This is a genomic window from Psychrobacter sp. MF31 (assembly GCF_012847335.1).
GTDB lineage: Bacteria > Pseudomonadota > Gammaproteobacteria > Pseudomonadales > Moraxellaceae > Psychrobacter.
Window position 1 is genome coordinate 346,028 of the sequence record NZ_JABBDX010000002.1, and the last position, 57,671, is coordinate 403,698.

General features: G+C 44.8%; 53 protein-coding genes and 3 tRNA genes (1 of these 56 cut by a window edge). 22 read left to right on the forward strand and 34 right to left on the reverse strand.

The genetic code is table 11. From position 1 onward, the window contains the following. The 4 genes from mutS to HF322_RS04690 form a co-directional block, all read left to right on the forward strand. Nucleotides 1-2,684: the 3' portion of a DNA mismatch repair protein MutS gene (gene mutS, locus HF322_RS04675; RefSeq protein ID WP_169392235.1), read on the forward strand. Its footprint begins 406 nt before the window's first position; only the last 2,684 of its 3,090 coding nucleotides appear in the window; the start codon falls outside the window, past its left edge; the stop codon is at nt 2,682-2,684. An 88-nt stretch (nt 2,685-2,772) separates the two neighbouring features. After that, complete coding sequence (gene fdxA, locus HF322_RS04680) at nt 2,773-3,096, forward strand: ferredoxin FdxA (protein WP_169392236.1); 324 nt, start codon at nt 2,773-2,775, stop codon at nt 3,094-3,096. Nucleotides 3,097-3,172: 76 nt separating this feature from the next. Then, the gene (locus tag HF322_RS04685; RefSeq protein WP_169392237.1) at nt 3,173-4,126 is read left to right on the forward strand and encodes a hypothetical protein; all 954 of its coding nucleotides are present in this window, start codon (nt 3,173-3,175) and stop codon (nt 4,124-4,126) included. Further along, entirely contained in the window at nt 4,123-4,818 is a 696-nt protein-coding gene (locus HF322_RS04690; RefSeq protein ID WP_169392238.1) for a hypothetical protein, read from the forward strand. Before HF322_RS04685 ends, HF322_RS04690 begins: the two co-directional genes overlap by 4 nt. Before the next feature lie 128 nt (nt 4,819-4,946). On the opposite strand, the gene HF322_RS11750 is transcribed toward HF322_RS04690, so the two are convergent. From HF322_RS11750 to HF322_RS04770, 16 genes are all read right to left on the reverse strand, one after another. Beyond that, nucleotides 4,947-5,324 carry a prepilin-type N-terminal cleavage/methylation domain-containing protein gene (locus HF322_RS11750; protein WP_169392239.1) on the reverse strand — a complete coding sequence of 126 codons (378 nt, stop codon included), beginning with the start codon at nt 5,322-5,324 and terminating at the stop codon, nt 4,947-4,949. Nucleotides 5,325-5,469: 145 nt separating this feature from the next. Then, a complete protein-coding gene (locus HF322_RS04700) occupies nt 5,470-5,979 on the reverse strand; it encodes a pilin (protein WP_169392240.1) in 510 nt (169 codons plus the stop codon). Nucleotides 5,980-6,451: 472 nt separating this feature from the next. Next, entirely contained in the window at nt 6,452-6,895 is a 444-nt protein-coding gene (locus tag HF322_RS04705; RefSeq protein ID WP_169392241.1) for a type IV pilin protein, read from the reverse strand. Further along, complete coding sequence (locus tag HF322_RS11755) at nt 6,895-7,467, reverse strand: type IV pilin protein (protein ID WP_169392242.1); 573 nt, start codon at nt 7,465-7,467, stop codon at nt 6,895-6,897. Before HF322_RS11755 ends, HF322_RS04705 begins: the two co-directional genes overlap by 1 nt. A gap of 1 nt (nt 7,468) precedes the next feature. After that, nucleotides 7,469-11,446, reverse strand: coding sequence for a PilC/PilY family type IV pilus protein (locus tag HF322_RS04715; RefSeq protein ID WP_169392243.1), 3,978 nt, complete (start codon nt 11,444-11,446; stop codon nt 7,469-7,471). Nucleotides 11,447-11,527: 81 nt separating this feature from the next. Then, the gene (locus HF322_RS04720; protein ID WP_169392244.1) at nt 11,528-12,376 is read right to left on the reverse strand and encodes a pilus assembly PilX N-terminal domain-containing protein; all 849 of its coding nucleotides are present in this window, start codon (nt 12,374-12,376) and stop codon (nt 11,528-11,530) included. Between the two features lie 50 nt (nt 12,377-12,426). Further along, a complete protein-coding gene (locus tag HF322_RS04725; RefSeq protein ID WP_169392312.1) occupies nt 12,427-13,533 on the reverse strand; it encodes a PilW family protein in 1,107 nt (368 codons plus the stop codon). Continuing rightward, on the reverse strand, nt 13,533-14,102 hold the full coding sequence (locus HF322_RS04730; RefSeq protein ID WP_169392245.1) for a prepilin-type N-terminal cleavage/methylation domain-containing protein: 570 nt from the start codon (nt 14,100-14,102) through the stop codon (nt 13,533-13,535). The genes HF322_RS04725 and HF322_RS04730 overlap by 1 nt, the downstream gene beginning before the upstream one ends. Next, the gene (locus HF322_RS04735) at nt 14,102-14,587 is read right to left on the reverse strand and encodes a GspH/FimT family pseudopilin (protein WP_308811481.1); all 486 of its coding nucleotides are present in this window, start codon (nt 14,585-14,587) and stop codon (nt 14,102-14,104) included. Before HF322_RS04735 ends, HF322_RS04730 begins: the two co-directional genes overlap by 1 nt. A 336-nt stretch (nt 14,588-14,923) precedes the next feature. Further along, nucleotides 14,924-15,652, reverse strand: a complete 729-nt coding sequence (locus tag HF322_RS04740) for a ComF family protein (protein WP_219848170.1) — start codon at nt 15,650-15,652, stop codon at nt 14,924-14,926. A 39-nt stretch (nt 15,653-15,691) separates the two neighbouring features. Continuing rightward, nucleotides 15,692-17,131, reverse strand: coding sequence for a phospholipase A (locus HF322_RS04745; RefSeq protein ID WP_223193165.1), 1,440 nt, complete (start codon nt 17,129-17,131; stop codon nt 15,692-15,694). A gap of 219 nt (nt 17,132-17,350) precedes the next feature. Beyond that, entirely contained in the window at nt 17,351-19,597 is a 2,247-nt protein-coding gene (gene dsbD, locus HF322_RS04750; RefSeq protein WP_169392246.1) for a protein-disulfide reductase DsbD, read from the reverse strand. A gap of 244 nt (nt 19,598-19,841) precedes the next feature. Further along, nucleotides 19,842-20,312, reverse strand: coding sequence for a type II secretion system major pseudopilin GspG (gspG, locus tag HF322_RS04755; RefSeq protein WP_169392247.1), 471 nt, complete (start codon nt 20,310-20,312; stop codon nt 19,842-19,844). A 202-nt stretch (nt 20,313-20,514) separates the two neighbouring features. Further along, entirely contained in the window at nt 20,515-21,717 is a 1,203-nt protein-coding gene (gspF, locus tag HF322_RS04760) for a type II secretion system inner membrane protein GspF (protein WP_169392248.1), read from the reverse strand. 53 nt (nt 21,718-21,770) lie between these two features. Then, nucleotides 21,771-22,739 (reverse strand): hypothetical protein, encoded by a 969-nt coding sequence (locus HF322_RS04765; protein ID WP_223193166.1) that lies wholly within the window; start codon nt 22,737-22,739, stop codon nt 21,771-21,773. A gap of 221 nt (nt 22,740-22,960) precedes the next feature. Continuing rightward, entirely contained in the window at nt 22,961-24,088 is a 1,128-nt protein-coding gene (locus HF322_RS04770) for an RNA-guided endonuclease TnpB family protein (protein WP_169392249.1), read from the reverse strand. A 60-nt stretch (nt 24,089-24,148) separates the two neighbouring features. Here HF322_RS04770 and tnpA point away from each other — a divergent pair, with 60 nt between their 5' ends. Next, entirely contained in the window at nt 24,149-24,574 is a 426-nt protein-coding gene (gene tnpA, locus HF322_RS04775; protein WP_169392250.1) for an IS200/IS605 family transposase, read from the forward strand. 78 nt (nt 24,575-24,652) lie between these two features. On the opposite strand, the gene HF322_RS04780 is transcribed toward tnpA, so the two are convergent. From HF322_RS04780 to HF322_RS04805, 6 genes are all read right to left on the reverse strand, one after another. Continuing rightward, nucleotides 24,653-25,576, reverse strand: coding sequence for an AraC family transcriptional regulator (locus tag HF322_RS04780; RefSeq protein WP_169392251.1), 924 nt, complete (start codon nt 25,574-25,576; stop codon nt 24,653-24,655). A 371-nt stretch (nt 25,577-25,947) separates the two neighbouring features. Continuing rightward, nucleotides 25,948-26,023: transfer RNA gene (locus tag HF322_RS04785), tRNA-His, on the reverse strand. A 35-nt stretch (nt 26,024-26,058) separates the two neighbouring features. Beyond that, a tRNA-Arg gene (locus tag HF322_RS04790) sits at nt 26,059-26,135 on the reverse strand. A 64-nt stretch (nt 26,136-26,199) separates the two neighbouring features. Then, nucleotides 26,200-26,276, reverse strand: a tRNA-Pro gene (locus HF322_RS04795). 200 nt (nt 26,277-26,476) lie between these two features. Continuing rightward, on the reverse strand, nt 26,477-27,781 hold the full coding sequence (locus tag HF322_RS04800; protein ID WP_169392252.1) for a hypothetical protein: 1,305 nt from the start codon (nt 27,779-27,781) through the stop codon (nt 26,477-26,479). A gap of 2 nt (nt 27,782-27,783) precedes the next feature. Beyond that, nucleotides 27,784-29,199: an McrB family protein gene (locus tag HF322_RS04805; protein WP_169392253.1), complete on the reverse strand. Its 1,416-nt coding sequence runs from the start codon at nt 29,197-29,199 to the stop codon at nt 27,784-27,786. Nucleotides 29,200-29,391: 192 nt separating this feature from the next. Here HF322_RS04805 and HF322_RS04810 point away from each other — a divergent pair, with 192 nt between their 5' ends. Both HF322_RS04810 and HF322_RS04815 read left to right on the forward strand, forming a co-directional pair. After that, nucleotides 29,392-30,114 carry a DUF4442 domain-containing protein gene (locus HF322_RS04810; RefSeq protein WP_169392254.1) on the forward strand — a complete coding sequence of 241 codons (723 nt, stop codon included), beginning with the start codon at nt 29,392-29,394 and terminating at the stop codon, nt 30,112-30,114. A 50-nt stretch (nt 30,115-30,164) separates the two neighbouring features. Continuing rightward, nucleotides 30,165-30,611, forward strand: a complete 447-nt coding sequence (locus HF322_RS04815; RefSeq protein WP_169392255.1) for a Rid family hydrolase — start codon at nt 30,165-30,167, stop codon at nt 30,609-30,611. Nucleotides 30,612-30,661: 50 nt separating this feature from the next. Here HF322_RS04815 and gspE read toward each other — a convergent pair whose 3' ends face one another. Beyond that, nucleotides 30,662-32,176, reverse strand: a complete 1,515-nt coding sequence (gene gspE / locus HF322_RS04820) for a type II secretion system ATPase GspE (RefSeq protein ID WP_169392256.1) — start codon at nt 32,174-32,176, stop codon at nt 30,662-30,664. Between the two features lie 218 nt (nt 32,177-32,394). Between gspE and HF322_RS04825 the strand changes: the two genes are divergently transcribed. Next, nucleotides 32,395-33,210 carry a thiazole synthase gene (locus HF322_RS04825; RefSeq protein ID WP_169392257.1) on the forward strand — a complete coding sequence of 272 codons (816 nt, stop codon included), beginning with the start codon at nt 32,395-32,397 and terminating at the stop codon, nt 33,208-33,210. Between the two features lie 90 nt (nt 33,211-33,300). Further along, on the forward strand, nt 33,301-34,716 hold the full coding sequence (locus HF322_RS04830) for a wax ester/triacylglycerol synthase family O-acyltransferase (RefSeq protein ID WP_169392258.1): 1,416 nt from the start codon (nt 33,301-33,303) through the stop codon (nt 34,714-34,716). A gap of 85 nt (nt 34,717-34,801) precedes the next feature. On the opposite strand, the gene HF322_RS04835 is transcribed toward HF322_RS04830, so the two are convergent. Continuing rightward, a complete protein-coding gene (locus HF322_RS04835) occupies nt 34,802-35,632 on the reverse strand; it encodes an inositol monophosphatase family protein (RefSeq protein ID WP_169392259.1) in 831 nt (276 codons plus the stop codon). Nucleotides 35,633-35,847: 215 nt separating this feature from the next. Further along, entirely contained in the window at nt 35,848-37,902 is a 2,055-nt protein-coding gene (dxs, locus tag HF322_RS04840) for a 1-deoxy-D-xylulose-5-phosphate synthase (RefSeq protein WP_169392260.1), read from the reverse strand. A 473-nt stretch (nt 37,903-38,375) separates the two neighbouring features. On the opposite strand from dxs, the gene ribA reads away from it, so the two are divergent. The 3 genes from ribA to HF322_RS04855 all read left to right on the forward strand — a co-directional run bounded on the left by ribA (nt 38,376) and on the right by HF322_RS04855 (nt 40,880). Further along, nucleotides 38,376-39,017, forward strand: a complete 642-nt coding sequence (gene ribA, locus HF322_RS04845; RefSeq protein ID WP_169392261.1) for a GTP cyclohydrolase II — start codon at nt 38,376-38,378, stop codon at nt 39,015-39,017. Nucleotides 39,018-39,168: 151 nt separating this feature from the next. Continuing rightward, nucleotides 39,169-40,107 (forward strand): oxygen-dependent coproporphyrinogen oxidase, encoded by a 939-nt coding sequence (gene hemF / locus HF322_RS04850; RefSeq protein ID WP_219848177.1) that lies wholly within the window; start codon nt 39,169-39,171, stop codon nt 40,105-40,107. A gap of 305 nt (nt 40,108-40,412) precedes the next feature. Further along, nucleotides 40,413-40,880 (forward strand): cytochrome c, encoded by a 468-nt coding sequence (locus HF322_RS04855; protein ID WP_169392263.1) that lies wholly within the window; start codon nt 40,413-40,415, stop codon nt 40,878-40,880. 110 nt (nt 40,881-40,990) lie between these two features. On the opposite strand, the gene gloA is transcribed toward HF322_RS04855, so the two are convergent. After that, the gene (gene gloA / locus HF322_RS04860) at nt 40,991-41,539 is read right to left on the reverse strand and encodes a lactoylglutathione lyase (RefSeq protein WP_169392264.1); all 549 of its coding nucleotides are present in this window, start codon (nt 41,537-41,539) and stop codon (nt 40,991-40,993) included. A gap of 84 nt (nt 41,540-41,623) precedes the next feature. Next, nucleotides 41,624-42,262, reverse strand: coding sequence for a carbonic anhydrase (locus HF322_RS04865; protein WP_169392265.1), 639 nt, complete (start codon nt 42,260-42,262; stop codon nt 41,624-41,626). 307 nt (nt 42,263-42,569) lie between these two features. Here HF322_RS04865 and potA point away from each other — a divergent pair, with 307 nt between their 5' ends. The 4 genes from potA to HF322_RS04885 all read left to right on the forward strand — a co-directional run bounded on the left by potA (nt 42,570) and on the right by HF322_RS04885 (nt 46,449). Next, complete coding sequence (potA, locus tag HF322_RS04870; protein ID WP_169392266.1) at nt 42,570-43,802, forward strand: spermidine/putrescine ABC transporter ATP-binding protein PotA; 1,233 nt, start codon at nt 42,570-42,572, stop codon at nt 43,800-43,802. Beyond that, nucleotides 43,803-44,687 (forward strand): spermidine/putrescine ABC transporter permease PotB, encoded by an 885-nt coding sequence (gene potB, locus HF322_RS04875; protein WP_223193167.1) that lies wholly within the window; start codon nt 43,803-43,805, stop codon nt 44,685-44,687. It abuts the gene before it with no gap. Further along, nucleotides 44,687-45,478 (forward strand): spermidine/putrescine ABC transporter permease PotC, encoded by a 792-nt coding sequence (gene potC / locus HF322_RS04880; protein WP_169392267.1) that lies wholly within the window; start codon nt 44,687-44,689, stop codon nt 45,476-45,478. Before potB ends, potC begins: the two co-directional genes overlap by 1 nt. A 77-nt stretch (nt 45,479-45,555) precedes the next feature. Then, complete coding sequence (locus HF322_RS04885; protein WP_169392317.1) at nt 45,556-46,449, forward strand: LysR substrate-binding domain-containing protein; 894 nt, start codon at nt 45,556-45,558, stop codon at nt 46,447-46,449. Between the two features lie 55 nt (nt 46,450-46,504). Here HF322_RS04885 and crcB read toward each other — a convergent pair whose 3' ends face one another. The 4 genes from crcB to HF322_RS04905 form a co-directional block, all read right to left on the reverse strand. Then, nucleotides 46,505-46,885, reverse strand: a complete 381-nt coding sequence (gene crcB, locus HF322_RS04890) for a fluoride efflux transporter CrcB (protein ID WP_169392268.1) — start codon at nt 46,883-46,885, stop codon at nt 46,505-46,507. A gap of 31 nt (nt 46,886-46,916) precedes the next feature. Continuing rightward, nucleotides 46,917-47,960, reverse strand: a complete 1,044-nt coding sequence (tsaD, locus tag HF322_RS04895) for a tRNA (adenosine(37)-N6)-threonylcarbamoyltransferase complex transferase subunit TsaD (protein ID WP_169392269.1) — start codon at nt 47,958-47,960, stop codon at nt 46,917-46,919. A 91-nt stretch (nt 47,961-48,051) separates the two neighbouring features. Beyond that, nucleotides 48,052-48,585: a cytochrome c5 family protein gene (locus HF322_RS04900; protein ID WP_223193168.1), complete on the reverse strand. Its 534-nt coding sequence runs from the start codon at nt 48,583-48,585 to the stop codon at nt 48,052-48,054. A 276-nt stretch (nt 48,586-48,861) separates the two neighbouring features. Continuing rightward, a complete protein-coding gene (locus HF322_RS04905; protein WP_169392270.1) occupies nt 48,862-49,338 on the reverse strand; it encodes a hypothetical protein in 477 nt (158 codons plus the stop codon). A gap of 443 nt (nt 49,339-49,781) precedes the next feature. On the opposite strand from HF322_RS04905, the gene rpsU reads away from it, so the two are divergent. Beyond that, complete coding sequence (gene rpsU, locus HF322_RS04910) at nt 49,782-49,997, forward strand: 30S ribosomal protein S21 (RefSeq protein ID WP_169392271.1); 216 nt, start codon at nt 49,782-49,784, stop codon at nt 49,995-49,997. Between the two features lie 183 nt (nt 49,998-50,180). Next, entirely contained in the window at nt 50,181-50,630 is a 450-nt protein-coding gene (locus HF322_RS04915; protein WP_169392272.1) for a GatB/YqeY domain-containing protein, read from the forward strand. 70 nt (nt 50,631-50,700) lie between these two features. Here HF322_RS04915 and HF322_RS04920 read toward each other — a convergent pair whose 3' ends face one another. Then, complete coding sequence (locus tag HF322_RS04920) at nt 50,701-52,305, reverse strand: M48 family metalloprotease (RefSeq protein ID WP_223193169.1); 1,605 nt, start codon at nt 52,303-52,305, stop codon at nt 50,701-50,703. A 205-nt stretch (nt 52,306-52,510) separates the two neighbouring features. On the opposite strand from HF322_RS04920, the gene HF322_RS04925 reads away from it, so the two are divergent. The 4 genes from HF322_RS04925 to thiS all read left to right on the forward strand — a co-directional run bounded on the left by HF322_RS04925 (nt 52,511) and on the right by thiS (nt 54,952). Beyond that, on the forward strand, nt 52,511-52,900 hold the full coding sequence (locus HF322_RS04925; protein WP_169392273.1) for a sulfurtransferase TusA family protein: 390 nt from the start codon (nt 52,511-52,513) through the stop codon (nt 52,898-52,900). Nucleotides 52,901-53,419: 519 nt separating this feature from the next. Then, the gene (rpoH, locus tag HF322_RS04930; protein WP_201537028.1) at nt 53,420-54,283 is read left to right on the forward strand and encodes an RNA polymerase sigma factor RpoH; all 864 of its coding nucleotides are present in this window, start codon (nt 53,420-53,422) and stop codon (nt 54,281-54,283) included. A 32-nt stretch (nt 54,284-54,315) separates the two neighbouring features. Continuing rightward, on the forward strand, nt 54,316-54,684 hold the full coding sequence (locus HF322_RS04935; RefSeq protein WP_169392274.1) for a DUF423 domain-containing protein: 369 nt from the start codon (nt 54,316-54,318) through the stop codon (nt 54,682-54,684). Nucleotides 54,685-54,751: 67 nt separating this feature from the next. Further along, nucleotides 54,752-54,952: a sulfur carrier protein ThiS gene (gene thiS, locus HF322_RS04940; protein ID WP_169392275.1), complete on the forward strand. Its 201-nt coding sequence runs from the start codon at nt 54,752-54,754 to the stop codon at nt 54,950-54,952. A 219-nt stretch (nt 54,953-55,171) separates the two neighbouring features. Here thiS and hpf read toward each other — a convergent pair whose 3' ends face one another. Both hpf and rpoN read right to left on the reverse strand, forming a co-directional pair. Continuing rightward, a complete protein-coding gene (gene hpf, locus HF322_RS04945) occupies nt 55,172-55,549 on the reverse strand; it encodes a ribosome hibernation-promoting factor, HPF/YfiA family (protein ID WP_169392276.1) in 378 nt (125 codons plus the stop codon). Between the two features lie 379 nt (nt 55,550-55,928). Next, nucleotides 55,929-57,581: an RNA polymerase factor sigma-54 gene (rpoN, locus tag HF322_RS04950; protein ID WP_169392277.1), complete on the reverse strand. Its 1,653-nt coding sequence runs from the start codon at nt 57,579-57,581 to the stop codon at nt 55,929-55,931. Nucleotides 57,582-57,671: the final 90 nt, after the last annotated feature.

Genomic DNA, 57,671 nt, shown 5'->3' on the forward strand with positions numbered 1-57,671 from the left:
GCAATATTAATAGCAGCCTTAATAACACGGGCAACAAAACCATTCCGGCAAAAAGTAAAAACCTTGGCAAAAACATTAATAAAAACATTGGCGAAAAAAGTAAAAAATCAGCCAGCGCCACCGGAATCATGCGCCGCGAAGTGGTCAAAACCTTAACCGCAGGAACGCTCACCGATGACGCGCTTATTAGCTCAGGGCAAACGCCAACCGTCGTTGCCATTGATATTGAGTTGCCAAAAGCAAACTCAAATAAACCACTTCAAGCTGCGGTTAGCCAATTAAACCTTGCTGCCGGAACGCTCATTACCCAAGCCATTTTTGATAACAACTGGCAAGCACTCACCGCGCAATTACAAACCGTGCTCACCCGATTTGCCCCAAGTGAATGTTTAATCAGTGAAAGCGCCGATAATAATTTAAAGCTTTGGCTGAATCAAAACCTTGACTGCCCCATCATTGACGTTGCCGCCAGTGACTTTCACCGAAGTCATGCCAGTAGCACCCTTTGCGAGCAATTTTTGGTAACAAGATTGGACGGTTTAGGCATTAGCGACTTGCCGCTTTGCCAATCCAGCTGCGCGGCGCTCATTCATTATGCTCGGCAAACTCAGCAGCGCCAAGTCCCGCAGGTCAACCAGTTAATTATTGAAACCAATCAAGACTACTTAATCATTGATGCCCAAAGTCAGCAAAATTTAGAAATTTTTGCCCCCGTCACCCCAAACGGAACGGCGCTGATGAGCATCATTAATCACTGCAAAACGCCAATGGGTCGCCGGTTACTTGCCGCCCAGTTAAAGCGACCGCTTCGCAATCATAGTCAAGTAAACGCGCGCTTGGACGCCGTTGAACTTTTAATAACAGCCGCAAATCAAACTCAGCCTTTGCAAACTAGCCTGATTGACAATTTGCAAGCCAAACTGTCCCAAATCGGCGATATTGAGCGCATCAGCAGCCGGATTGCCCTTAATACCGCCAAACCGCGCGATTTGCGAAAGCTTGCCGAGGGTGTAGGCTCAAGCCTTGAGCTTGCCAATTTACTACAAGCTTTATTTACCAAGACAAAGCCAACCGACCAAAAATTGTCAGCAACATTACTGACACAAATTGTCAGTCAGTTGCCAACAGCAGACGATAATCTGACTCAAATCAAAGCCTTTATCGAGAGCGCCATTATTCCTGAGCCGCCCGCGCATATCCGTGACGGCGGAATGCTGATGACCGGCTTTGATCCTGAGCTTGACCGCTTGACCCATTTGCATGACAACATTCAAGCGACCCTTGATGACATGATGGCTCGCGAACGCGCCGCAAACAATCTGCCAAGCCTCAAAGTCGGCTTTAACAAAGTCAGCGGCTTTTATTTTGAATTGCCAAAATTGCAATCCCAAAGCGCCCCTGAGCACTTTATCCGCCGGCAAACGCTCAAAAGCAGCGAGCGCTTTATCACTGACGAGTTAAAAACCTTAGAAACTGAATATTTAGACGCTCAGTCGTTGGCACTGGATCGCGAAAAGCAGCTTTATCATGAGATTATCCAAACGCTCAATCAAAGCATCACCGCCATTCAGCAGCTTGCCACTGCCATCTCGCAGCTTGACGTCATTACCAATTGGGCAAACCTTGCCATTTACCACCATTGGCAGCGACCAACGCTTGTCAATAACGCCGCCCTCACCATCAAAGGCGGTCGCCATGCCGTCGTTGAAATCAAAGCCAAACAAGACCGCAATCAGCGGATAAGCCAAGCGCCCTTTGTCGCCAATGATTGCGAGATTGGCAATAGCGAGTACCCCGAGCGCTTGCTGCTTATCACCGGTCCCAATATGGGCGGCAAATCGACCTTTATGCGCCAAACCGCGCTTATCGTCCTGCTTGCTCACGTGGGAAGCTTCGTTCCGGCGGTGGCTGCCACCATCGGCAATATCGACCGCATTTTTACCCGAATTGGCTCAAGCGATGACTTGGCAGGCGGCAAATCCACCTTTATGGTAGAAATGATTGAAACCGCCAATATTTTAAACCAAGCTACTGACAAGTCCCTAGTGCTCATGGATGAAATCGGTCGCGGAACGGCAACCACCGACGGTCTTGCCATCGCTCAAGCTTGCCTGACGCGGCTAACGCAGCTCAACTGCGCCACCTTATTTGCCACCCATTACTTTGAGCTGACCGCCCTTGCTGCAAGCAACCCCAATATCCGCAATGTCCACGTTGCCGCAAGCGAAGTCGATGGCAAGCTGCTACTGCTTCACCAAATCCGTGATGGCGCGGCAAGCTCAAGCTTTGGGCTTCATGTCGCCAAAATGGCAGGAATCCCGACCGAGGTCATTAAGGACGCTCAAAGCTACTTAAACCAAATGCTAAAAAGCGCCCCAAGCCGTCATAACGATTGCGACTTAGCTAAGTCAAATAAGTCAATAGCGCCTAAAGTGGCTAACAACGCCGCTAATGACGCCGTACCCTTTGCCGCCAAAACTTTAGCATCAAAACAAGTCGCCAGCCCACGATCTACTTATGTCACTGACAATCACCAACCAAATCAATCAGATAGCAATAGCGAAAACCATGACAACCTACTTCGTACGCTACAAAATCTCGACCCCGACCATCTGACTCCAAAACAAGCCCATGATGCGCTGTATCGCCTCAAAAGCTTGCTTGGCACGATTGGCAATTGTTAATGGCGGACAAAAGCGCTAAAATACCCTCACTTAATATTGCCCCTTTTTATTCTAATTTTCACCCGCCCAATCACAGGTAGCCATCGCTATGACCTTTGTTGTTACAGATAACTGCATCCTTTGTAAATACACCGACTGCGTGGAAGTCTGCCCTGTGGACTGCTTTTATGAAGGCCCCAACTTTTTGGCAATCGACCCTGACGAGTGCATCGACTGCGCCCTTTGTGAGCCGGAATGCCCCGCCAATGCCATTTTTTCAGAAGATGAAGTGCCCAAAGGTCAAGAGGTCTTTATCCAATTGAATGAAGAGCTTGCGCAAAAATGGCCAAACATCACTGAGATGAAAGACAAACTGCCGGAAGCCGCGAAGTGGGATGGCGTTGAGGGTAAATTGCAGTATTTGGAAAAGTAAGTTAAATCTGCAAAATACAAGCAATGCTTAGAGCAATCTGGCATTGCTATTTTTTTAATTGAGCAAAGTTATAACCATGATTGATGACAAGCACATTCTTGATTATGTCCACCAAAATTTTGGGAAAGCGGCTTGTCAAAATCTAAAAAACATTCATCAAGGTGGTCTAAATAATAGCAAAGGTCGCGACTACGAAAATTATTTTCAATTGTTCAAAGCTTTTGAAATCGCCGCCCAAGACGATATTGACCTTGATAAGCAAATTCTTGCCAATCAAGTATTAGGATTCGTTGATGATGTTTACCATATCGATAATGACCAGCTGATTAAATACAACTACCAAGCCAAAAACTCTTCAGGATCGGCGGCTGACTGGACACCTGAAATCAGCGATCGATTTGCTAAGCAGCGGCTAATTGATACCGACTGCCATCAAATGGCTGAATCCATCAATTGCCTTTTGGTGTCAGATAAAGTAAAAGCACAACAGAACTTGGGCAAAATACCGCCTCACTTGGTAGATAAAGACACTTGCCAGTATTTTGCTTATCATCCCACATTGTATGAGCTTGTCTATCAAACGTCGCTGTCCCAATTTATCCAAAAGCTGATTAATAATAACAATCGCTCCAATATCGATTATGCGGCGAAGCTTATTTTAGGGGTATTACAAGCCAATCACTATCAATCTGTTGCTGATATTTTTACGCAAGCGCAAGCAGAAGGTCATCCCAATCCGTTTGTGAAGTTTCGCGCCTCAAAAGGCACTTTTTTACTACCTGATTGGCTACAACAACTCTTAACGAACGCACCGCCCTCTATCCGCTATGGTTTAGAATATGATATTCTAACGATTAGATTGCCGTCAGGATTTGCAACGAGCATCAACATTGAGCTATTAAACCAGCTTGATCATGAGCGCACGGCTCAAGTCCGAACGATCAACGACTTATTGCCGCTTATATTAAAGCTTACGGCGCAATCGTTAACTCAGCATTTAAGCTCTCATCAAAGGAGCGCGATCAAATGAATCATCAACGCCATTTTACCTCTATCGCGACCACGACTGCCAAAGCGCACTTGCAAGGGCTGCTTGACAGCACTCAATATCCTATGCAATATCGCGAGCATATGACTGCACTTGGCAAGCTGTTGGGCGCTATCGCGGCAAGCGCGCTGCCGCCTGCAGGCGATACGACGACGCTTGTGATCGCAACCGCTGAAGATGCCGACTTTTTGCAAGCAGGAGTGATCCAAGCCCTTCATGATCGCCACATCGACACGCGGCTTGCGGTATTTTGGAATCATCATTATCAATTGCCCAATCATTCAAGCGTCGCCCCCATCGTTCACAAATTTATTGAGCCGGGCTATCAGCAAGCGACTCAAATTATGATCGTAAAATCGGTCATTTCAGGAAGCTGCGTGGTGCGAACCAATTTGATTGAGATGCTGACGGCGCTACCTGAGATTGCGACCATATTTATCTTAGCCCCTGTCGCTCACCGCGACTCAGAACGTAAGCTTAAAGCAGAGTTTCCTGACCATATTTCACAAAAGTTTCGCTTTTTTTGCTTTGCCATCGATGATGAGCGCCATAATGGTGAGGTCATCCCCGGTATCGGCGGTCAGGTCTATCAATTGCTTGGATTGAGTGACCAACCGGCGTTAACCGGATATGTGCCAAAGGTGGTCGAGGCGCAGCTGTTTGCAGGGATGTAAACGGCGTCGAAGGTAAATTGCAGATCGGTAGGCTGGGCATTTTGCCCAGCTTTTTAATAAAAACAATTTTAATTTGGCTGGGCTAAAGCCGCAGCCTACACTCATTCAGTTTTTTATTTTTTAAAAAATCACGGGACAATCTTACATGGCGTCCCATTTGGAACATCGCATTCAATACGCGCATTGGATGGTGGCTTGGCAATGGCGATGATTTTACCCATATCGTCCATTGACCAGTTGGAGGCGTCCGTGATGCTCACGCAAGCGCTCGGCGTCGGCGCAGTCGGTCGCGTGTCGTCGTCTTGGTCATTGATCAAATAAAAGACATTATTGCTATAAGCTTTGGCTTCAGAAAGGCAAGCCCCAGTCTTAGCATTTGTTAAAAAGCGGTTATAGTTAGGTATCGCAATCGCCGCCAAAATCCCGATAATCACTACCACAATCATGATTTCAATTAAAGTAAAGCCGGATTGATTAGAAAATTGACATTTTGTAGGCGGTTTCATAGCGGTGTAACACGTAGGTGATTTTATAGTGCAGAGGGCAAGCCAGTTTTAAAGTAATAAAAAAGCCAAACGCTAGGTTTGGCTTTGGGTAAATGTTTTTATTTCGGGTAATAAGTTGGACAAAATACCCAGCCTATGCTCGCTATTAGTCACGGCATGAGCCAGGAAGATATTTAGCAGGCATTGCGTTTCTTGGAGCCGCTGTCTGTCCTGCTTTTGGTCCACACTTCCAAGAGCTAATTACTGTACCGCCAGCAGCACCAGTCACTACATCTGTACCATTTGCTGCCATTGGTGCCATAAAAAATACTTTGCTTTTAGCAGCAGCAGGTAAGTCATCAGCTGCAGTAGTAGTTACTTTAATAACACCTCTATCGTCTGTTTCGACACTTTGAACATATTTAGTTGAAGGTGCTGCACCCCTTCCCACTCCAACTTCACAACCCCAAGTATTAGCAGTAGGTAACGTTGTTCCACCTGATTGATACACTTCAGATACTGTAGTTCGGCAGGTAGAAGCTGCTAATACAGCTTCACCTAGTTTAGCACGAGCGGTATAGTCTTGATACGCAGGTAATGCAATCGCTGCCAAAATTCCGATAATGGCGATAACGATCATAAGTTCGATTAGGGTAAAACCTTTTTGAGCGTTCATAACACTTCCTTTTAGGTTGGTAGATAGCGCGGATGCTAAATCGTAAAGGCGCTATCCAAATTTGCAATCAGTTAAAATTTTGCTTTGTTAAAGTCTTTGCAGTGCGGCGGTTATCATTTATAGTTTTAGATACTCGCCATCAGCTGCTATTATCATAACTGTTGCATATCATGTGCCAACTTTTTAAGGCAAATTATTTTTAACACTTAGCAGAACACAGAAATTATCATCCAACCCCAAATTATAATTTAAAAATAATCAAATTGAGACAAAAGCCGCCTTTTAATGAGATGACTCTATTAGTAATTTTTATAGATATCTGAGCCAAGCCAAATTAGCGCTTAAAATAATTTAACAGTCGGAAATGTTACCCTTTTCTAACTCAAAATTGTCAGCTTGCAAATAAAGGTTTGTGCTGAAATTTAGAGTTTGACATTTTTTGTCAGGAAATAATGAGGATTATCATAAACTATTAATTCCACTCATTATTACTGCCACAAGCGGTAGCGCGGCATTTGATGCCTTGATAATTTAAAGTCAATGTACCATCGCTTGCCATCTGTCCGGCTTTGGGCGCGGCGCTAATTTGCCATTGCGAAGTTAAGGGGCTTGGCGTGATGGTCACATCATAGAGCTTATCGCCTTGACGCGGATATTCGCCCTCGTGCCTTTGGGTATCGACATCTCCAAAATTGCCACGAGCCAGCTTTTGACCTTGAATGTCGGCGGCGATATTGTGCATCTCGCTCATCATGTCGGTGCGTTTGGTCTTGATGACGTAGCGCTGATAGCTTGGGTAGGCGATAGCGGCAAGTATCCCGATGATGGCGACGACGATCATCATCTCGACCAAGGTGAAGCCGGATTGCCGAGCTATTGAACGTATTGTGACTTTATGATTAATACTTGTGTCCATCACCACATTCCTTGATTGATACCGCAATCAGAATCTGCTATTTCTACCTTAGTATTATTTTGACAGCGCAGACCCGTACTAGTGAGCATAAAGTAATTGGCATTTTTAGTGATGCCTGACGGGTTTGGGGCAGCAAGCATCTTCCAACTTCTACCCGTTGTATTGTCAATGGTTGTGTTGTCAGCAGGTACGAGTGAGCTTGCACTATCACCACCGTCAACTAGAGTGATCTGATAGCGATAGTTTGTCGCGTTACTGCCTTTAGGCACATAAATAGTGTTGTTAGCTGCATCATAACCATAAGTCACTGTACTATTATTGGCTACCACTAATGGCTGAAAACCTTTATATGTTAGCGTCGAAGCCCGCCAGCGATTTAACTGAATTTGTAATTGCATCATTTTGGCTTGTGCTTCGCGTTCAGCATTAATAACTGCATAGCGGCGATAGCTAGGGATAGCAATAGCTGATAATATGCCGATAATGGATACCACAACCATTAGCTCTACTAAAGTAAAACCTATTAAAGAAGAGGACAGCTTATTAAGGGCGCGTTTTGGATAGGATTTCATTTTACTTATCCTTCTTGTCCTTTTCGTACAACTCATACCATCTTTTTGGTATAAGCTTATATTTTTCATATCCTAAAACGCTATCACTTGTTGCTTTGCCATTATTGACAACTACATTATCTGACCTACCGCCACTCCCTGTTGTACCATCATTTACGATGGTATTATTTGTTATTTGTAGACCAGCTTTATTGGTTTGATTAAGTCCACCTGAACCGACGCCATAGCCATTTCTGTTGGCAACTTTGACTTGCTCGGCTAGTGACTGATTGCCAATAAGCATCTTCACATTACGTTTGTCTTTACTATAAGCACCTAAAGTAAGCTCTTGTATACCTTTGCCAGCACGTGTATAGCCTGCCGTACCGTCGTCGATAGAGCTGCCATCGCTGCATACACCATAAGGCATACAGTATACTTGGCGCTCTGACCCACCAACGACCCTTGCAGAACAGTTATCTGCCTGATCATAAACCATCTCTGGACTAAAAGCGGTAGTATATAAGCGATTGCCATAAACTAACGGCTCTCCTACCGATTTGATTCCCGATAGATTACTATAACCATCAAAATTCGTCAGTGGATATCGCCAACCTGAATAGTCATAAACATAACGCTTCTTATCAGTTTTATAGCTTCCCTTAGCAATAGTTTCTAGCACCTGTTTTCGACTCGTTAATTTATTTAAGTCAGTATTTTGCTTAAGAGGCAAATTAATAAGGTCACTGGCTACTTTATCTTTCGTAATTAACTCTTTATCTGTATAGCTAAAAATCCTAGATTGAGCGATATCATAATCAAAAAGATTAAACAAATAGTTAGGATTGGTTGTATTTCTGAGCATAGATAGAGGGGTACTACGGTCTCCAGATGCCACCGTCACTGATGCAAATATTTCTTGATAAGGACTGGTATAAAAGCTGACAATTGGACGCTCATAGAATCGATATGGCAATCCCTGTCCAGAACTGGTGTTAAGCACCCTAACTACCCGTTTAACCAAAGTCGCATTAATTGCCCCTGCGTTCAGATCAACGCGATAAACACTACCTCCCAAATCAGCGTAATACAGATGATCGATATTACCATCATCATCGCGATCAAGTGCGGTTATCCCTGCTACTACGCTATGCTTCATGCTTTCAACTTTGGTATGGTTTGTGCCACTATTGCTACCTGATATAGAAGCTATAATATCGCCGTTACTAGCATCTAATATATAAACGGCATTGCCTTCAGCCTGCGTTTTTTTATTACAACTGTTGTTATCGCCACTTGTTGTTAATTTGAAACTTGGGTTTTCGTAGCACATATCATAGCCACCAGCGACAATAACGACATCTTTAGACTCATATTTATTTGCACCTTTGTTAACTCTAATTTTTGCTACAGTAGGCTCACTCCAGACTTGACCCAAACGAGAAAAACCTTCATCACTTGGTGTTTTAGAGAACAAAAACTTTGGTGTGTCAGCCGTCGTAAGTTCTAAACCATAGATACCTCTACCACCCATTCTCAAGCCGCCGTAAGCTCTTACTGACTTGGCTTTTACCTTTTTCTTAGTTCCTGAAAAGTCATACTCTAACACTGAGCTACTTGTCCATGGCGCATCAACCCCAAATACCGTTCTACCTACAGCACCCTCACTATCCGCTTTTAGCGCCTTCAACTGTTCCTTAATGATAGTCTTAGGAATAAAGGCAAACGTCTCTTCACCTTTTTCTGCGGTTACTAAATGCAGTGCTCCATCCATAGAACCAAACATGATGTAATCATCACGTTTAGACTCGTCATTGGATATTTCTCCGTCATCATCAAAGGTCGCGCCGTAAGATACTTGCTTTGGTTTTGAATGCACCACGCCGCCTAGTACTTTTATCGCTTGGGCAGGTGGATTACTTATTATGCTACTCACTGTGCTATTAAATGCAGCAGTTTGTTTATTTTCCTTTAAATCAGTAATAAGTGTGACAGCATCTGCTGGAACGCTGTAACCCAAAAACGATAATAAATATAATTTTTCTTTGACACCATAGTCACTGTCTAGTTGCTCAAAGCCTAACACTTTATTATTTTCTACTTTAATATTTACCAACTTAGCGCTACTTCCAACACCACTTTCTACATAAACATTGCGAGTACTATTAGCGTTAGCTCCGGCGGTTGGCGCTTTTAAGCGCGCATAAGCACCACCTGCATAAATGGCGTTATTAACACTAACGCCCTTATCGTTTGTGTAATCTTGATTACTCCATAGATCCCGGGCGGTGTTGCTTAAATCATCTGGAAAGCCATCCTTATCATCATCCACATATAATCTAGCCGATTCTGGGAATGGAAATGTAGACTTGCCATATAAAGTGCCTTGATAGACATTATATTTTTTTAAGTTGCCAGGCCACACATATTTTGAGTCAGCAATTTTTGGTTCAAGCATTGGAAGATAGGCAAAAGGTTGTAAGTTGGTAGAGCTAAGCGGATCATTAGGAATAGTGATAGTGCCTGATGGGGCAGTTTCGATAATTTGAGTCAATTTAGCGGTAAAACTAGACACACTTTCTGCTAGACTGTCTGCATCTGTCGTATAATAAAATCCACCGCCACCATATTCCTCACTGCCTAATTTACATAAATTTTTTACATCTGTAGAAGGGGTAATATTTGATTTAGGATCTTTTTCATCACAATGATATACAGTGTTACCAGCACCGTCTACTGAGGTTTTGATGCCAGCGAAATCCTTACCAAAACCAACAGCAGCGGTCAATATCGAACGCTTAGAAGGGTTATTAATATTACGTAGTAACTTAGAATACTCTCCCATACAGGACCACGCACTGTTATCATTGTTACTAGACAAGCCTCCGGAACAATTCTGATCCAAGCTCAAAGAACTAGTATTACCCGTGAGACTTAAATTCATTAAACTAGAAGCAATCTTATTAGAAGAGTTGTTTGGCTCGCCATCTGTTAAAAAGTAGATACCATAGCCACTACACTGTGACTCAGAAACAGGCGCCTGATAGCTCGTATACGCACTATCAGGATCCTTGGCATCTTTATTTGATACGACATAACCACTGTAATCATTATCTTTAATTACAAACCCTTTTTGATTTTTTTTAAGATAATAGCGAATGTTAGCATCATAGTCTGTCCACTTATCGTCAGAGTTACCAGGCACATTATTGTTAGCAAATGAATCAAAATCACCTAGATCCTTCTTAAACACACTACTTTCTATCTTAATATTCCTATAATTATCCTGTATGCAGTCGAGAATAGGTATGTAAGTTGGTTTTCTTCCTCCAGAAGATAATTCAGTTACAACAGAAGAGTTACTATTACAAGCTTGTATGGTATATGTGTAATTGCCCAGCCCCCCCTCAGAAACTACTCTTCCTAGTATTTTGTAAGCTGCTTTCTCTTGGGTTTCAACGGTATTAGTACCCATCATATAGGCGCCTGCTTCAGCATAAGCATTAGCTGCTGGTGTACCACCATCTGGACTGAAATCATTTATTGCATTAATCAGTAAAGTACGCTGATTTGCATCTAATTTACGAGCAGGTATGATAATTCTTCCTGCCTTGCCATTTACCTTACCATTTCCTGTTTTATCAACAGAATAGTTTCCCAAGCCAATCATATTGCTACTTGAGAGTATATAATTACCATTTACGTCTTTTTTAGATAACAGCTCTTTAAGTGAACGCTTTAGTACCGTTAGACGAGTCTCTCCGTTCATATCTTTTGTGTTCATAGAGCCTGAAGTGTCTAGCATCAGAGTCAGTACCGCACCACCTGACTCAGCTGCTTTATATATCTCTAAATCACCAAGATTATTCCGACCGGCATTGACAGGTATAGCTATTATAGAAAGGGCGATGGCACAAGATAATGGCAACATCAGAGGCTTAACGATCTGATTAATTTTAGAGTACCGTGATTGTTGGCTAATATCGTTTTTTAGAATCATAATGAATACTCTTTTTAATGACAAATGTTAAAAAATCTAAATAAGTGACGTATCACGCAGTGGCTATTGCTATAAAATTGATTATTTAGTCGTTGCGTTACCGTTGACATCAATGCCTATTAGCTCTTGACAACCTTCAGCTATTTTGCCATCACCTACACCGAAACCATAACATACGGTATTTTCAACAACATTTTTAACATAAGCTTGCTGTACCAATGTTTTGCTAGGGATCCCCTCATCCTTCATACACTTATCCAAAGACTTATTTTCTCCATCAGGAGCAATAGGATTTTTTAAACAATTATTTATCTTATCCTTACTAGCGCTTGATAGACTAGGCAGAACTGAGGTGGAGTAAATATTAAAAACTGCAGATTCGTTACTAGGCTCGTTTGCCTGTATCCCTGATCCTTGCGTTACTGATTTAAAATTTCCTTGTCCTATTACTTCTTTGGATGGACGAGTAATATTAACTTGGGTGACAACATTACTACGAGCACTAGCGTAGCTATCCGCATTAGAGATATCGCAGAAACCACTGCCGGTTGTCAAAACAGTATTTCCATTTGGCTTTACGATACTGGCTTGATTTAATTTAGCAAAATTATTCTGTCTTGGGTTATAGCAGAAAATATACTGATCGCTGCGATTTGCGCTTCCTGCCTCAGAAAGATAATAACCAAACATTCCACTGCCTTTAATTACGGCATCTTTATAATCTTGGTCTTTATCATTGTCAAAAATTCGTTCTATGCGCTTGTTAGCACTATCTGATGAGTTTAAGAGAAACGTGTCTACTTGATCAGCTGTGGCAACTTTTAAGTCAGTTGTACCTCTGCTAACGGCGATCACTCCTACCAAAGTAATCAACATTAAAAAAAGTAGTACGATAATAAGAGTAACGCCTTCTTGTGATTGTTTACACATCCCATTCATCCTCTTGCAATCAGCTTAATATACTTAAATTATTAGATAGCTTATAAAGAGCTCTCTTTGATTGCTCTTGAGTTTCTTAACATGATATTAGACTCATATACTTTACGAATAAAAGCTTTAGACGTATCTGTAGATAAAGCTTGTTGCTCTCCAAATATGATGAAGTTAGAAGCTCCTGTTTCTCCAGTCAATGGACGCTCAGCTCTTACCAGAGCAGATAGCTTAACGGATATAATATCCGTGGTTATAGTAGAAGCAGCCGGTAAATCTTTCAAATAATTAAGATACTGCTCAGGAGTGAAATACCTCAAGGTTACTGACGGCGTCGATGGATCTACCACTTCTATACCTAGCAGTACACCAAAATAATCTACTCTCGGAATAATAACTTCCCCTACATCGCCAAAATCTCTTATATTGCGACTCGCTTTTAATATGGTGCTATCACTATCATTTATTTTTTGTAGTTCAAGCTCGTTATCACTTAATTCTTCTTTTATATATCGCCCAGCATCGCACCGTAGCTCATAGCTTTTTATACTAGATTCATAATCGAATTTATTATTCTGTAACACTTCCTTTAAGAAATATCTTTGAACGATGATCTGTCCTGGTATAAGTTCTAGACGACCATTACGTTCTATCTCTATAGGACCACGAACTAATGTACCCTCGCAATCGTACATATCTTGTGGCGCTTCATATTGTATGGTTAGCTGTGAGCTTTTAAGATCGGTAACATTACTGGCTTGGATTCCGCCTTGAGTTAAATATTGCTTTGTAATATCGAGATTGCCGGCAGTTGATTTTGAACCACCCATTTTAATGCCGTTCATGTTGTTTTTAGACTTGTCTGTTTGAGATGCATCAACCAAACTAGTATCACTAGTCATAATTACTCCAGCCAAAGGGGTAAAAGGATTATTGGTATCTGCCATTCCTAAATTACTAAGTCTAATGCTTTTTTCAATATTTTGAATTCCGAAGATACTCGCTTCTAATATGTCTGAACCACCAGATTGCATACTACTGATTTTTATACTTGTGAGATAAACCTGCATAACTGCCGCTGAGATTAACAGCCCTAATGTAAGAGAAATCATAAGTTCGATTAGTGAAAAGCCAGATTGAATATATTTAGCCTGCATCAATATGACTCCATAATCATACAGTCAGAACCTGCATGATAAATACCAGATGTATCAGCACAAGCTTTATTTATGTCTGAATTAGCACCAAAAACAGGTTTAGTACCATCCCATGAGGCAATAATACATTGGCGTAATTGTTTATTTGCCGTGCCAGGACAGGTGAACATATTCAATAACATCCCATTATCGCAAGCTTGTTTCATCGCACTCCAACTATTGTATTTTGCTAGTTGTTCTGCAGTGCATGAATCTTTATCACAGTTTTTTTTAACATTACGAGTCTTGTATTCTGCGACAGCAGTGCAATAATCTTTTGTATCAGATACTTGTCCTAAAGTACTTTGAATATCTTGTTGGTAAGCCAATATATTATTAGGGTTTAACCGCAAGTCTTCAGATAAACCGCGCATTACTGTATTAGCATTGGCGATTAATACGCTATCGTCTGTGGCTTTTATGGATACTATGTTCAACGCACTAAATCCTAAAACCGCAACCGCTAATAAGAATAAAGCTACCATGACTTCTACTAATCCAACCCCATATTGCGAGTTAAACTGTCCCATTAACATGTTCCTCCCGTCTTATTAATAATATTAGCGACATTATTAACTTCAACCTGATGGGGCGTTGCCTTGGTATCACTATCACAGACTGTGTAGGCGCGCGCCATAGTAACTCGCTTGCTTGGTTCAAAGACAATAGTTAACGCTGTGTCCGGTTTGATAGTATTTTTGGCATTATAATTGTAGCTTGCAATAGTTATTGAATTAGGTGCAGTAATCGTGATCATCTTAGGAGCGCTACCATTACTATAGGTCACAGTAACATTTTGTCTGCGGCTGATACTCTCCGCCCGAGCTTCTTTTAGCGCATTTTCAAGCGTTGCCGCCGTTGATTTGACCCTTTGATTGGCAAGTTGAGTGCTAATATTAGGCGCAGCAATACTTACGATAATGGCAAGGACAGCAATCGTGACCATCAGCTCAATCAAGGTGAAACCTTGGCTGACTGATAATGGCTGAAATTTTTCGGGTTTAATTCCAATCACTTGACTATCCTATTGGGCAAGAAAAATTAAGTCTTTATTTTCAATACTATTTGTTTAGCGTAACGATAAAATAGCTTTAAAATAAATCACTTATTGTATAATCAACTGCAACTTTCATTCCAAAATGGCAAAAACGACCTATTAGAGTTAGCCCTAATGAATTTGATCGTTTTGGAATTTTTATTAGTTCATAGTTAAGTAGCGACTTTTGACTTTACATTTTTCTTAGCAGAATTGGTAACGGTTAAGTAACATTAGCGAAGGATTGAGTATAGCCAACTTTAGGGCGTTGTGCAGCTTAAATTCACTACTGTGGAATCAGAAGTTGAGTCTGGCTTAATTCGCACTACCATGAGCTAAAGCATAAGCTATGATTTGATAAGGATAAGTGGGCGGGTGACCTAAGGCAGTAAAGGCAGCATTGGGACTTGCAGACTCAAACAGCGCCCTTGCAAGCGCTTGCAAACTTGCACCGGTGGTAGCGACATCATCAAACAAAATCAGCTTTTTAACGGGCGGCGGCGAACTCAACATAAAGGCTTGGGTTAAGTTGCTTAAGCGATCAGCTCGGCTTAGTCCTCGCTGACTTACCGTATCATCAACACGACGAACGCCGCGCCAAACTGGGATTTGCCAATGTTTGGATAAATGAGCGACCAAAATGGTCACCGGATCAAAGCCACGATTGGCAAGGCGCTTAGGCGTCGTTGGCATAGGAATGATCACGCTGTTATGTTGATGGCAGCCGTGCGGTCTTGGCAGTTGCCGAAGCGCGTGGATAAGAACAGCAAGCTTGGTTAAGTCCTCGCCATGTTTAAAGGCGCGGATCGCTTGGCGGATGGGATAATCGTAATAGGTCGCGGCTTGGATATTGAGCGTTTGATTGGCGATCACGTCAATTTGAAACGATTTTGGGTGCCAAAAAATGCTTTGATGGCACTCACTACAAAGCAAACTTTTAGGGGATTTAGGTTGAATTCGGCAAAGCTGACAGCGCGGATTGAGATAATCGGCAAGCCAAATCCCAAATTGATAAGGCGCAGCGGCAACGGGAGTCAGCGCCATAGTTTGGCATGACCCATTTGCCAGCTAATCAATTGCCAATTAAAGCCCTTTCCAATCACTGAGCATGATTCCTGCGCCGATCGCCGTATTATTGTGGTTATAATCAATGATGGACTCGCCATAACCTTGGAAAAACTGGATATAGCCGTTGATATTTTTGGTTAAAGGATAAATGTAGTCAATTTGCGCCGCGCCGTGCTGAGTTTTTGGGTTGTAGCGCAGCGTTCCACTTAAGCTTGTTTTATCCGCTAAGTCGTATAAAAAGGTCAAATCGCCATAGCCCATAAAATCGGTAATGTCGGGGTTATCATCCAAGTCACCGCCGCCCTCATTTTTGATTCGCGTCCAAAGCCTTGGAATAACAGTCAGCTTACCCCACTCCGCCCCTGCCATCACATAAGCGCGGTTCCATGACCGTGATAACGGATCGTCTTGACCGTTTGAATGATGAACAGCCCCTGCGCCAAGCATCCGCAGCCGACCATTAAAAGGCAGATTTGCTGTCACCGGCTGAGTCAAAAAGACTTCTGGCTCATAGTCAGTGGCGCGAAACGGTCTTGAGTTTTCAGCATTAAACACTTGCCAATGCGACTGCTGAGTGTAACCAAACCAAAGGTCAGCTTCGGTATCAAACAAATCCTCTAACACTTTGGTTTTGAGCGAAATTTGTAATTTAAGCTCAGGCGTTCGCACCTCGCCTGAGGTATAAGGTCGATCAAGCGCTTGGGTGGGACTGCTTGGATTACGATTGGGATCAAGGTTTAAAAATACCGGCAACAAATACATCGGTCGATGCGGTCTTGCAGTCCAAGTGCCGCGCTCGCTGTTTTTATCCAAATCATAAAGCAAACTTAGCGGGGTATATTTTTCGATATCGGCTTTGCTTACGCCCACTTCTTCTAAAATTTGCGCTTCATCAGCATCGATGCCACGCGTATTTAACGATTCAGGAGCGATCGGCTCATCGGTCACCAATACCACATCGGCATCTTCAACCGTATCGGCGTCAATCGGGGTGATGTTTTCTGCCAAAACGACTTGCGGCTTTCCCGAAATGGTCGATTGCAGCGTTTTAGCCACATCAAGCGGTCGTTTATTGGTGCTTACAAACGTGGGGGCGACGCCATCTTCGGCAACTTTATCAAAGCACGCAAGCCTTGCGGCATCCGTTTGTACTTTGGTACATTCCACAAACAGTCGCGCTTTTTGCGACACGTAAGCGTCACTGATCAAGTCGTTTTTATCACGCGGCGCATTTGAATCAAGCAAGCGCTGTTTGATGGTCCGCGACTCACTTTGGCTGGAAATCAAAGGCTGGGCGCTTGGATTGACGACTTTTGCAGCGGGCAACTCATCGGCTTGCGCTGAGACTGCAGCCAAACTCATCATTGCCAACATTAACAAACTTGGCGAAAAGGACGGTGATAACAAAGCGCTCAGATTGCGCTTTGATCGCCCCAAATCAGGTGGAAAAAACATAGTTGTCCTTGACAAAATTGCAAAGCGCATCAGGTGCGGCTCTCAATGATTGTAGAGTATTTCGCGCTGCTAGGTCACAATCAGATTATTGTAATCAAAATTAACAGCGCTGGCTAGCGCTAAAAAAATATGGCTTGTAAGTTTTTAAGCCGATCATTTACCACAAAAAAACCTGCCACGTGATTTAGCGTCGCAGGTTTATTCTATTTAAAAGGGCAATCAGCTTTGATTTAACGCATTAAGTGCGGCTTCAAACTCGTTTCGCTTGACTTCCCCAACTTGTTTTTTAACCAGCTTGCCATTTTGATAATACAGCAAGGTTGGCGGTCCAAACAGTTGATAGCGCGCTAAAATGGCTTTGGAATCCTCGCTTGTCTCGGTGATATCCAAGCGAACCAATTGCCAATTTTGCATTTGCTGAGGTCGGCTTTGGAACAGATTTTTGTCCATTATTCGGCACTCAACGCACCAGTCTGCAGTCAAATCAACGATCACATTTGGCGAGCTTTGGGTGATGGCATCAAGCTCGCTTAAGGTCGTGATGGTTTTATCTGAATTATTAACTATCGCTGTATTTGAAGTTGATGCGACAGGTTGGTTGACATTAGCCAGTGGTCGCAAACTGTCATGATTGCCAAGCGCGGCGCCAACGATCAAGCACGCCGCCCAAAGTCCCATAACGATGGCAAGCGCTTGGGTCAGCATGCGACCGCGACCAAGCCAGCGCCAAGCCCAAACGGCAACGACCATAAACCAAAGCGCCCAAACAAGCAGCATCACTGGCGTCACAAACACGCGCTCAATAAGCAATAAGGCAACCGCAAAAAGCAGTAAAGCAAAGCCTTGCTTGACCCAATTCATCCAAGCGCCAGCTTTTGGCATGATGCTGCCTTGGGTTGCGCCAATTAAAATGAGCGGCGCGGACAAGCCAAGACCAAGCATAAATAACGCTGCAAATCCTAACAGCGCGCTACCAATCGTCGACACGGCAATCAGCGCGCCAAATAAAGGCGCGGACACGCAAGGCGACACCACAAGCGCGGATAAAAACCCTGCCATCAAACTGCCGCCTGCGCTTCCAAGCTTACTGTCACCCGCTTGGCTTAATCGCTGCATTTTGCTGCTGACCGCTACTGGCAGCCGGATATTGACCACTTCAAGCATATAAAGGGCAAGCAGCACAAAAATAATGGCAAAGCTGATCAAAATCGCCGGATTTTGTAGCCAACCGATAATGCCAAGCGACTCACCAAAAATGGCAATGACTGCGCCCAAAATCCCATAAGCAATCGCCACCCCAAGCGCATAGCTTGAGGTCAAAATTACGCTTTTTCTTGCCGTTGGGTTTTGCTGACGGGCAACGATATTGGCGACAATCGGCAGCATCGGCAACACGCAAGGCGTAAAAGCAAGCCCAAGCCCTGCCAAAAATAGCAGCAATAAAGCAAACCAAGGATGGGCGGCAAGACCAAACGGATCACTTTCAGTTAAGTCATCGTTCGCCATATTTTGATTATTTTGGCGACTATTGTCGTTTAAATTGGCAGAAGCATTTGCCGCGATAATGCCATCATCGGCAGCGTTATTGTCTAATAGCGCGGCGTCTTGATCACTTTCAAGACCCTCATCATTGACATGATCCGCCTCATTGCTGTCAGTTAATGCCGAATCATCAATAGCGCTCGCCGCATTATTATCAGCATTTGGGCTATCGGCAGTCTCTGTTGCAGAATTGGCAGCTAATACCGTGGTCGCTTTTGGGTCGGAAGCTTTTGAATCCGCGGTTTTTTGATCGGCAGTTTGATTATCGGCTTTATCTTGAGCTACCGCTTTAGCTTTATCGCTTGCCGCCTCAGTTGTTTTTGCCGGTAGCGCCGTTGTTTTATCAGCGGCTTTATCGTCTTTTTTCTCAGCAGCTTTTGGCGCGGCAATGGTGACCGTGTTATTTATTTTTTCAGGCGGATAACAAAGTCCTGCTTTGGCGCAGCCTTGCCAAGTCACGCTAAGCGCAGAATTATTGACCGCTTTGCTGCTGGTGAGCAGCGCTGTCGCTGTAACGTTGCTTTGATCAAACACAGGAACGCGACCAAATTGCGGGTCATCAATCGATTGCGCCGATTGGCTAAATTTAAAGGGCGCAGCGCTTACCCCAGCGGGCAAGTCCAGCTTAATTTTATCTTTATAAACGTAATGACCAGGGGTAATGTCAAAATTGATGGTCAGCATCACGCCTTTTGCGGTATTTTTGGTGCTGGTAGTGACCTGAAACGCTTTATCTACGGGCAAAAACTTCCCTTGATCACCACTTTGATCGGAGCTGAACAAATCGCCAAGCCCTGCCGCTTGAGCGCTGATTGGCAAAGCTGTCATTGAGCTGAGCGCAATTACTCCTGTAAGAAGTAACGAGCTAAATTTATAAGGCTTGGGTTTTCGCGACTTAACCGCTAGCGACTGGTTGACGGTCATAAAAGGCTACCTTTGCTGACAAATCATAAAAAAATAAAATATAAAAATAGATAATAATTAGCTATACGGCGCGGCAGTTTTATCTATTTAATGACTTTTAACGTTAATAGTGACGGATTAAATAATGATAATGAAAAAAGTATCAACCAAATCACCGCATTGATTGATACTTTTTAAAGCCTGACTTTTAATCACAGTTTTGGCAATTTTGGCAGTTTTGACCATCAAATTTTGACAGCAATCATTAAAGCTGAGCGTAAATGTCCGCATCCGCCCCTTCACCACCCGGCTTACCATCCGCGCCAAGCGAAAACAAATCATAAGCGCGATCTTCACTTCCCGGCGCGGCATACTGCAGCTCATTGTCCCAACCGTCGGTCGGATAGCCGCCTTTGATATAGCCGCCTTCAGGATAGTTTTTTGCATCGGCAGGTGGCGTGGTAAGCGCGTCCAAACCTTGAGCGGTCGTTGGATAGCGCGAGTTGTCCACTTTATACATATCAAGCGCGTTTGAAACCGTCGCAAGCGCCGTTTCAGTCGTTTTAACTCGAGCTTTGTCACTTTGACCGACCACTTTTGGCACCACAAGACCAGCTAAAATCGCCAAAATCACAATCACCACCATGATTTCAATTAAGGTAAATCCGGATTGGGATGTTAATGAGCTCTTGGAAGCGGCGGAATCATTGGTCAGCGTTGGAATTGTCAAGGTCATAAGGGCTCATCACTAAAGTTAGGTTGTTAGCATAATTAATGCTTTTGGCAAAACAATTTTTAAAATAACAGAATCTACCGCCCATAATCTTGCTATTGTAGAGCGGCTAATATGCGCAATTGTTGTTGCTTTATTAATGATTGGTAAGGCGAAGTTTAGTAAAATTTAAAATTCGCAATTGTTAAATTTATGAGTTGTCACATCAGCCTGCCAAGTCATTCATATTAACAATGGGCAACATCACTGCCATGACGATAATCATTACCACAACCCCCATCAAGACCAGCATCAATGGCTCAAGCAGTGACAATAACGTGCTAATAAAGTTGGTGGCTTCCGTCTCTTGCATGTGAGCGGCGCGGCTGAGCATCCCTTCAAGCTCGCCTGAGTTTTCACCACTTTTAATCATTTGCACCATCATCGGCGGAAAATAGCTCGATTTGTCCAGTTGGCTTGAAAGACTTGCGCCCTCGGTGACGCGATTAGCCGCCTGAATAATTGAACTTTGAATGTGCAAATTGGTGGTGACCGCCGCGCCGATGTGCAGCGCTTCAATCAGTGGCACGCCTGATCGCACCAAAATCGCAAGGGTACTGGCAAAACGAGCGGCATTCAACCCTCGCGACAGTTTGGCTAAAATCGGCAATTTTAATACCAAACTGTCAATAGCCAGCTTCCCGGCTTGGGTTTTAGCAAAGCGAATTATTAAAAACGCCGCCATTGCCATAATAGCAAGCATCAACCACCACCATGTCGTAATAAGGTTAGACAATGCGAGCACCACTTGGGTAATCAGTGGCAGCGCTTGCTCGGACTGCTCAAAAACCTTGACAATTTTGGGAACGACAAAGCTCATCAAGCCGATAATGACCGCAAAAGCCATCACCATCAGCACAATTGGATAAACCATCGCGCCTTGGATCTTTTTTTGTAGAGCAAAGCGGTTTTCGGTGTAATCGGCAAGCTGATTTAAAATTAAATCCAAATGCCCCGATTTTTCGCCCGCCGCAATGGTGGCAATGTATAAGGGCGGAAAGCTTGCCGCTTGCTCAAGGGCGCGCGCAAGGCTCAAACCCTCAAGCACACTTGAGCGAATAGCAAGCATTAAGGATTTAATATGTGTTTTTGGCGACTGTTTGGCAACAGCAGCAAGAGCTTCTTCAAGGGGAATTCCGGCGGCAAGCAAAACCGATAATTGCCGCGTGAGCAGGGCAAGCTCATAAGCGCTCGGCTTTTTAAAACGGTTGTTATTGACCGCTTTTTTATCAAGAACCGCGCTGACCTCCATCGGCGTCCAGCGCTTATCACGAAGCTGCTGGCGAATTTGCCGCGCCGAGTCGCCCTCAAGAAGACCTTTTTGAACCACGCCTTGCTCATCAAGGGCTTTAAAATGAAAAGCTGGCATAACGGTCTCTATGAAAAATCTAAGCCAATATATTAAGCTATGTTTTTAAGCGCTTAAAAAAGCGGGGTTGAATCGCTACTGTCGGGCATGATGCCTTGGGTTAATAAAACATCCAAATGCTGCTGCTGAAGCTGTTTGTCAAAGTCATTGACCTCCGCGATCAGCAATTTTTCAATGCGTTTGTTTGAGGCAAAAACGCTGAGCCGCGCGCAAATGACGGCAAGCTGATAAACGCGCTTTTTGCAATCGCCATCCAAGCCTTGCAGCAGTCTTACCATAAACGGCGTCTCAAGGCTTGCGTAATCAACTTCCATCACCGCATTTGGGTGCAGCGCTGTGATGCTATAACTTAAAGACAAATGCGCGCAAAAATAACAACAAAACAAGTAGCCGACCACATGACCGATGTAATAGCCGCGATCATAAGTGAAGCTTGTCACCCCAAACTGGGTCAGCACATAACTTGCCAAGCTTTCTTGGTCGCGAACGGGATTTGGGTGCTTAAGTTTGCCCACGGTCGGTAAAGACAGCGGATTTAAACCGTCTTGAACGGTAAGCTGCCAGCCTGCCGGACGCTGAGCGCCCATTTTATGGATAATATCGCTGATTAAATCATCAACCACGTGCAACTGTTGCCACAAGCGCTCGATGCTATCAATGTCAATCAAAGCGCGCTTGTCCAAATTCTTGGCAAGGATAAACTGTTGCCACTCCAAAAACTGCGCTTTTAAATGGCTGATTAAATACGTCGGTCGCGCTAATTCGGGCGCTTCATAATATAGGCGGGCGCGCTCAAGCTGCTGATCATAAAGCTTGATGCGAAGCTTAGTGGCATTGCTGTCGCTATCACCGTCTTGATCGCTGGCATCACTGACCATAAATTGCGCCAACAAAGACGCTTTAGATAAAGCCGAATTTGGTGCTTGATTCTCAAAAGCTTGAGGTTCAGCGTCATTACCCGTATCTTTATCTGTTAAAGATTGATTCGCCATTTTCTTAAGATTATCACCAGTTTGGGTCATAACGTTATCACAAATTGTTCACAAATTTGATTCTGATATCGTCATCTTACCTAAAGATCAACGCCTTGTCAGCCAAAGTCACGGCAAAAATTTATTTGACCTACTCCCACCACCAAACCTAGGGGTTATGGTGGGGGAATCTTGGCGACCCATAGCTTCAATGAGACTACTACCTTTCGTCATGCCACTACCGCTGAGTAGTATCGGCACAAGGGAACTCTTTATACCGTAGCAAGCCCTGCTACATCAGCTAACGCCTGACGGCGAATATTATTACTGGCATTGAGGTCACGGTCATGTTCTAGTTGGCAACTAGGGCAAATCCAACTTCTCACCGATAACGGCAAACTATCCAGTTTGTGATCACAATGCGAGCAAAGTTTACTACTAGCAAAAAACCGATTTACCTTTAGCACGTTTTTACCATGCCACTTAGCCTTGTAACTCAGCAAGGTCACAAACTGACCCCAAGCGGCATCGCTAATCGCTTTGGCAAGCTTACGGTTTTTTACCATGTTTTTCACCGCCAAATCTTCAACCCCAAAGCTTGTCGCTTGGTTTTTGCAAACAAGCTGATGGGTAATTTGATGATGTAAGTCTAGTCGCTGATGGCGTACTTTTTCATGAATACGAGCAACGGCGAGTTTTTGCTTTTGATAGTTTTTGCTTTGTTTTTGCTTTCGGGCAAAGATCTTTTGTTGAACGGCAAGCCTTCGACTAGCTTTAGCTAAATGCTTTGCATTATCAAACTTAGTGCCATTAGATAAGATCAGTAAATGACTAATTCCTAAATCAATACCAATGGTTAGGCTTGACTCAACCGTAGTCGCCACTGGCAAAACATCCTCATTCTCGACCAAAATGCTTGCAAAGTATTTTCCTGTCGCGGTTTCGCTTACCGTGACTGTTTTAACTTTGCCAACAAACTCACGGCTAAACTTAGCTTTAATACCCTTTAGCTTGGGTAGGTCAATCGTTCCATTATCAAAGTTGACACTACCATGCTGAGGGTTTTGATAGCTTCTACGCGGTCTTTTTTTAGACTTGAAACGTGGAAACTTAGCGCGACCTTTGAAGAAATTGGTAAAAGCGGTATGGACGTTCAATAAGGCATTAAGTAAAGATTGACTGTTAACCTCATTAAGCCATGCAAACCTTTCAGTCTTTTTCTTTTTGACAAGCTGACTTTGAATTTGGGATCGTGACAGCGACTTTTTGAATAGCGAATAGTAGCGCTTTTGAAGTGCAAGCGCCCAATTAAACACAAATCGAGCGCAACCAAAGTGCTTTTCAATCAGCACTTTTTGCTCAAGATTTGGGTAAATTCGGTATTTATAGGCGCGGATCATAGCTTGTCAATTAAGTAAGATAGGATTATAATTTAGCATCGATTCAACTTGGTGTCAATTATGCGTAAGCAGCTAAAGTCACACTATAATTGCGTTTATAATCTAACCTTTCATTTAGTGTTAGTCAGTAAGTACCGCAGAAAATGCTTTACTAATGATATTCTTGACAGGCTTAAGACTATTACAAACGAGCTTTGCCAAAAATGGGATGTTGAGCTGTTAGAGTTCAGTGGCGCGTCCGACCATATTCATCTATTGATTGAACTGCACCCTAATATCATGCCGAGTAAATTCATCAATAATCTAAAAACAGTCACCAGTCGATTGATTAGAAAAGAGTTTTCAAATCATTTTTCCGCCTTTTATAACAAGCCTGTTCTATGGACGAGAGCTTACTGCTTGCTGACTACTGGCGACGCAACCATTGATACGATTAGACAATATATTGAAAAACAAAAGCGCCCTGATGTAAGCATGAATAGTTAAAATCAGCAAAAAAGCGCTAAGGATTGACCTTAACGCTTATTGTTCCCTTCAACATTTAAAATAGCGTTAAGCTATCAGCTACTTTTGATATTGCTGTCGATAAATTTTGGGCGATACGCCATAAACCCGCTTAAACGCTTGGCTAAACGTCGAATCCGACGCGTAACCGACAAGCTCACTAATTCGGCTGATGCTGTTTTGCTGCAACCGCAAATAACGCGCCGCCAAGCGCAGCCGATAATCGATCAAATAGGTCAAAGGCGGCATACCAACGATATCTTTAAAACGCTGAGCAAAGCTTGATCGCGACATTCCGGCGACCTCTGCCAATTTGTGAATCGTCCAGCTTTGATTGGGCGCATCATGCATGACAGCAAGCGCCTTTGCCAAATACGGATCTTTCATTGCCTGAAGCCAGCTTCCGGTTGCCTCAGGAAGGCTTTCGATATACGTTCGCAGGCATTCGATCATCATAATGCTTGCCCAATGATTGATCACTGCCGTTTTACCGATGCGCTCATGCGCCGACTCAAGCGTTAACAATTTGATGCCCACATCAAGCACTTCAAACCGGCTTTCTGGCTGATCTTCATGCTCCGGCAAAATCGGCGGCAATACCGACAATAGCGGTCTTATCATCTCTTTATCATACTGGCATTCAATCAAGATCAGGCATGAGTTAAGCTCGCCTGCTTCCCCAAGCGACAGCGTCTTTGCTTCTGCGCCAACCAAATGCTCATCCAACGCTTGCGCCTCACAACCGTGATAATCAAGCGCATAGCAAACATGGCGATAAGCGTTTGGAATCATAATCATATCGCCGGAATACGCCTTTCTTGACGCCTCGCCCACGCTGATACAAAAACTTCCCGACATCACCAAATAAAACAAAATCGTATCTTTTCTCGTAATCGAATACGACCAATCGCCCTTGCCCTCTAAACGATAATAGCGGGTCTCACACAAATGCACATTTTCAAGAAGCATGCTCAGGGCATCCATGAATCTTATCCTTAAGCTAAGTCGCGCAAACCATTCAAAGCTTGCAACATAACGACCTTAACCCTAATATTCAAGTAAATTAATCACTTGTGGACTACAGTTAAAAATATACATACGATAAACACAACTTAACAGCGCTTTACTTAACTAAACATAAGGCTTTATCTGGTAAATGAATTTGATCAAGAATTTATGGTTATGGTAAAAGGTCATCGTCAACGCAAGTAAGGTTGCCCAGACGATCAAAAAGTAAATGATTTTAAAGAAATTAAAAATTAAGAACGACAAAAAGCCGCCAAAATGGCGATCATTATCAAAATAAAAGAATAATAACGAAACAGATAGGAAGTTTTAGAACTTGAAGAAGATATTGGGGCGACTGATGGGACTCGAACCCACGACAACCGAGATCACAACCCGGGGCTCTACCAACTGAGCTACAACCGCCATATATTGCCAAGGGGCAAGATTTGCAGGCTAAATGGCGCGCCTGGCAGGATTCGAACCTGCGACCACCTACTTAGAAGGCAGGTGCTCTATCCAACTGAGCTACAGGCGCTCGATTTGGCATTTATATATAATCACTTATATATAAAAAAAAGCCTGTAAGGCTCTTTTTGAGATGGTCGGAGTGATAGGATTCGAACCTACGACCCTCTGGTCCCAAACCAGATGCGCTACCAAACTGCGCCACACTCCGAATGTCTCTCAATCATCGATAACTTAGTTTCAAACTTATTAATCAATACCACGTTTAATTTGTTTTCAATCATCGCTATCGAGGTGCACATAATAAGGCGAAAGGCGGAGTATGTCAACACCTAATTCATATTATTTTTAAATAATTGTCCTTTTTTATGAAAAAAGCACATTTTTGGTAAATTTTCTTGGAACTGCTCCCTATTCTGCGCGGTTAAGCTTGGCGGTCGTGACATTAAATGGCATGAGCCAAAGCGGAACTTGAGATAAGTTTGTAGTATCAAAGCGATTATCATGGGTTTGAGAATGCGGTTGTAGTCGAATCGGCTTAATTTTATGGTCCGTCACCGGAAAAACCAGCCAGATATTTTTTGCCTGATACGCTTGCGCGTAGCTTGTCAGCTGATAAGCGTCATGGGCGCGAAGATTTGCCGCTGTACTTGCCTTCCATTTCATATCGATGACGTGGCTGCAACTTGTGGACTGATTTTCTAAAGTCTCATAAATCAATAAATCTGGCTGAATGTTTAAGTAGGGTATGCCTTTACTATCGCGAAGCCAAACGTCGCGCGGCTGAAAAACAGGAGAATGGCAACCTTGTTGAGAGAATTCCTGAGCAATACAAAGCCCCGCCCAGCGCTCAAAAGCTTGGTTCATGTTGATAAATAGGCAAAGCTTTGGTAAGGATTGCCAAGGCGTCAACACCGCAACGCCAGATGGCAAATTTGCTTGACCACTTAACAACCAATACGCAAAATCAAGCAATTGACTGGCATTTTGCGAAGATTGAGCTTGCGCTTTTATCTCAACCCGCGCTTGCTGATAGCTTGCAGTAAGCTGCTGCCGCTCTGACTGACTTAATGGCGAGATCGACTGCCAAGCTTGCAGCGTGCTGCTTAATTGGTTGGTAAATAATAACAGCGCACTTTTTATCAATCGATTGCTGACAAGGTTTTGACTTCGGCTATTAATTTCACAAACCAGCTTACCGGTCGGTGGACTTTTTAACTGCGCTTTGATGATAAGCTTACCTTGAAGCTTGGCTTGAGACTGAATTTGTGATTGGTAAGTGCTGCTTGGTGAATATTGACTTAGTAAACTCAAAAACTGCGCCATTAGCCAATCGATGATCGTCGGGCTTTCGTTGTTGGTAGCTAAGTTTGGGCTGAATTGACCAAGCGCTTTTTGTTTTGGGCTGATCTGATTTTGAGACAAATCGCTGAACATTTGGCAAACCCATCGCCTTGACTCGTTAATGTTTGCCAAATCCAATTTTTGCGTGGTTTTTGGTAAAATCTCAAGGCTGATACCACTTGGTAGCAGCACCACACCGATATAATGACCGATTTTTAGCCGCCACTGACCGCGCTGATATCGCGTCGTAAATACATCAAAATCACAACCAATGAGCCAATCAAAATCGCTTTTGATAGCAAAGTCGCGTTGGGTCAATTCTTGATGCTCTAAAACGCTCATCACACGCAGCGGCAAATTATTGTTCATCATATTTAGGACGATTTATCATAAAGCCGCTGATAAATTGCTGCGGTTGTAAACGGGTCACTGCCTGATATCAGCTTTGGATTTATTATAAAGCCCGTTGCGCCGTGATTAAATTGTCCAAACAGCTGATTTGCGGAAAATTGTGGCGCTTGCTCAAAATGACCTTGCCGTAAATGTGGTGGCGCTTGGATAAATTGCGCGTCAATAGCTTGCTGAGGGTCGTTAAAAATATACTGCAAAATATCTAATTGCTGATTTGCCAATTGCGCAAGCTGCGGAATGATTTGTTGAACAAGCGTGGATTGTAGCTCAGCAATATTGCTAACAGTCATCAAAAACGCGTGACCTAACCTTGCTTCCATGCCAAGCACTTCAATAATCCGCTGATTTAGCCCTACCAAAATTTTTGCCATATCAATCGTCTCATCGTTTATGTCATTGTCGTTATTGAGCTGAATGACAGGCAACAATTCAGGAGTTGGCGGGCAGTCAATAAAGCGAAATCGGCGCCGAAATGCCAAATCAAGCGGCGCAAGCGACACATCTTGCGTGTTCATCGTGGCAAAAATATCAACGTTACTTGGAATCCCAAACTGCCGACCTGAGTAAGCAAGGCTTACGGTCATGGCATTAGGCATTCCTAAGCGCTTGTCCGGCTCAATCAGGCTGAGCAATTCGCCAAAAACGCGCGAGACATTAGCGCGGTTGATTTCGTCAATCAGCATGGCATAGCGGCGGTTGGGATCGCGAGCGGCGCGCTGACAAAGCGCTAAAAACGCGCCATCGCGGATCGCATAACTCATACTTTGGCTGGTTTGGCTGCCAATTGCGCCCTCACTGCCAACTACCGGACGGATGCCCTCAACAAACTCTTCATAGCCATAAGCTTGGTGAAAGCTTACCATGCTAAAACGCTCAAAACGGTTGGCTTGCGCATTGTTTTGGCGGCAAGCTTGGTGAAACTCGCTTAATTGCTCATTAAGCGGCACAAGCTGAATGTCAATATCGGCAAGTAAATACCAAGCACCGTTAATATCTTTATCAAAGTACGCTTGCGCAGCACGGTTTTTATAGCGGACAGTAGTGGATTCAGTATGGCTGAACTGCTGAAGCACTGACCACGCGGTAGCGCTTAAATTTTTATCGCGGAAATTTTGCGCCGCTTTTGCCATAAAAAAACGATGCTCAAGCAATTCTGGCACTTTAACCAGCTCTTGGTGATTTTCTTTGAAATCTAAAAAAATCAGGCAAATCACCTCACGCCAATTGAGCGGCGCGACCAACTGCGAACAAAGCTCATCAATACTTAACGCGGCAAATTCATCGGTATAATTTTTAGCAAGCGTTAATAACTGATGGGTTTTTCCGGTTCCAGCAACACCAAAATAAATGCAATTTTGCGCTTGAGGGCGAATGGTCATAGCAACTAATATATTCAGCAAAAAAGATAAGATTTGGGCGCTTGCTTAAAATTAAAAGGCAATCAAAGTCAAAAGAAAAATGGGCGATAAGTGGGCACCCATTTCACAGCCGAAGCGGTCAAGATAAGCTGACACAGCGCGCCAAGATGATGCTAACATAGCTTGATTGATTGCTCAAAAAAGGACGCTGATATGCCAACGTGGTTTAAAAAAATGTTTAACAATCGCCCCCGTGTGCCTTCAGCGCCAAACTCTGCCCCTGCGTTGCCAATCGCCGCCCCTATCACCAAGCTCAAGCCTGTCAACAACCAATTCACCAAGTTATTATCCGTCACCAAATACTTACCTGCAGGGGCTCGAGCCAGCATTTTATCCAAAGCTTTTGGCAAAGTTGTGCCCTTTGTCGGAACCGCAGGCGTTTATTACGAGCAAGTCGAGCCAAATCAAGTTATGGTCAGCTTAAACAACCATAAATCCGTACAAAACCATATCGGCTCTATCCATGCCGTTGCCGTCACTTTGCTTGCAGAAACCGCCACCGGATTTATTTTAGGACTCAACTTGCCTTCTGATCGCATTTTGCTGATTAAATCCTACAGCGTCAATTTTTACCGACCGCTAAAAAGAGGTCAAGTTGCTGCCATTGCCACCTTAAGCGATGAGTCGCGACTTGAAATTTTAAATACGCCAAAAGGCGAGATGGTTATTCCGTGTATCATCAAAGACCGTGAGTCGGACAGCGACCGCGATTCCATCACCGTTGAGATGACTTGGGCTTGGATCCCAAAATCTGAGCTTGAATCACGCCGCAGCGGTAACTTTGCTGCCAAAACTGAAACCCTTGAAAGCACTACCGCAACAGAAAATAAAAGTCATGAAATAGAAAAAAACGGTGATAGTAAGTTTTCAGCTTAGCTTTCAACTGACCCTACCAAATAACCTTTAACGACCATAGGAAAATAATCATGAAAACATTTTCTCAGCTAAAATCAGCTATCAAGCCTTTGATTTGCAGTATGTTTTTTAGCGCGATTATGCTTCCAGCAATCGCCGCGCCGACTTATTATAGCTCAAGTAAAACCATGCCATTTTCTGACGGCGTTTTGGTGGGCGATACCTTATATATGTCAGGGCAAATTGGCATTAAAGATGGCAAATTGGTCAAAGGCGGCGTTGCCAACGAGACCAAGCAAATCTTTACCAATATGGATAAGGTGCTCGCCAAGTTTAATTTGAGCCGCTCAGATTTGGTCAAATGCAGCGTGATGATTGACGACATGGACGACTTTGCCGCGTTTAACAAAGCCTATCTTGCTGAATTACAAGCGCCTTACCCTACCCGCTCCGCCTTCGCCGTTAACGAGCTTGCCCTTGGCGCAAGCGTTGAGATTGAGTGTTTAGCGTCAAGATAAACGGTTTAGCTTGGCAAAGCATACCGTTTGGCAGTCATCAAGCCAAACGGTTAAAGTATCTCATCAAGAATAGCGCTGTCTTTGGTCACGCGAAGCACTTCTTCAAGCGTCGTTTGACCCAAAAGCACCTTTTGTAAGCCATCGGCGCGGATAGACGGCGTTTTTTGGCGGGCGTAGCTTTCAAGGTCAAATTCAGCAGCGTTGCTATGAATCATTCGGCGTAAGTTGTCATCAATGGGAACGACTTCATAAATCGCTGTCCTACCGCGAAAGCCGGATTGGTTGCACTTATCACAGCCGACCGGTTTTGGCAGCTGGATATTGTCACCAACCTTTTTACCCACCTCAAAAAACAACTTGGTTTGTTCGCTGTCCGCTTGCTGCCAATCAAAGCAATGCGGGCAAAGCGTTCGAACCAAACGCTGAGCCACCACACCAATGAGCGACGACGACAATAAAAACGGCTCAACGCCCATATCTTGCAATCGGGTGACCGCGCCAATTGCGGTGTTGGTATGCAAAGTTGACAGCACCAAATGCCCCGTCAGTGAGGCTTGAACGGCAATCTCGGCAGTTTCTAAATCGCGGATTTCACCCACCATCACCACATCAGGGTCTTGACGAAGCATGGCGCGAAGGCTTTTGGCAAAGGTCATGTCCACTTTGTTATTAATTTGCGTTTGCCCAATGCCATCTAGTTGAAATTCTATTGGGTCTTCGGCGGTCAAAATATTTCGCGATTGGTCGTTTAAATCGGTCAGCGCGGCGTAAAGGGTGGTGGTTTTTCCTGATCCTGTAGGTCCTGTGACCAAAATGATGCCGTGTGGTCTGTGAATAAGCCTTGTTAACTCGTCATAATCTTTATCGGCTAAGCCAAGATAGGTCATGTTGAGCCTGCCAGCTTGCTTATCCAGCAGTCGCATCACCACGCGCTCGCCAAAGCTTGATGGCAACGTCGATACCCGAACGTCCACCTCACGACCTGCCAAGCGAAGACTCATTCGACCATCTTGTGGGACGCGTTTTTCGGCAATATCCAGCCGCGCCATGACTTTTATTCGCGATACCAATAGCGGCGCCAGTTGCCGTTTGGGGCTGATAATTTCTTTAAGCTCCCCATCAACCCGAAAGCGAACGACCAGCCGTTTTTCAAAGGTTTCAATATGAATGTCGGAAGCATTTAAGCGAATGGCTTCGGACAACAGCGCGTTAATCAAGCGGATAATCGGCGCGTCATCTTGGCTGTCCATCAAGTCTTCGGTTTCAGGAACGCTATCAGCAAGACTGTCCAAATCCGGATGATCTTCAAGCCCTGCGGCAATGTGCTGCGACTCACCCGTATTACCAGCAAAGGCGGCAGCAAGCCTTGCTTCAAAGTCATCCGCGCTGATTAAATCAAATTCAGGCGGCGTGTTGACCCCTTGCTGCTGCAAATAGCGAACGGCTTCATTAATCGCCAGCATGGGCGTGGCTTGCGTGATGACCAAAATGGGCGGCTTTGGGTCAATATTCGCGATGACAAGCAGTTGATGGCGTTTGGCAAAACTATAAGGCAGCTGAAGCATAACGGTGACCTAAATAAAAACAAAATCGCGGGTAAAATTGGGATTTATCAAACGGTAAAAACCTTTTAAAAATAAAGCATTAACAACCATAAAAAAATGCGCTGTAATCTTCGGTAACGGTTGCAGTGTTGCTGCTTTGACTTTGATATAATAGCATTTTGCTCAAGCCCTCCGCGCTTTTTTCGTTAAACATCAGCTGACATTAAAGGAACTTCGTTATGCCCTCAGAATCTGTGTCCACCTCCGCCCTATCCCAAGACAGCCTTCAAGTTGGCAGCCGAACCTTTTCGTCAAGGCTGCTTGTTGGCACGGGCAAATATCAAGATTTAGCCCAGACGGGCGCGGCAATTCAAGCTTCCGGCGCACAGATTGTCACTGTTGCCATTCGCCGAACTAATATCGGTCAAAACCGCGATGAGCCAAATTTACTTGATGTGATCTCCCCGAAAGAATTTACCATCTTACCCAATACGGCAGGCTGCTTTGATGCTGATAGCGCCATTCGCACCTGTATGCTTGCGCGCGAGCTATTAGACGGGCATAATTTGGTTAAACTTGAAGTGCTTGGCGATGAAAAAACCCTTTATCCTAACGTCACCGAAACGCTAAAAGCGGCTGAAGTGCTCATTAAAGACGGCTTTGAAGTGATGGTTTATACTTCTGACGATCCGATCGTAGCAAAAGAGCTTGAAAGCATGGGCTGCGTGGCGATCATGCCGCTTGGCAGCCTCATTGGCTCAGGACTTGGACTGCTTAACCGCCACACGTTAAGCTTGATTGTTGAAAATGCCAGCGTTCCGGTTTTGGTTGATGCCGGCGTTGGTACAGCATCCGATGCGGCAATTGCCATGGAACTTGGCTGCGATGGGGTGCTCATGAACTCCGCCATTGCTTATGCTAAAGACCCTGTGTTGATGGCGCAAGCCATGAAACACGCCGTTTGGGCAGGTCGTGAGGCATTTTTAGCAGGTCGAATGCCGATGCGCAAAATGGCGCAAGCAAGCTCACCGCAAACCGGCTACTTTTTTCAGTAAAAAATAAGCTATAAAACTCCCAAATTATAAATGGAATTTAGATTTTCGCGCAAAAACGCTTAAAACGCGCCACTTAAAAAAGGATAAGCCATGCGTTTGCTGACCGCCGTTGATTTGTTATTTTTATTATTAGAGTCGCGAAAGCAGCCGATGCATGTGGGCGGCTTGTTTTTATTTGAGCTGCCAGAATCAACGACCGATCATGACCAAAGCGATTTTGTGCAAAATCTCGTTCAGCAAATGCAAACCTCAACGGTGCCGCCAAGCTTTCCGTTTAATCAAGTGCTCAAGCATTTGCTCGTTTGGGAGACGGATGAGCAATTTAATGTTGAGCATCATTTTCGCCATATTGCCCTGCCAAATCCTGGGCGTATCCGCGAGCTTTTGATGTACGTGTCAAAAGAGCACAGCCGCTTGCTTGATCGCGCGATGCCGCTTTGGGAATGTCACATTATCGAAGGCATTGTCCCAGAATTTGAAGGTTCGCCTGAGCGTTTTGCCCTGTATTTTAAAATTCATCACTCGCTGGTCGATGGCATTGCCGCCATGCGCTTGATCCAAAAATCCTTATCGCAATCGCCCACCGAACCCATGACACTGCCGGTTTGGTCACTCATGACGCGCCACCGCAATCAAGTTGATGCGATGATTCCGGCGGGGCGCTCAGCGTGGACGATTGCCAAAGAGCAATTATCAACCATTAAGCCGGTTTTCACCGAACTGCTTGATAATCTCAAACACTATGGCGATGAGGATTATGTTGGTACTTTTGATGCGCCAAAAAGCATTTTAAATCAGCGCATTTCAGCATCGCGCCGCATTGCTACGCAGTCTTATGAGATTGAGCGCTTTCGTGAAGTGGCTTGCGAGTTTAAAGTGAACACCAACGATGTGATTTTAGCCGTTTGTTCAGGCGCCATCCGCCGATATTTACTGGATATGAATGCGCTACCAAGCAAGCCATTGATCGCTTTTGTTCCCATCTCCTTACGCCGCGATGACAGTAATAATGGCAATCAACTCTCGTTTTTACTTGCCAATTTAGGAACGCATTTGGACAATCCAATTCGTAGGCTCAGCTTAATTCATCGCAGTATGAACAGCGGCAAGCGCCGGTTTCGCCGGATGAATCAAGCTCAGGTGATTAATTACAGCGCCATAGCTTATGCTTGGGAAGGCATTAACGTATTAACCGGACTGTTTCCGCGAAAACAAGCCTTTAACTTGATTATCTCCAACGTCCCTGGCGCTAAAAAGCCGCTCTATTGGAATGGTGCGCCGCTCAAAGCGCTGTATCCGGCGTCCATTATTTTGGATGGTCAAGCCATGAACATCACCCTTGCCAGCTATTTGGATAAAGTGGAGTTTTGCATCACCGCTTGTAGCAAATTGTTGCCGCACGTCCAAGATATGCTCAAACTTATCGAAGAAGAACTGGTCGTGCTAGAAAAATTAAGCGAAGATAAACGCTTAGGGCTTCTTGAATTTAATCCGCTGACGATGTGATAAATTACGTTTAGCAAAACTGATAGCAACAAAAAAAAGCTGGTCAATAGTGCCAGCTTTTTTATTTTGGTTAACTTTTAAAGTCTTAATAAACCGCATCGCCCCAAACCGGAACCACCGTTTGCATCAATGGCTTAAGCAATTTAACGTTACAAGCAAAAATTGAGCCGGTCGTCATAGAGTTATGAGCGCCTTTGTGGTCAACCACCACGCCGCGAGCCTCAGTCACAATCAGCTCCCCTGCCGCGATATCCCAAGGCTTGATGCTCATTTCAAAATAGCCATCAACGCGACCTGCGGCAACGTAGCACAAATCAAGCGCAGCTGAGCCAAGTCGTCTGATTTGACCACCCGCTTCGGTGACTTTTAATAGGCTGTCAAAATGCGCTTTAGCAAAAGACACCACCTCACCATTGCGGCGGCGCTCAAGCGGATGTCCTGTAGTAAATAAGCCACCATCAATGGTTTTGCGCTCGCTCACTTGGATTCGGCGCTGATTTAAGCGCGCGCCTTTGCCGCGGCTTGCTGAAAACATCTCATCGCGAACGGGATCATAAATGACGCCGTGCTGAGTTACGCCTTTGTGCTGAACAGCGATGGAAACACAAAACTGCGGGATACCGTGGACAAAGTTTTTGGTGCCATCAAGCGGATCAATAATCCAGCACCAATCGGCATCTTCGCCCGTGCCTTCTTGCATACCAAACTCTTCACCCAAAAACGAGTGATTTGGGTAGCTGGCTTTTAGCGTAGCGATGGTCAGCTCTTCGCTAAAGCGGTCGATTTGGGTGACCAAACCATCGATCCCTTTGGACTCAATGTCCAGCTCGATCTTGTGGCGGTTTTGGTGCGCGTGCAAAATCTCATTTCCAACTTTTTCAGCAGCTCTTGCTGCGATGACGACCATCGGTTCCATAATTGACCTATTTTGGGTGAACAACGTAAAAATAAAAACGAAAAATAGCGCCGCACCAAGCTCAAAGGCAATGCAAAAAGAGTAAGCTTTAAAACAATACGAACCTGCGGCAAACAGGCGCTAAATTGGTGCTATTGTAATCAAATTTCGCTTGAGGATAAATGATTGATTTTGATTAATTATTAAAACTAAGCAAAATTTATTTGCTCAAGCCGTTAAGCCAATAACTGCTTTAGGCTTGCTTCAATGCCCAATACGTCCAAGCCACTTGCCGCACGCTGCTCACTTTGGCTACCATGCGCTATAAAATGGTCAGGAATACCAAGGTTCATAACTAAAGGCTTATTTTTGGCAAAAAGCGCGGAGTCATTGATCAAATATTCATTGACCGCACTTCCTGCGCCGCCCATCACCGTGTGCTCTTCAATGGTGGCGATATGGGTGATGCCTTGTTTAAGTAACTCTTCAATTAGGGCACTATCTAAAGGTTTCACCCAGCGCATATTTACCAGATGAATTTGAAGGTCACTTTCTGACTGATAGCTGTCAAAAATATTTTGCGCCGCAGCTTGAGCGGTATTTACCATGGTTCCAAACACTAAGATGGCAAGTTTGGTGGTGGCAGTGTCATTTCCTAACACCGCTTCGATTTCAGCTTTACCAACTTCTAAATGCTGAGCTGGTTTTTGAATGACCGCGCCTGTTCCACTACCACGCGGATAGCGAACGGCGGTGCAGCCTTTATAGTCGTAGCAGGTATTAAGCATCTGATAACATTCATTTTCATCTTTTGGCGCGGCGATAATTAAGTTTGGAACGCAGCGCAAAAAAGCAAAATCAAACACGCCGGCATGAGTTGCGCCATCTTCGCCAACCAGTCCTGCGCGGTCAATGGCAAACGTGACATCCAAATTTTGCAGGGCAACATCATGAATCAATTGGTCATAACCGCGCTGCAAAAAGGTGGAATAAATCGCCACAATCGGCTTGACGCCTTGAGTTGCCATGCCGCCTGCCACAGTGACGGCATGCTGCTCGGCAATTGCCACATCAAAAAAGCGCTCGGGGAACTGTTTTGCAAACTCAGTCATCCCTGAGCCTTCTTCCATAGCAGGCGTGATGGCTAGTAGCTTGTCATCTTCCTCAGCTTTGTCACACAAAAACTGCCCAAACACTTCTGAAAATTTTAATTTTGCTGCCGATTTTGATGGAAGCTTGCCCGCTTCTTCAACCAGTTTGCTGATCGCGTGATAACCGACCGGATCGGCTTCAGCGGGTAAAAAGCCTTTGCCTTTGGTGGTATAAACATGAACCAAAACGGGTCCTGAAACTTGTTTGGCACGTGATAACACCCGAATCAGCTCTGGGATGTCGTGACCATCAAAAGGTCCAAAATAGGTAAAACCAATGGCTTTAAATAAATTGTCTTCGATTTTGGGAATGGGTCTTGCTTTACCGTGACGACCTCGGCGATCAAAGCCTTGCATTTCAGGTCGCAACTTGATATCCGGCTGACCGCTCTCATCAATATCAACTTGGTAACCTGACTCCCAAAGGCTGGCTAAATGCCGTGAAAATCCGCCAATGGAGCACGATATCGACATGTCATTGTCATTTAAAATCACCAGTAAATCAGCATCTTGCTGAACCGCGTCATTCATCGCTTCAAATGCCATGCCGCCGGTCATCGCGCCATCGCCAATGATACAAGCAACCGTCTGATCGCGGTTTTGGTAGCGAAGGGCTAAGCTCATGCCAAGCCCTGCGGATATTGCTGTGGACGAGTGCCCCACCCCAAAGGTATCAAAAATGGACTCAGCGCGCTCAGGAAACGCCGTCAAGCCGCCTTTCGCGCGGATACTGCCGATTTGCTCACGGCGACCGGTGAGCACTTTATGGGCATAAGCTTGATGACCTACATCCCAAACGATTTGGTCAGCAGGCGCATTTAATAAAAAATGCAAAGCCACGGTCAATTCAACCACGCCCAAATTTGCCCCAAAGTGACCGCCGCTCACTCCTGCTGAATACAGCAAATACTCGCGAAGCTCATCGGCAAGCATGATCAGCTCATCAACGCTCAAATGCTTTAAATCGACGGGGGCATCGATGGCATCAAGAATCGGCGTGACAGGGCGAACGCTTGGAATGACGTTAAATGACTTTTGCTTGGCATGATGGGTAAAATCGGCGTGATTAGCATCGCTGCTTGATGAGCCTGATAGCGGCGCGTTTTCCATCTGAGACTGTAAAAAAGGTGACTGCTGCATAGACCGTACGATACCTACCCATCTACAAGACAAGCGCGATTTTGTTATGACCATCATCCGTAGCAAAAAGCTGCGACTGACGGGCAAGTAACGGCATTACGCAGGCTTGTCACTGTAACCGTTGAAATAGTATGGCATAATAGCATTTTTTTTTGACAATCACAGACAACATCGTGGCTTGAATGTGAACTTTATGTGATTTTCTAAGCGCGCTTGGCATTCGTAAAGCTTTGCTCGTATTTTATCGCTAAGTTTTGATTGCAATTGCGGTCAATAAAAATGCCTGAATTGAAAAGCGCTGCTCTCGCCCTTATACAACCTTTAATCGATTTGTTTGCAGTGCCATGCCAAAACACCAAGTAACAATAGGCAAAAACAACGATAGGCAAAAAATGCAAAATCAACGTTGAAAAAACAAGCAAAGCCACCTAAACAAAATCAAGCCCTTTTAAGACAGTCAACTTAGGACAGTCATGACCTATCATTTTATTACCCGTGCCAAATTGCCCACCCATCATGGCGAATTTGACATTCATATCTTTGAAAACGACGCCGGTCAAGAGCACGTGATGCTCACCAAAGGCTTACCTGTGACCAAAAATGGCGCAGCCGCTGACAACGATCGCGCGCCCTTAGTTCGGATTCATTCTGAGTGCTTAACCGGCGATGCGTTCGGTTCGCTCAAATGCGATTGCGGATCACAGCTCAATACCGCCATGAAAGCCATTCAAAATGAAGGCGTTGGCGCGATTTTATATTTGCGCCAAGAAGGTCGCGGTATTGGACTGACCAACAAAATCCGCGCTTACGCCCTGCAAGAGCAAGGTCACGATACGCTTGATGCCAATTTGCTGCTTGGGTTGCCAGCGGACGCCCGAACTTACGACATGTGCAGCGCCATGCTGTCGCACGTTGGCGTTGATAAAGTCCGCCTTATCACCAACAACCCCGACAAAGTCGCTTATTTGACCGACCTTGGCATTGAGGTCACCGAGCGCGTGCCGTTGTTGGTTGGGGTTAACGATGTTAATTTAAGCTACCTTGCCACCAAGCGCGACCGGATGGGTCACCTACTTGATAAAGAAATTTTTACCCAAGTCCATGATAATAAATAGCCGCATTTAAATAACAGCTGCGTTTAAATAATAGCCGCGTTTGACAATTGAGTTTCCATTAAAATTTTAATAAATCACTTATAAGATGACTGCTATGACCATTCCAAAGTTTAGTCCAAATGCCGTTGAGCAAAGCCCAACCAACGATAAAATGGCGGAAAATATCGCCCAAGTTCGCGCTTTTTTGGTTGATTTGCAAGCTCGAATTTGCCAAGCGCTAGAAGCGGAGGAAAAAGACGGCGGCGGCAAGGCAACCTTTGTTCCCGACGATTGGGAGCGCCCTGAGGGCGGCGGCGGTCGATCATGCATTTTATCCGGCGGCAAAGTCATTGAAAAAGCAGGCGTTATGTTCAGCCACATCCATGTCAAAAGCTTGCCGCCATCCGCCACCGCTCGCCATCCGGACATTGCCGGTCGCAGCGCCCAAGCGCTTGGCGTATCCTTGGTCATTCACCCGACCAACCCAAACGTGCCCACCAGCCACGCCAACGTCCGACTTTTTGTTGCCGAAAGTGCGGACAAAGCGCCAATTTGGTGGTTTGGTGGCGGCTTTGATTTGACCCCGTTTTATCCAGTACTTGAGGACTGCGTTCACTGGCACAAGGTTTGCCACGATTTATGCGCGCCCTTTGGCGACACGGTTTATCCTGATTTTAAACAGTGGTGCGATGAGTATTTTCACTTGCAGCACCGAGGCGAGCAGCGCGGTATTGGCGGGCTATTTTATGATGACGTCAATTTTGAGAGTCGCGGTTGGGAGTTTGAGACCTGTTTTGATTTTATGAAAGCGGTCGGTAATGGCTATCTTGACGGCATTATTCCGATTTTTCAAAAGCGTAAAACGACAGCTTTTACCCAAGCTCAGCGCGAGTTTCAGCTTTATCGCCGCGGCAGATATGTCGAGTATAATCTTGTTTATGACCGTGGAACACTGTTTGGGCTACAAAGCAATGGTCGTATCGAGTCGATTTTGGTCAGTATGCCGCCGCTTGCAGCTTGGGAATATCGCTTTGAACCCAAAGCCGGAACGCCTGAGTTTGAATTGACCGATTTTTATTTAAAACCACGCGATTGGCTTAGTGAGGCTTAATTGGGTTGACAATATGGTCTGATTTGGCATAATTCTAGCGCGAATGATAAGTTTTTAGGCTGATTACAATATGCAGCAAATATTATTGCCAATAAAATAATTTATCGTTTATGATATTGAGGTCAGCTTTTATAGCTGACCTTTGTTTATATCCCATTTTTCGTTTTAAAGGTTTTCACTGGTCAGTCGCGGTAGCCCCTCTTTGTTTTAGCGCCGTTATTTGAGCAAATTTCGCCTTTATTTATCCTCGAAGCCATTCATTGAACCCTTAATAATCAATGAATCGCCACATCAAAGGAGTCATGATGACAAAATTTAACTCACTAAAATCGGCTTTTGGTATCGGCTTATTGGGCGCAGTCCTTACCCTTGGCGCTTGTAGCAAGCCGCATCCTGATGTCAAAGCGCGCCAAGATATGATGAAAAACTATGGCGATGCGATGAAAGTGATGGGCGGAATGGTCAAAGCTCCAGACACCTTTGATGCGGCGGTGTTCAAAGAGCAAGCGGTATTTTTGGCAGAAGATTCAAAAAATCCTTGGCAACATTTTGAGAACAAAGACGCGGTGGGCAACGCCACTGAATCAGTTTGGGCAAAAACGGACGACTTTAAAATGGAAGCTGAAAACTTCCAACAAGCTACCGCGCAACTAAACCAAGTTGCACAAACGGCGACAAGTGCGGAGGATGTGAAGCCTGCCTTTGGTGAAGTTGGTAAATCGTGCAAGTCTTGCCATACTGAATTTAAAGTCAAAGATGACGACGAAAAATAAGGCTTAAAGTTAAAGGTTAACTTTAGCGCTGTTTTAATTGCAAAAAAAACCGCTGTCCTTTGATAGCGGTTTTTTTGATAACAAGTTTGAGCCGTTTCACTCAGCCCGTTTTAGTCCATCAACTCAGCTTCCACAATCTCAATCCAGTAGCCATCGACATCTTTGATAAAGGCAATATTTTTCATATTGCCATCTTCTGGTCGCTTTTTAAAAGTGACGTTATTTTGGTCAAACCAAGCAACGGCGGCATCAAGATCAGGAACGCTAAAGCAAATATGACCAAAGCCTTGCGGTTCGCTATTGCCATCATGGTAGCTAAAATCAGCTTGATGTTCAGTGCCATAGTTGTGGGTTAATTCTAAAATGCCGCGCTGACGAAAAGCAAAAATCGCTAAGTCATCGCCTTTTGGCAAGTTGTCGCGCTCATCTTTGGTCAATTTGGCTAAAAAATACAAATTAAAGCCCATTTCCGGAAATTTTTTGACGCAAAGCAAGGTCATTCCCAAAATTCCGGTATAAAACTCAAGCGATTTGACCGGATCTTTGACGCGAAGCATGGTGTGGTTAAAAGTAAACCCTGATGAGGCGCTTGGGATGGGCTTTACGCCTTCTGCCATTACGCTTTGGCTTGGCTGCGGCGTTTGGGTTGAGTGGGTCATGAAAGACTCCTTATTAGGCTAAGTATTATTTTTTATAGCGATGCGATAGCCATCAAATTACGATCGCGGCTCACCTATCATACCTCAGCTGTCTAAAAAGCGCACTTTGCCGGTTTTTAAGTCGTATTCAGCGCCAACGATGAGCAATTTTCCGCTTTGGGTTAAGTCCTCTAAAATGCGTGAGCCGTGCTTTAATTGGCTGACTGACATGCGAACGTTGGCGCGGATGGCGCGGTCAACCAATTCATCCGCGTCCGCGTCATGACCTTTGGCGGTGGCAAGCTCGTGCAAGTTATAAACGCTTGGGCGAATGCGATCAACGATCGATTGTAAATTGGGCGAATAGTACTGCTCAGGGTTAATCAAAGCATCAACGCAAGCGGTCACTGCGCCGCAGTTGGAATGACCAAGCACCACCACCAATTGCGTTTGGAACTTTTCGGCGGCAAATTCTACCGAACCGATCTGTGAGGGCGCGACCACATTTCCGGCAACGCGAATCACAAATAAGTCGCCCAAACCTTGGTCAAACACAATCTCAACCGGAACGCGGGCATCCGAGCAGCCAAGAATAATGGCGTGCGGATATTGATCTTTGACCAGCGCCGGTCGCCTTTGGGTCATCGGATCGGTAGAAGTTAGGCTTGCCACATAGCGCGCGTTGCCTTGTTTGAGCATCTCAAGGGCGTCTTTGCCGCTCACAGGTTGGGCATGGTCAGTCATAATCATCCTTTATCATCATGTTAGTTTTGCCAAAGTTTTGGCAAGCGTAATTATTGTATAGCACAAGCGCAAAAAAAACGTAAAAAAATTCAACCGGCAACACTTTTTTGCTATGATCTTGCGCCAAAATTATTCAGTGGAACTGGTGAACTGCTCAATTCAGCGCAAAAACCGCCAAATCAGAAATACCTTGTAACCTAAGGTATAACGCGCGTAACGTCATTTGCGATTGCGCAATTTTGGCAAAAGGCTTTGATATAATGGCGCAACTTACTTTTTTTGCTGGCGCGGCTTTTTAGGACTTGCTATGACTCAATTTTCTGACCCCAATCCTCACTTGTTATCAAGCCCAACTGCCAGCAGAACTGACGAGCTGCTTCAAATTGAGCACCTAAAAAAGGTTTATGACAACGTTGAAGTATTAAGCGACATTAATTTGACCATTCATCATGGCGAGTTTTTAACCCTGCTTGGACCTTCAGGTTGTGGAAAAACCACGCTACTTCGCCTTATTGCCGGATTTGAGCAGCCGGATGCCGGCGCGATTTATTTAGATGGCGTTCAGATGGCGGGACTGTCCGCCGATAAACGACCGGTCAATACGGTGTTTCAGCAATATGCGCTATTTCCGCACATGAGCGTCGCGCAAAATGTGGCTTATGGCTTAAAGCTTAAAAAAGTGCCCAAAGATGAAATTCAAGCTCGCGTTCGCGAGATGCTTGCCATGGTTCAGCTTGAGCATTTAGCCAATAGGCGACCGCAAGAATTGTCGGGCGGTCAGCAGCAACGCGTTGCGATTGCAAGGGCGGTAATTAATCGCCCAAAGCTCTTGCTGCTTGATGAGCCTTTATCGGCGCTTGATTATAAACTTCGGCTACAAATGCAATCTGAGCTCAAACGCCTTCAACGCGAGCTTGGCATTACCTTTGTGTTTGTCACCCACGACCAAGAAGAAGCGCTGTCGATGTCCGATCGCATTGCCGTGATGAAACATGGCAAATTTCAGCAAATTGGCACCCCCATTGAGATTTATGAAACCCCCGCCAACTTATTTACTGCTAAATTTATCGGCGAAACCAACCTATTTAAAGCCATCGTTCGCGGCGTTTATCCCGACCAGCCGGATAAAAATGGCAAAGTTACTAACGGTCGCATTGAGGTGGAAGTTTGCCAATCGGGGTCGGCAGATATGCCGCTTCGCAACTTACGCCGACCCAAATTTGCCAATGCCGTTCAAGTTGGCGATACGGTCAATTTATTGCTTCGACCTGAGGATTTGCGAATTTATGACTTAGATGACGCTGAGCATAGCGGCATTACCGGTCGGGTGATCGAAAGCAATTATAAAGGCAGCACTTTGGATTCCATCATTGAGCTTGAGGACGGTCAAGTTATCAAAGCGTCCGAGTTTTTTGATGAAGACGATCCAAGCTTTGATTATAAAATGAATGAAGCGGTCAAAGTGGCTTGGGTTGATGGTTGGGAGTGGGTATTGCCAGACGAGCCTGACGCTCAGCCGGTGACTTCAGGGGGCGTATAAATGGCAATGTTTAATAGCGCCGCAAAAGTAAAAAACCCGTTTCGAACCGCAACGCTTTGGCTGATTTGGGGCTGGCTGCTGATTTTTGCGCTTGTTCCTAACTTGCTGGTGATTGCCGTCAGTTTTTTAACTCGCGACAGTAGCGAATTTATCAGCTTGCCAGTAAATTTTGGCAGTTATTCGCGAATGATGGACCCGCTTTATTTTGAGGTGTTTGTTCACTCCCTTTGGATGGCGGGGATTACCACGGTGATTTGCTTACTGTTTGGCTATCCTTTTGCTTGGCTTGTCTCCAAAGTCCGAGCGCGCTGGCAGCCGCTGTTGATGCTGCTGCTGATTTTGCCGTTTTGGACGAACTCTTTAGTCAGAACTTACGCGCTCAAACTGCTGTTTGCCAATAACGGTTTAATCAATCAGTTGCTCATAAAGCTTGGCATTATCAGCCATCCAATTGATATTTTATACACCCAAGGCGCAGTGATTGCCGGATTAACGTATTTGCTATTTCCATTTATGGTGTTGCCGCTTTATGCCGTATTTACCGATTTGCGCGAGGATATGCTGCTGGCTTCGCAAGATTTAGGGGCAACCAAATCGCAAACCTTTTGGCATGTCGTACTGCCACTAACCACACCAGGGATCATTTCAGGGGTACTTTTGGTGCTATTGCCTGCGATGGGCATGTTTTACGTGGCGGATATTTTAGGCGGCTCGCGCAATTTACTCGTAGGAAATATCATTAAAAATCAATTTTTGGATGCAAGGGATTGGCCATTTGGCGCAGCGGCAAGCGTTCTGCTCACCCTTGCAATGGCAATTTTACTTTGGGCGTATCGCGCAAGTAGCCGCCGCATTGGCAAAACTGACTTTAATGAGGTGGCATAATGGCGACCTTGACTTCAAAAAAGCGCTTGGGCATTTTGTTATCTAAAAGCTATTTGACTCTCGTTTACGCGCTCTTGTATTTGCCCATCATCGTTTTGGTGGTGATGTCATTTAACACCTCCAAAGTCGGCTATCATTGGGGCGGCTTTAGTCTAAAATGGTATGAGTCGCTTTTTCGCAACCAAGCCATGCTCGATGCGTTTTGGCACTCCATTGTTTTGGGATTGATTGCCGCAACACTATCCACCTTGATTGGAACGCTCACCGCCCTTGCCCTGCATCGCTACGATTTTCGCGGCAAAGGCTTACTCAGTGGTCTACTTTTTGTGCTCATGATGTCCCCTGAAATCGTTCTTGCCATCTCGCTTTTGGTGCTGTTTTTATTGATTGGGATGCAGCTTGGCTTTGTATCGCTGCTATTATCGCACATCACCTTTTGCTTGCCGTTTGTGGTGATTACCGTGTTTGCTCGGCTGTCAAGCCTAGATGAGCGCTTGCTAGAAGCGGCTCGTGATTTGGGCGCGAGCGAATTTACCATGATAAAAACGGTGCTGATTCCAGTGATTTTTCCGGCGGTGATGGCAGGTTGGCTTTTGGCGTTTACTTTATCGCTTGATGATGTGGTGGTCTCGACCTTTGTGACTGGTCCTAGTTTTGAGATTTTACCGCTGCGGATTTATTCCATGGTTCGGGTGGGACTAAAACCTGAGGTCAATGCCATTGGCACGATTTTACTTGCAGCGTCACTTATTTTGGTCATTATCTCGCAGTGGTTATTACGGCGGCGGTAAATGTAGCTATTTTTGAATGAAATTATTTCTTTTATTATTTATAATGAATTAATTTCATGATAAAAATGGTTTGCGATATGCTTGAGCTTCGTCATTTAAAAACGCTCACCGCGCTGCGGGCGCATGGCTCACTTGCCGCTGCTGCCGATGAGCTTCACGTGACCGCCTCTGCTGTGTCGCATCAGCTCAAAGAGCTTGAAAGCTATTATGATATCAGCCTTGTCAATCGCCGAAGCCGACCGCTGACTTTTACGCCTGCCGGAAAAGCGGTTCTTGCGCTTGCCGACAACATTTTACCGCAAGTCACGCGAACCAAAACCAACCTTAAGCGCTTAGCTCACGGTCAAGCCGGACGGCTACGCTTAGCGTCAGAATGTCACAGCTGCTTTGATTGGCTCATGCCGATTTTAAACCGCTATCGGCGCGATTGGGCAGATGTAGAGCTTGATTTTGCGACCGGATTTGAGCCTGAACCGCACCATTTGTTGATGGAAGGCGATATTGATTTGCTCATCACTACGAGTAATTTGCCGATTGCAGGCATCAGCTATCAGCCATTATTTGAGTACGAAAGCCGATTGGTGATCTCACCTACGCACGAATTGGCAAATCTTACGACGATTTCACCGACGGATTTGGTTAATGAAGTGCTCATTGCCTATCCGGTTGAAGCTAAGCGCTTGGACATCATTGCCAATTTTATGACGCCTGCTAATTCAAGCTTTGCTAACATCCGAACCACCGAGCTTACTGCCATGTTGATCCAATTGGTAGCAAGTGAGCGCGGGGTGGCAGCGCTTCCTGATTGGGTCGTTGCCGATTATGAAAAAAAAGGTTGGGTGGTGTCAAGACCGCTTGGCAGCGGCGTTTATTGCCAGCTTTATGCAGCGACGCGATCCACAAGCCAAAATTTAGCTTATGTTCAAGGGTTTTTAGCGCTGCTTGATAATTTGGTCAAACCAGTAATTTAAAAAGCTGTCGTTTAAAAATGATTCGGTTAAAAATAATTGGCGTTTAAATCGGCAATTAGCTTAAATTTAGTGCCATTTTTATCGTATAAAAGCCAATGGCGGTAGCAAGCAACGTCAAGCCAACATGAAGCGCCACTAGTAACAATCCGGCAAGCACTCTGCCATCATTTATTAGTGAAAAAACTTCCGCGCTAAAGGTGCTAAACGTCGTCAAGCCACCCAAAAATCCCGTGATGACCATTAATTTGAGGTTCGGCGATAAATTGGCGCCAAACTGCTCAAACCAAAGAATCGCGCCGCCAATCAATAGCCCGCCTAAAATATTGGCAAAGAGCGTCCCAAACGGAATCCAATCATGAAGCAAATTAAATCGGGATAACCAAGCGCGAAGACACGCCCCAAATGCTGCGCCAAGACCGATTGCAAGCCATTGCATGATACTGTCCTTGATAGTTTAACCTTGATGTTTAGTCATGAATCGCTGGCAGCTCACTCATTGACCAGCGCGGGACACAAGTGACCGCCAACTCATCGGTTTGACCGGCATTTAAGCGCTGGAATCCAGCAAACGCAATCATCGCGCCATTATCGGTGCAAAGCTCAGGCGGCGCATAAAAAACTTGAGCGCCGATTTTAGCAAGCGCCGCTTCAAGCGATCGGCGAAGTTCGGTATTGGCGCTGACGCCGCCGGCAATCACCAGGCGCTTCATGTTCACCTGCTTTAGGGCTTTCACGCATTTTTTGACTAAGGTATCAACAACGGCATGTTGAAAGCTTGCCGCGATATCGGCGCGAACTTGCGGATTATCTTGGCTGCCCTCGGTATCTTTAATCAGATTGTGAACTGCTGTTTTCATCCCGCTAAAGGAAAAATCAAGACCCCGATGCAGCATGGGTCTTGGCAACTCAAACGCGTTTGGATTGCCGTTTTCAGCAAGTTTGGCAATATTCGGACCTCCAGGATACGGCAAATTGAGCATTTTAGCGGCTTTATCAAAGCACTCGCCTGCGGCATCATCAATCGATTCGCCCAAAATTTCGTATTCGCCAACACCAAACGCGGCAATCAGCTGTGTATGACCGCCCGACACGAGCAAGGACACAAATGGAAACTGTGGCGGATGTTGACTCATGAGCGGCGCCAATAAATGACCTTCCATATGATGAATGCCAATTGCCGGAATGCCAAGACCAAACGCAAGGCTGCGACCAAACAGCGCGCCAGTCATTAGCGCGCCAATTAAGCCTGGACCTTTGGTATAGGCAATGGCATCAATGTCGCTTTTGGTCAGGTTGCACTGATCGAGCAACTCATTAAATAAAGGCACCAACTTTCGGATATGATCGCGGCTGGCAAGCTCAGGAACCACGCCACCATAAAGCGCGTGAAGCTCAATTTGCGAATACAGCACTTGACCGATCAGACCTTGATTAGCGCCTGCTATCTCATCGCTATCAAAAATCGCCAGTCCCGTCTCATCACACGACGTCTCTAAGCCCAATACTTTCATGATTCTGCCTTGCCTAAATGATCATCAGATAAAAAAACCGCCATTATGAACCACAATGGCGGCAATTTACATCAATTTCAATTGTTAATGATTAACTGGCAGCGCCAACCATGTAATCAACTGCCGCGTGAACTTCGGCTTCAGAAACGCCGTTGGCAGCTTGAGCTGGCATTTGATTAAAGCCTTTAGAGGCATGCTCATATAAGGTGTCTTTGCCTTTTGCAATGTGCGGCGCCCAAGCCGTTTTGTCACCAAATTTTGGTGCGTTTAACAATCCTGACTCATGACAAGCTTTGCACTGCTTTTGATATAATTTTTCGCCAGTATCTGCGGCAAGTACCACCTCAGCGTCTGCATTTTCAGTGGTGGCTTCAGCAGTTTCTTCAGCTGGCGTTTCGGTTTCAGCAGGGGCTTCAGTTTCTGCAGCTGGCACCTCGACAGGAGCTTCAGCAGGCGCTTCTTCCACAACCGCCGGCTCATCAACAACGACAGTTTCAGTTTCAACAGGGGCTTCTTCTGCTTTTTTATCGCTACAAGCGCTCAGCCCGATGGCAGCGCCCAATAAAATAGCTGCCGCGCTCATGGTTTTTAATTGAGCTATGCTCAAATTACGAGGGATCGTCATTAGGTCATTCCTTTGCCAGTTAGGTAGAAGGTTTTAATTAAAAAATAGTTCAAAAAAGCTTAACAGTCATCACCAGTCAACAGACCAATCAGTAGCACTTAGCCAAATCTAAGCGTCAACAAAAAGGGCGGTTCAGGCAATGATAAACAGGAAGGGTCAAATCAACATCAAAGAATCAAACCAACTAAGACCATCAGCAAGCCAAACTATATTGACTTGCCGACGCTTTAAAACAATAGAACCTCAAAAAATAAAAAGTCAGAATTGGCTTTAATATTATTTAGAAGTTGGCGCAGTATGGGCTTCTTCAGTCGTCGTATCAGTTGATCCCGCCGCCGCAGGATCCATACCAGAGGCGTCTCCAGTGCTAGCGTCCGCCGAATCTGCCGCGCCATTAGCTTTGGCTTTACCATCTGCACTCACAACCTCAGATGTTTCAGCGCTATCGCCAGTGGCAGCAGCATCGCCAGAAGCTTCGGCGGTATCTGTTGCAGCAGCAGGCGCTGATTGCTCAAATCCCATATCTTCTGCCGCGGGCGCATTGGCATGAGCAATTTCTTCAGCTTCATTAACGCGGTCAACGGCTTTGACTTCACCAGACTCAGCTTCAGCGGCGTCTTTTTGTTGGTTACAAGCGCTAAGTCCCAAACTTGCTACCAAAAGCGCTGTCAATAATGCGGTCGCTTTTTTTGCCGATCCCAATTGCGATTTGGCGGCGGTTTGACCTGCGAAATGATCTACCAATTTTTTCATCAACGCACCCTCAAGCTGAGCTAATTTTGATTTTAAATGACCAAGTTGATGGTCATCTTTGATGGATTCTTGCCTTTTGTTATGGTCAGTTGAATTTACTGCCGCAACATGATCTCTTAAGCAAAAATTATCATAGCATAAACGATTGCCCAATCGATATAAGCGATTTGATTTTTTTATAGCGAAATATTATCAATAATTCAATAAACTTAACTTTCTCACAAAATTGCCATTGAACTTTGGCGAAAAGCTTAAATCAATATCCGATTTTTCTCAAAAGACTTTGACTTTCTTCATAATTTTGATTAAAATACTCGCCCTTACTTCTACCTGAAGCAAGCTTATTCAAGTTTGAGCTGATGACTGCAATGATTGAGAGGTTGCAGCTAACTACTACTATACAGCCAAGCTTAGTCACCCTCTCATCACTTTAAGGAGTCTTCATGCCTGCAGTTAAGGTTAAAGAAAACGAACCCGTTGATATCGCTATCCGCCGCTTCAAGCGCGCTTGTGAAAAAGCGGGCGTCTTATCTGACGTTCGTAAGCGCGAGTTTTATGAAAAGCCAACTCAAGAGCGTAAGCGTAAAAAAGCCGCTGCGGTTAAGCGTTATAAGAAAAAACTTCAGCGTGAAACTATCCGCACCACTCGCAACTACTAATTTTTGATTAGAAGTTGGCAAAGGCTTAAAATTTAAGCCACTGCGGAACTAGCGCCACTGTTATCGGATGATACGGTGGCGTTTTTTATGCTAAACTTTTTGTCATTATGGACAATACTACAGTTTCAGCAAGCAAATTTTAAAAACTAACCCTTCATATTAACGGATAATAAGGAAAAAATGATGAGTTCGCTAAAGCAAACGTTAACGGATAATGTCAAAACGTCGATGAAAGCTCATGATTTAGAGCGGGTCAAAGTGCTTCGCAATGTTCAAGCGGTCATCAAACAAATCGAAATCGACCGTCAAACTGAGCTTGATGATGCCGGCGTCATTGAACTACTACAAAAACAGCTCAAACAGCGCCAAGAGTCATTAACCATTTTTACTGAAAACGGTCGCGAGGATTTGGCAAAAAAAGAGCAGTTTGAAATTGATATCATCAACGAGTTTATGCCCTCACAAATGAGTGATGATGAGCTTGCGGCAATGGTCAATGAAGAAATCCAATCGCAAAACGCCACCTCAATGCGCGATATGGGCGCGGTGATGGGCGCGCTTAAAGTTAAAACGGCAGGACGCGCTGATCCTGCATTGATTTCAACCTTGGTCAAACAAGCACTTCAAGGCTAATTAAGCCTTTGATTTTAATCAGTTAATAAAATCGCGCGACCACTCAAAATTACTACCTAAAAACTACCGCCTAAGGCTTAAAGTCTTTGGCGGTTTTTACGTTGTCGATCTCACTTTTGATATTGGCTTGCAGCGCGGTTCGGCTCGCCTTGGTTAAGTTTTGGGTGAGGCTTTTTGCTTGCTCAAGTGAGGTCAGCGCCGCCTCATAGCGACCGCTCCAAAGCTCATCCATGCTGCGGTAACGAAGGGCATTGATAGTGGCGATATTGGCTTGCAGTTTGTCGGTGGCTTTTTTAGCTAAAAATTCATTGGCGCGGGACAGCGCTTGCCAAGCGGCGCGGTCGCTTGGGTTTTGAGTCACCAGCGGCTTTAATAACAATTGGGCTTGTTCGGGCTGATTGTTCTGAATCAACGCTTTTGCCAAATAAAGGCGCAAATCGCGGCGTTCAGGATAAAGCGCTTGCTGATCGGCTAACAGCTTTGCCGCTTTTGACCATTGCTGCTGCTCCATAAACAGCTGACTTTCGGTGATTGTCAGTAGCGGCTCAAGGGCTTGGCGATCGATTCCCGACCGCGATTTTAGCTCGTTTAAGGTGGCATGCGCTTCAGAAAATCGTTGCTGACGACCGAGCCATTCGACCAAGGCTAGCGCCGCTCCTAAGCTTGATTTAGCCGCACTGGTGAGTGCTGATTGGGTCGCATGATTTCCCATTACCTGAACCCGCCATGTTAATAAATCAAACAGCGCTTGATGGCGTTTTTGCTGCGTCAAAGACAATACAGGATACTGCTGAGCTCGGCTTTGGGCATCGCTCAAACGCTCATTACTTAACGGATGCGAGCGCACAAAGCTTGGCAAAAAGCGGTATTCTGCTTGATTAAGTAAACTTTGCTGATTCATCGTCGCAAAAAATCTGGGCATGGCGCGCGCATCAAAGCCTGCTTGGTTCATGATTTGCATGCCAATGCGATCCGCTTCGCGCTCATGACTGCGGCTAAATGCCATGCTACTATTCATGGCGGCCGTTTGGCTTCCCATCATGACGGCAGCGGCGGCATCACCATCGATACTTGACGCTGCAATTGCTGCAAGCATCCCACCCACTTGCATGAGCAACGCCTGCTTTTTTTCAGTCCTACTGTGCTCATAGTGGCGCTGACTGATATGAGCAACCTCATGGGCAACCACGCTTGCCAGCTCATCCATGCTGCTTGCCGCCAAAATCGTCCCGCTATTAATGCCAATCACGCCGCCTGGCGCGGCAAACGCGTTGATGCTCGGGCTGTCCATAATCACCACATCAAGAAGCGCTTGCCGTCTTGCTTGCGCGTTGAGCCGCCACGTCATCGCCTTGATGGTTTCTTGAATCCACGGGTCGCTCAGCATTTTGGCGCCGCCGTTTATATTTTGAAGCGCCCATTCGCCAAGCTGCTTATTTTTATATTGGTCGGCAAAGCTCACCCCTTGACCATCGATATTGGGCAAATTTAGCGTTTTGGTTTGCGGCATTGATGTTGAAAATGATGGCTGACTTCCCGACAAATAAGGCGTCTCAAACCTTGAGGGTTCTTGCGCTAAATTGCCAATCATGGGGGCTGAAAAGCTTAGCGAGCTTACCGCCAGCATACTCAACCCAAAAAAACCTGCCAAAATGCGCGGATTGTGACTGTTCAATACGTTACCCTAACCTTTGCCAGCTTGCCAACATGGAGCTCTTACAGCGGATTGTGCTATTATTTTTGATAGTAAAAGCTTGCGTGAGCGTCGTCAACTGCTGGCTGAATTTGGCTACTAATCCCTTGATTTGCGTGACTTTTGTGCAACATTGTTGGGATTTTTGCTGATCGTTATTTTCTATTTTACTAAAAAAGGAATTTTCATGTCGCAAGATATTACCCATCATCCAAAGATTGCTATGGCAGACAGTGTTTCAGAATCAAATCAAGCGCTGATTGAGGAGTTTATAAACCAAATTCCTGAAGACAACTTAGCCGCGCTATCAACATCACCAATCACTATCTGCCAACTGGTCGATGGTCGGCGCTTGGTCTGCCCAATGCCTTTGCTAAAAACCAAAGTGGCACTTAGAACGGTTCCGCCTCACCAGTCGCTTTATGTCGTTGCCACCGACCCAAACTCGCAAGCAGACATTCGCGCCTTTTGCCAACACTCCCCTGAACTTGAGCTTCGTTTAGCCCAAGCTGAGCTGAAATCTACGCCAAGTGATACAATATTTCACTTCATCATTACCAAAACCGATAGCAACTGATCAGCGCTATCTATTACAATAACCCTAAGATAATTTTCATCACCTTAATTGCTCAATTCCTTCAAATTAAAGGTCAATACCATGGCGACGGACTCGGCGATGACAGCACAAAACCAAAAAAATAAGAAGCCCAATAAAAAAAATAATCGGCAATCACAAAGCCGAAATGATCCTATGACTAATCATTATGACGACTTTGAAAGCGATGATTTCAGCGATGACATTGACGATAATCTCGATGATTTTGATGCATTAGATATCGATGAAGCAGACATTGAAAACATTGACGATCTTGATATCGAAGACTTTGACGCTCATGAGTTAGAAGATGATTTGGATGATGACATTGATGATCGCTTAGACGATGAAACGGACAATTTTGTACCTAAAAAACCGCTTAAATCGTCCAAAGCCCAAAAAAACGCCGATCGAGAAGCGGCGCTCAAAGCGGCTGCCGAACGACCACCGTATGATGCCAGCACCTTTGAAGATACGCGAACGCGCGATTTAGTTCCTGCCATGCCAACGCATTTGTCCGCGCCCGGCGTCAATCTTGGCGCTTATATCAATACCGTTCATCAAATCCCAATTTTGACACCAACGCAAGAGCAAGAGCTTGCCCACCGCTATTATGACGAAGGCGATGTGGAAGCCGCGCGATTGCTGGTCATGTCGCATTTGCGCTTTGTCATTCACATTGCGCGCAGTTATTCAGGATATGGCTTGCCGCAAGCTGACTTAATTCAAGAAGGTAATTTGGGCTTGATGAAAGCAGTCAAGCGCTTTGATCCCAACAAAGGCGTTCGCTTGGTGTCGTTTGCCGTTCATTGGATTAAAGCGGAAATTCACGAGTTTGTCATTCGCAACTGGCGAATTGTCAAAGTTGCTACCACCAAAGCGCATCGAAAGCTATTTTTTAACTTGCGAAGCCTTAAAAAAACCAACAATCAACTAACGATTGAAGAAGCTGATGCGATTGCCAAAGACTTAAACGTCACCCGAAAACAGGTTTTGGAAATGGAATCGCGGCTGACCTCTTATGACGCGTCATTTGAAACGCAATCAAGCGATGATGATGACGGTCGCTATGCCCCGCAGCTGTTTTTAGAAGATGGCGTTGATCCGGCGGAAATGGTTGAAGAGTCCGATTGGGAAGAAAATAACTCCTCGGCGCTTCTTGCTGCTATGGATACGCTTGATGACCGCGCTCGCGATATCGTTGAGCAGCGCTGGCTTACCGAGCAAAAGTCTACCTTGCATGAGCTTGCCGCCGTTTATTCCATCTCCGCTGAGCGTGTCCGGCAAATTGAAAAAAATGCTATGGATAAAATTCGTGATGCTATGACCATTGATAGCGTGATCCTTCCTGATGATATTCAGTAAGCGTTGCTAAAAGTCAAAATTTAGGAGACATCATGCTAAATTGGGTCAGTATTGCCGCAATCAACCTTGCCATTGCCGTCGGTCTTGGCGCGTTTGGCGCTCATGGGTTAAAGCGCGTTGCAAGCCCTGAACAGCTGGCGTGGTGGCAAACGGCAACGCTTTATTTTCTCATTCATGCGCTAGGGCTTTTGGTCGTTGCCATACTCATTAAATTAAATTTTGCGACTAAAACCAGCGCTTGGCTGATTCAAATTGGCGTTATTATTTTTGCCGGCAGCTTATATTCAATGGCACTAGGCGCTCCAAAATGGTTTGGCGCGATTACCCCGATTGGTGGCGTGCTTATGATCTGCGGTTGGCTTTGGCTGGCTGTTAGCGCCGCTCGGTTATCTCAGCTTTAAGTTTAACTTGATGCTACTATAGCGGCTGATTTGATCTAATCCCTTGATGATTCTAATGGAGAATTTTATGAGTACCATTACGGTCAATGGTAAATTGCTGCAAACAACGCACCAAACGGTTCAGTTAGTGATTAATGAGCTTGGGCTAAGCACAGGACGATTTGCGGTAGAAGTAAATGGCGAAATCGTTCCAAAAAGCGAGCTTCCCAATATTAACATCACTGAAGGCATGGCAATTGAAGTCGTTCAAGCAGTAGGTGGCGGTTAATAATCTTTATCTAACAATAAAAAGCCCTCAATATAAAGTTGAGGGCTTTTTATTACTTCAGTCATTTATTTTCATATTAAGTTACAGTCTTTTTCTTATTATGTTTTTTATTATTATTTTAAGCAGCTACCTAATCCTAATAAATGACTTTTAACATTTTTTAATATTATAATTTTCCTTTTATTTATTACTATTTTTTATGCTAGTGACGATATTAGATTAAATAGCTTCTGCCATATCTTCATCTAAATCATCGTAGCGGTCATCACGACCTGCGCCTTGAACTTTTTTGCGCTCTTGCTTGGTTTTATATTTGCGAACTTGACGGTCTAGTTTTTCTGCCATCTCGCCAATGGCTTTATACATATCTTCATCAAGCGCTTGAACGAACATCTCTTGACCGGCAACGCGCATAATGGCTTCAGCTTTATGGCTCTTTTTACCGCCGTCGGTGGCGCCGCTGTTATCAAGCGATAAGATAACTTGAATACTTTGAATTTGGTCAAAATGACGCTCAACTTTGGCAAGTTTTTCACGAACTGCATTGTTCATGGCATCGGTAACGCTGATATGGTGACCACTGATAGAAATATTCATAGATTGATCCTTCTTTTATCACAGCTTAGCTTAGCTGATGGTTAACAGATGACGTTTAAAATTGGGTTATAGTTATTGGTCGTCATCTGATCCTATCAAAAGCAGTTTTAATTTTATTTATCGTTATTCGCTTTAAATTTCTTTAATAGCTAATGGCTTTTAAAACGGCTTTTGATATGACTCTAATTTGTCATGAAATCGGGTCAGTAGCAAGCCAGTTTCATGTAATTAAATGTAACTTTTACTTTCGTTTTTTTCTTAATTCTTTATAATCGAAAATTTTTATTTTTTGATTGCTTCGTTTGCAAATGTGATCAGCAAATGAGTTATGATTTGTCACCAAAGTGAAAAGCAGCCAAAGGTAAATTTAGAAAAATCATCAAAATTTTTGCTTACGTTGTGTTGATGAGCCAATATTCATGGCTTCGCGATATTTAGCAATGGTTCGCCGCGCGATATCAATGCCATCGGCTAAAAGTTTGGCTTGAATTTTGCTGTCAGAAAGTGGTTTTTTAGGGTCTTCGTTTTGAATCATCTGCTTGATCATCGCGCTAATGGCGGTCGAGGACACATCACCATCACTGCTGCTAACGTGCGAGGAGAAAAAGTGCTTTAGTGAAAACAAACCTTGCGGGGTAAGCATGGTTTTGTTGGTGGTAAGCCTTGATACAGTGGACTCGTGAAGCCCAAGCTCTTCAGCAATGTCCTTTAAAATCAAGGGCTGCATGGCGGTAGCGCCCTTTTGCAAAAACGCTTGCTGATGGCGGACGATGCTGGTGGCAACGTTTAATAGGTTTTGGTTACGCTCCTCAATACTTCGGATAAACAGCCTTGCCTCAACAAGATGCTCGCGCAAGTATTGATTGTCGGGGCTTTGATCGCCATGCTTGACCAAGCTTGCATAGTCTTGGTTGATTCGCAGTTTGGGTAAGGTTTCAGGATTTAGCCTGACATTCCAGCCTGATGATTCATTATTGTTTTGAGTTTTGGCAACACTGACCAAAATGTCTGGAATATCATAGCTTTCGGGAGCGCCATCTGTATGGTTGTTTCGTTGATAGCTGAGCCCTGGGGCAGGATCAAGGCGTCGTAGTAGCGCGATGGCTTGGGTAATGGCATCAATCGTTAATCCAGTAGCTTCCATCAACGCTTTAATATTGTTACTGATTAAATACTCGCGAGCAAACAGTACGGCTTTAGCTTCATTGATAAATTCAGTATTTGAGTCAAGCTTGTTTAGTTGCAACAGCAAACTCTCACCTAAATCACGAGCGCCAACGCCGATAGGATCACACGATTGAATAATTTTTAATACCGCTTTGATATCGTCGCCATCAATGCCATGTTCCCACTGATAAAAGCTTGCCATCAGATCAAAGCTTTGCTCAAGCTCAACTAAATCAAGCTGGATGAAGCCCTCATCGCTCATGGCATCGACCAGATAATCAGCAATCAATAAATCGCTTACGGATAATCGCTTAAAGTTCAGCTGCCAGCGAACATAATCTTGAATGCTGCTGCAAGTTGCGCCTTGATAATCGTCCAACTCATCAAGATCGGTGGGCGCGCCGCCAATATGATTATTTTCAAAGCCTGTATTTTCAAAACTTGTGTTATCAAAGCTGTCCTCAAAGCCTGAATCAGTAAAGTCGCTATTAAAATTAAACGCCTCAACGTCAAAATCAGGGGGGTCGCTACCATCAACACTGTTGTCAAATTTGCTATCAAAACCATCCTCAAAGTCATCTGCGGCGCGCTCATTTTGAGAGCTGCTTTGCTTGAGCGCTCCTGATTGCAAATTCCAAGGCTCATTTAATTCAAAATCCGCCCCATTTTGACGTTCGTCATTGTGACTTTCGCTGTCATCGCCCTCCTCAATGCGCTCAAGCAGCGGATTGCTATCAAGCTTGGCTTGAACTTCCGCTTCAAGCTCAAGGCTTGATAGTTGCAGCAATTTGATGGCTTGCTGCATCTGCGGGGTGAGCTTTTGCGAGGTCGATAAACTATTGGTCAATCCGAACGACATACTCATGATTGGACGTAATCCTCCGGCGTTGGATAGCAAAATTTAACTGGAAATAAAGGCTGAATAAAGTTTTATCACAGCTTTTGATAAAACACG

Excerpts from the sequence above, each read along its gene's own strand:
- crcB (WP_169392268.1), bottom strand. The coding sequence starts at position 46,885 with ATGCAATGGCTTGCAATCGGTCTTGGCGCAGCATTTGGGGCGTGTCTT.
- dxs (WP_169392260.1), bottom strand. The coding sequence starts at position 37,902 with ATGCAGCAGTCACCTTTTTTACAGTCTCAGATGGAAAACGCGCCGCTA.
- ribA (WP_169392261.1), top strand. The coding sequence starts at position 38,376 with ATGACCTATCATTTTATTACCCGTGCCAAATTGCCCACCCATCATGGC.
- tnpA (WP_169392250.1), top strand. The coding sequence starts at position 24,149 with ATGCGTAAGCAGCTAAAGTCACACTATAATTGCGTTTATAATCTAACC.
- HF322_RS04780 (WP_169392251.1), bottom strand. The coding sequence starts at position 25,576 with ATGGATGCCCTGAGCATGCTTCTTGAAAATGTGCATTTGTGTGAGACC.
- rpsU (WP_169392271.1), top strand. The coding sequence starts at position 49,782 with ATGCCTGCAGTTAAGGTTAAAGAAAACGAACCCGTTGATATCGCTATC.
- potA (WP_169392266.1), top strand. The coding sequence starts at position 42,570 with ATGACTCAATTTTCTGACCCCAATCCTCACTTGTTATCAAGCCCAACT.
- HF322_RS04885 (WP_169392317.1), top strand. The coding sequence starts at position 45,556 with ATGCTTGAGCTTCGTCATTTAAAAACGCTCACCGCGCTGCGGGCGCAT.
- HF322_RS04935 (WP_169392274.1), top strand. The coding sequence starts at position 54,316 with ATGCTAAATTGGGTCAGTATTGCCGCAATCAACCTTGCCATTGCCGTC.
- HF322_RS04800 (WP_169392252.1), bottom strand. The coding sequence starts at position 27,781 with ATGATGAACAATAATTTGCCGCTGCGTGTGATGAGCGTTTTAGAGCAT.
- thiS (WP_169392275.1), top strand. The coding sequence starts at position 54,752 with ATGAGTACCATTACGGTCAATGGTAAATTGCTGCAAACAACGCACCAA.
- gspE (WP_169392256.1), bottom strand. The coding sequence starts at position 32,176 with ATGCTTCAGCTGCCTTATAGTTTTGCCAAACGCCATCAACTGCTTGTC.
- potC (WP_169392267.1), top strand. The coding sequence starts at position 44,687 with ATGGCGACCTTGACTTCAAAAAAGCGCTTGGGCATTTTGTTATCTAAA.
- HF322_RS04900 (WP_223193168.1), bottom strand. The coding sequence starts at position 48,585 with ATGACGATCCCTCGTAATTTGAGCATAGCTCAATTAAAAACCATGAGC.
- rpoH (WP_201537028.1), top strand. The coding sequence starts at position 53,420 with ATGCCAACGCATTTGTCCGCGCCCGGCGTCAATCTTGGCGCTTATATC.
- HF322_RS04725 (WP_169392312.1), bottom strand. The coding sequence starts at position 13,533 with ATGCAGGCTAAATATATTCAATCTGGCTTTTCACTAATCGAACTTATG.
- HF322_RS04810 (WP_169392254.1), top strand. The coding sequence starts at position 29,392 with ATGCCAACGTGGTTTAAAAAAATGTTTAACAATCGCCCCCGTGTGCCT.
- HF322_RS04925 (WP_169392273.1), top strand. The coding sequence starts at position 52,511 with ATGTCGCAAGATATTACCCATCATCCAAAGATTGCTATGGCAGACAGT.
- HF322_RS04690 (WP_169392238.1), top strand. The coding sequence starts at position 4,123 with ATGAATCATCAACGCCATTTTACCTCTATCGCGACCACGACTGCCAAA.
- fdxA (WP_169392236.1), top strand. The coding sequence starts at position 2,773 with ATGACCTTTGTTGTTACAGATAACTGCATCCTTTGTAAATACACCGAC.
- HF322_RS04835 (WP_169392259.1), bottom strand. The coding sequence starts at position 35,632 with ATGGAACCGATGGTCGTCATCGCAGCAAGAGCTGCTGAAAAAGTTGGA.
- rpoN (WP_169392277.1), bottom strand. The coding sequence starts at position 57,581 with ATGAGTATGTCGTTCGGATTGACCAATAGTTTATCGACCTCGCAAAAG.
- HF322_RS04715 (WP_169392243.1), bottom strand. The coding sequence starts at position 11,446 with ATGATTCTAAAAAACGATATTAGCCAACAATCACGGTACTCTAAAATT.
- HF322_RS04745 (WP_223193165.1), bottom strand. The coding sequence starts at position 17,131 with ATGTTTTTTCCACCTGATTTGGGGCGATCAAAGCGCAATCTGAGCGCT.
- HF322_RS04805 (WP_169392253.1), bottom strand. The coding sequence starts at position 29,199 with ATGACCATTCGCCCTCAAGCGCAAAATTGCATTTATTTTGGTGTTGCT.
- HF322_RS04765 (WP_223193166.1), bottom strand. The coding sequence starts at position 22,739 with ATGACCCAAACTGGTGATAATCTTAAGAAAATGGCGAATCAATCTTTA.
- HF322_RS04720 (WP_169392244.1), bottom strand. The coding sequence starts at position 12,376 with ATGTGTAAACAATCACAAGAAGGCGTTACTCTTATTATCGTACTACTT.
- HF322_RS04685 (WP_169392237.1), top strand. The coding sequence starts at position 3,173 with ATGATTGATGACAAGCACATTCTTGATTATGTCCACCAAAATTTTGGG.
- HF322_RS04905 (WP_169392270.1), bottom strand. The coding sequence starts at position 49,338 with ATGAAAAAATTGGTAGATCATTTCGCAGGTCAAACCGCCGCCAAATCG.
- HF322_RS04915 (WP_169392272.1), top strand. The coding sequence starts at position 50,181 with ATGAGTTCGCTAAAGCAAACGTTAACGGATAATGTCAAAACGTCGATG.
- tsaD (WP_169392269.1), bottom strand. The coding sequence starts at position 47,960 with ATGAAAGTATTGGGCTTAGAGACGTCGTGTGATGAGACGGGACTGGCG.
- HF322_RS04815 (WP_169392255.1), top strand. The coding sequence starts at position 30,165 with ATGAAAACATTTTCTCAGCTAAAATCAGCTATCAAGCCTTTGATTTGC.
- HF322_RS04705 (WP_169392241.1), bottom strand. The coding sequence starts at position 6,895 with ATGGACACAAGTATTAATCATAAAGTCACAATACGTTCAATAGCTCGG.
- HF322_RS04730 (WP_169392245.1), bottom strand. The coding sequence starts at position 14,102 with ATGGGACAGTTTAACTCGCAATATGGGGTTGGATTAGTAGAAGTCATG.
- HF322_RS04855 (WP_169392263.1), top strand. The coding sequence starts at position 40,413 with ATGACAAAATTTAACTCACTAAAATCGGCTTTTGGTATCGGCTTATTG.
- potB (WP_223193167.1), top strand. The coding sequence starts at position 43,803 with ATGGCAATGTTTAATAGCGCCGCAAAAGTAAAAAACCCGTTTCGAACC.
- HF322_RS11755 (WP_169392242.1), bottom strand. The coding sequence starts at position 7,467 with ATGAAATCCTATCCAAAACGCGCCCTTAATAAGCTGTCCTCTTCTTTA.
- gloA (WP_169392264.1), bottom strand. The coding sequence starts at position 41,539 with ATGACCCACTCAACCCAAACGCCGCAGCCAAGCCAAAGCGTAATGGCA.
- dsbD (WP_169392246.1), bottom strand. The coding sequence starts at position 19,597 with ATGACCGTCAACCAGTCGCTAGCGGTTAAGTCGCGAAAACCCAAGCCT.
- gspF (WP_169392248.1), bottom strand. The coding sequence starts at position 21,717 with ATGCCAGCTTTTCATTTTAAAGCCCTTGATGAGCAAGGCGTGGTTCAA.
- HF322_RS04770 (WP_169392249.1), bottom strand. The coding sequence starts at position 24,088 with ATGATCCGCGCCTATAAATACCGAATTTACCCAAATCTTGAGCAAAAA.
- HF322_RS11750 (WP_169392239.1), bottom strand. The coding sequence starts at position 5,324 with ATGAAACCGCCTACAAAATGTCAATTTTCTAATCAATCCGGCTTTACT.
- HF322_RS04740 (WP_219848170.1), bottom strand. The coding sequence starts at position 15,652 with ATGGCGCTGACTCCCGTTGCCGCTGCGCCTTATCAATTTGGGATTTGG.
- HF322_RS04865 (WP_169392265.1), bottom strand. The coding sequence starts at position 42,262 with ATGACTGACCATGCCCAACCTGTGAGCGGCAAAGACGCCCTTGAGATG.
- HF322_RS04700 (WP_169392240.1), bottom strand. The coding sequence starts at position 5,979 with ATGAACGCTCAAAAAGGTTTTACCCTAATCGAACTTATGATCGTTATC.
- hpf (WP_169392276.1), bottom strand. The coding sequence starts at position 55,549 with ATGAATATTTCTATCAGTGGTCACCATATCAGCGTTACCGATGCCATG.
- gspG (WP_169392247.1), bottom strand. The coding sequence starts at position 20,312 with ATGACCTTGACAATTCCAACGCTGACCAATGATTCCGCCGCTTCCAAG.
- HF322_RS04825 (WP_169392257.1), top strand. The coding sequence starts at position 32,395 with ATGCCCTCAGAATCTGTGTCCACCTCCGCCCTATCCCAAGACAGCCTT.
- hemF (WP_219848177.1), top strand. The coding sequence starts at position 39,169 with ATGGCGGAAAATATCGCCCAAGTTCGCGCTTTTTTGGTTGATTTGCAA.
- HF322_RS04830 (WP_169392258.1), top strand. The coding sequence starts at position 33,301 with ATGCGTTTGCTGACCGCCGTTGATTTGTTATTTTTATTATTAGAGTCG.